Origin of the sequence: Ruegeria sp. HKCCSP346 (assembly GCF_017872595.1) — a bacterium.
Lineage (GTDB): Bacteria > Pseudomonadota > Alphaproteobacteria > Rhodobacterales > Rhodobacteraceae > Ruegeria.
The window spans coordinates 1,075,780-1,131,380 of the sequence record NZ_JAEDOT010000001.1 but is presented as its reverse complement, the minus strand read 5'-3'; the positions used below and the strand labels follow the sequence as shown (position 1 = coordinate 1,131,380).

The window sequence follows — 55,601 nt, the reverse complement described above, 5'->3', positions numbered from 1 at the left end:
CGGCTGCGGCTGCTTCGATTCCGGCCCGGGTCGCCTCCAGCTCGGCTTCGGCGGACTTTACACCTGCTTTGGCGGCGCTCATCGCAGCCTCGCTGGAAATTCGGCGGGTTTCCGAAGCAAACCCGGTTTCCGCCAGTTTGCGCGAAGCCGTCAGATTGATTTCGGCCTCGGCCACACGGGCATGCGCCTCTTGCAAGCGGGCTTCAGCCTCGGGAATGCGGCTTTCGGCTTCGAGTTTTCCGGCCAGCGCCTCGGCCAGTTGCGCCGGACGCGTGCCGGGGTCGAGTTCACACAGAACATCCCCGGCCTCGACAAAGGCACCTTTGCGCATGGGTTCCGAGATCACCGTGGATGTGGTTTCAGACAAAACCTCGACCTGCCGGTTCGCCTTGGTTTGTCCTCGCAGCAGAACCGCACTGTCAATTTCGCGCGCCTGCGAACGCAGGGCGACCACGCCAACGGCATCAATATCGGTCTCGTCGGATTCGACGGCTTCGGTCTGTACCGCTTCTTCTGCTTCGCCACGTCCGGCGAAAGCAAACAAAGAGTCGCGCTCAAAAACAAGAAAATACAACGCAACTATAACCAGAAGGGCGTTGATGAAAGAAATCAAACGCATTCAGTGTTTCTCCTAGAATTCGGTGCCAACAAAAGCGGGGCCGTCTTGGTATGAAATGGGGCGTCGGCTGTGTAATTTCTACACTAAACTGAATAGTTCGGTTTAGTTTTTTTCGCAAGTGAGAAGCCAAGCGGTGAAAATGCGCAAAATCGGACCCTTGGCTTGGCGTTGGTGCCGGGGTATGACATGGCGCACTTATGCAAGACACACAGCCCAGGGGGCAGGAATGAGCGACACCGACAGTTTCATTGATGAGGTCACGGAAGAGGTACGCCGTGATCGGATGTATCTGCTGCTGCGCCGCTGGGGTTGGGTTGGTGTGGCGGCGGTCGCGCTGATTGTCGGCGGGGCGGCGTTCAATGAATACCGCAAATCCCGCGATACGGCGCAGGCGCAGGATCTGGGTGACTCGATTCTGGCGGCTCTGTCGGAAAACGATTCTGATGCACGGGCGGCCGGTTTGCGGGAAACCGAGGCGCAGTCGCCGGGCGGGAATGCTGTTCTGAACATGCTGCTGTCTGCGTCCCAGCTTGAAGCGGGATCGCGCGAAGAGGCGGTCAACAGTCTGAACGCGGTTGCCGTGCAGGGGGATTTGCCCGAGATCTATCGTGCGATCGCAAGCTTCAAGGCGCTGTTGTTGCAAAGCGAGACCTTGCCCGCCGCTGACCGTCGACAGCAGTTCGAAGCGCTGGCGGCGCCGGGTGCGCCCCTTCGACTGCTGGCCGAGGAGCAACTGGCCCTGATCGACGTGTCCGAAGGCAATGTCGATGCGGCACTGGACCGCTTGCAGGCGCTGCGTCAGGACGCCGAGGTCGGTATTGATCTGCAACAACGTGCGGCCCAACTGATAGTTGCATTGGGCGGCGAACCCGAGCCATTGGTGGCACAGCAGGGCTGACCAGGCGGGACAAAAGACTTAATGACAGGCGAGTTCGGAACATCATGGTAACAAGACTAATTTCCCGCGCGGGATTGCCGGTTGCGGCACTGGCTTTGACCGCATTGACCGCCTGTGAACCCCCTGAAGCGATCTTGCCCGGAGAACGTGAAGACATCCGTCCGGCGTCTGATCTGGAAACAGTGGAAAAGAGCGGCTCTCAGCCCATCAGCCTGCCAGCTCAAAAAGCGAATGCCAGCTGGCCGCAAAGCCCGGGGACGGCTGCTTTCCGAACCACGAACGCGGCACTGCGTGGCTCGCCACAGCGGGTCTGGTCTGTGTCGATCGGGCAGGGCGACTCGCGCAAGCAACGTATCACCGCCGAACCGGTGGTTGCGGGCGGGTTGATTTATACACTGGATGCGGGGGCGACGGTGTCAGCGGTCACGCCGCAGGGCCAGTTGGCCTGGGATACCGATCTGGTTCCGCCAAGTGACGGTGATGCAGACGCCACCGGTGGCGGCCTGGCCTATTCGAACGGCGTTCTCTACGTGTCGTCCGGGTTCGGGCGACTGACCGCATTGGATGCAAAAACGGGCGCCGTGCGGTGGCAGAAGCGATTGGACGCAACCGGAAGCGGCTCTCCGATGGTCAATGACGGGTTGTTGTACCTTGTCGCGGGGGACGAAACCGGGTGGACCATCAACACCAAGGACGGGCGTATCGCCTGGCAAATCGAAGGCACGCCCAGCGTCGGTAACGTTCTGGGCGCACCGGCACCGGTGATTGCCTCGGACCTGGCAGTGTTTGCATTCGGGTCCGGCGATGTTGCGGCCACCTTCCGCCGTGGGGGCATCCGTCGCTGGAATGCGTCGGTCGCAGGCGGGCGGCGGGGACGGGCCGCCGCGCAGATCGTTGACGTGACCGGCAGTCCGATGGTTGTCGGAAACACAATCTATATCGGCAACCATTCTGGCCGGACCGTTGCCTTTGACGCCGCCACCGGTGAACGCCGCTGGACCGCCGATGAAGGTGCGGTTGATACTGTCTGGCCTGCAGGCAACAGCATCTTCCTGATCAGTGACCGCAGTCAGCTGGTGCGCTTGAATGCGGCCGATGGCTCGGTCATCTGGGCGCAGGATCTGCCAAGCTTTGTCAAGGACAAGCGAGGCCGCCGCGGTCCGATCTTTGCACATTACGGTCCGATCCTGGCCGGAGGCCGTATTGTGATTGCGTCCAATGACGGGTATCTGCGCTTCTTCAATCCGGTTAACGGGGCACTGGTTCACCAGGTCGAAGTTCCCGGAGGTGCAACTACGGCTCCGGTTGTTGCCGGGCAAACGCTGTATGTCGTTTCCTCCAAGGGAGATCTACACGCTTTCCGTTGACGGCAAGATGCGCTAAAGGGCGCTTCTTGAGTCTTGAAAGTTGAGTATCATGTCGCTGACCCTCGCCATCGTGGGGCGCCCGAATGTGGGCAAATCCACCCTGTTCAACCGCCTTGTGGGCAAACGTCTGGCCCTGGTCGACGACCAGCCCGGCGTGACGCGCGACCTGCGCGAAGGCGAAGGGCGTCTGGGCGATCTGCGCTTTACCGTGATTGATACGGCGGGTCTTGAGGACGCGACGGATGACAGCCTTCAGGGGCGGATGCGCCGTCTGACGGAACGTGCCGTGGACATGGCTGATGTCTGCCTGTTCATGATCGACGCGCGCGTGGGTGTGACACCAACGGATGAAATGTTCGCAGAGATCCTGCGCAAACGGTCCAAGCACGTGATCCTTGCGGCCAACAAGGCCGAAGGCAATGCTGCGGATGCGGGTGTTCTGGAAGCTTACAACCTTGGTCTGGGTGAACCGGTCCGCTTGTCGGGCGAACATGGTGAAGGGATGACGGACCTTTATGCGCAGCTGATGCCTCTGGCGGATGCGGCAGAGGAAAAACAGGTCGAGGAAGCCCCGCAAACGGACATTGAACTGGACGAAGACGGTGAGGGCGAGACGCCGCTGATCACCGCAGCCAAGCCCTTGCAGGTTGCGGTGGTGGGGCGTCCAAATGCGGGCAAATCCACCTTGATCAACAAGATCATCGGCGAAGACCGTCTGTTGACCGGGCCAGAGGCCGGGATCACGCGTGACGCAATCAGCTTGCGAATCGACTGGGCTGACCCGGACGGCCAAAGCACGCCGATGCGGATCTTTGACACCGCAGGGATGCGCAAGAAAGCAAAAGTACAGGAAAAGCTGGAAAAGCTTTCCGTGTCCGACGGCCTGCGCGCGGTAAAATTTGCCGAGGTCGTCGTTGTGTTGCTGGACGCCGCGATCCCGTTTGAACAGCAAGATCTGCGGATTGCCGATTTGGCCGAGCGTGAAGGCAGGGCCGTTGTCGTCGCCGTCAACAAGTGGGACATCGAAGACAACAAGCAGGAAAAGCTGCGCGAGTTGAAAGAGTCGTTTGACCGGCTGCTGCCGCAACTTCGCGGCGCGCCGCTGATCACGGTTTCCGCCAAGACGGGCCGGGGTTTGGAGCGTTTGCGCGACGCGATCCTGCGCGCCCATGACGTCTGGAACCGCCGGGTGCCGACTGCCGCTCTGAACCGCTGGCTGACGGCCATGCTGGAACAACACCCGCCGCCAGCCCCACAGGGACGCCGGATCAAACTGCGCTACATGACGCAGGCCAAGACCCGACCTCCGGGGTTTGTGGTGATGTGTTCGCATCCCGACAAAATGCCTGAAAGCTATACCCGTTACTTGGTGAACGGTTTACGGCAGGATTTCGACATGCCCGGAACACCGATCCGCCTGACGCTGCGCGGGCAGGGGGACAAGAACCCCTACAAGGGTCGGCGCAAGAAAAACGCGGGCGCATTGGCCAAGCATCTGAAGGGGCGCGGGTAAGCTACGCACCAGAATCAGGGCTTTGATGACACAGGCGGACTGACTCAATCGTGCCCAAGTACGAATGCGCGGTTCGCTTCTGCGGCATTGGCGATACCCTCTGACGTCCCATTGCCCTGTTCAATGGCCGTCGCCAGTTTGGTCGCGGCTGAACCTGTCGTAAAGATCGATGCAATTCGCGTCCGACCTCCGAAAAGACCTTTGGAAGCGTCGGCATTGTCATAGGTCAGGTCAAATGTCGAAACCAAACTGACCGCCTCATCATTGGGTCGTTTGTTTTGATCGCGCGATATGGGCGGAACCAGCGTTGTCACGCGGCGCTGTACACCTGCATTGACCTCGACGGGCAGCGCCTTGGCGGGATCAGAGCGCAAGGCGATGTTCACGCCGCTGCGTTCCCCATAGACCAAACTGCGATCCTGAATCGAGGTGCAGCCGACAAGGCCAAAGCCCCCGATTGCCAGGAGGATGATCCAAGAAAGTCTTGGGTTGTCAGCCATTGCCATTTCCTCCGGTCGATTGGTTGTCATTGCCCTGTTCATTGCCGGTGTCCTTGTCTTTTCCCTCTTTGTCTTCACCGCAGGTGACCAGTCTCGCGGCACCATCGGTTCGGTTTTTTGTTCCAAGCGTCTTTGCAAGTTTGTTTGCGGCGTCTCCGGTGGAAATGACGTCTGAGTATCGGGTCAAGAAAATGCTCTTGGTTTCCATCCGTGTGCAGCCGAATACGGCCATAGCCTCGCGATCTGTGCGCGATGTGCCGTCGGGACCGACCTTGCCTGGTTCAATCACGGGAACCACGGCAGCGAAATCTCTGTCATAACCGATCACAACCTGGCCTTGCTGCCGATTGGCGCTGACGGTGGCATTGATACCGACAACTGTATCATGCGCGACATAAAGCGTATCGCCACATCCCCAAACACTGCTTAACCCAAACAAAATAAATAATTTTTTCACGTCCCCGTCTCCTTCGTGCACAGAGTGTCATCCTGTTGATCAACGCTGGTTGCCGACAGGTCAGTCAGATCCAGATGCAGGCTGCGGGAGATTTCGGCGCCCTGTGGCACATCCACCAGAACAGCGGCCTGATGGCGGCCAAGGGTCAGGCCGCTCCATCTGCGGCCAAGGGCGATCTCCAGCCCTGTCGTGTCTGTCACGGATGCTGCAAGAGTTTGGTTTTTGATCAGTGCCTGACGGTCTGTCAGCCTTGCCGGGCCTTCTTCGCAATTTCCGGCAAAAACCAGAACCTCGTGATAGATGCCCAAGCTGAAGATTGCCGTGCCGCGCATCGTAGCAACATGCAGCCCACGACCGCGTAGCTCGTGCACAATTGCATTGCCAGTCACGATGGCGGCTGAAGATGAAGTGCCGAAACCGTTATAAGAGCACCCAGCAAGCGAGGCGCAGAACAATGGCGCCAATGGCAATATATTTCTCGAATAAGTCAATCAACATGCCTTAAAACACTGCTTCTTACTCTGACTGGAAGTTTCCCAAGCGTCAACTCAAAGGGAGGTTTTCGAATACTGCTGAAGCGTTCCGCGACATTGCGGGGCTGTTTTCCCGGGCGCTTCCCACTTGCCAGGGCGCGTTATTCGGCGCTGGTGATCGTCACGCAAGCGCGTAACTGCGCCAATTTTCAGCGTTTTCGCTCTGAGGGCGTGACAGCCCCTGTTCTGCGCGCTAGCATTCACGTGTGTGCATCTGTCAGCACATGCATTGCCTGCACGCGGTCAAGCCGCGCCTGGATTTTTAACAGATTAAAACAGGGCCATCGTGGGGAGCGGACTGGATGGATCTGAGGGAATACACAAGACACTACGCAGTTCAGGACAACAGATTGGCTGCACTGAGCTATTTTGGCACGTTCGCGGTGTATTTCGCATCGCTGTCTCTGGCGATCGTGTTCGTGGACCGCTGGTACATCATGATCCCGGCCGGGATCGTCTTCGCCTTTTCGGCGGTACGCCTTTATGTGCTGCAACATGATTGCGGGCACCATTCGCTGTTTGAAACGCGAATGCAGAACGAATGGGCAGGGCATGGTCTTTCGCCATTCACCTTTGCACCGTTCGAGGTGATGAAACAGAACCACAATCTGCACCACGCGGGGATCGGAAACCTCGAGCATCGTGAGACCGGTGAAATTCACACGATGACATTGCGGGAATGGCAGGACGCGGACTGGAAAACCCGTTTGTTTTACAGGTTGTATCGAAACCCTTTCATCCTGGTGCCGGTCGGTGCGCTGTTCACATATTTCATTCGCTATCGCTGGCCCAAGAACACTGTTCGTTTCGGTGTCGCAGGCGTCTTGCTGCACAATGCATCGATCATCGTATTTTTGGGCCTGTTGTACCTGGTGGCGGGCATGACCGGTATTCTGGTCTGGCTGGTGTTTTCGTTTCTGGGCGGAATGCTGGGTGTGTTTCTCGTGTATCTGCAACACAATTTTGAAGATACCTATTGGGATCGCCGTCCTGACCTGAACCCGCAGACCGCAGCGTTGCATGGATCTTCCGCACTGGATTTCGGATGGTGGTTCGATACCGCCGTCGCCTGTATCACGTTACATGACATCCACCATTACAACGCGCGTATCCCATCGTACCGGTTGCGGGCCTGCCACTATAATCTGCCGCCTGAATTCACGCCTCGTCGGATCAAGTTCCCCGAGGCTGTAGCGGCTTTGAACCTCAAGCTTTGGGATGAGGATGCGAAACGCCTCGTGCCATTCCCGAAAAATGACCGAACCGCTGGGTTGGCGCATAGCTGATCCATTGGTTCCGAGAAGGCAAGTGCTGAACTTGCGGATATGCATATCCAGTGTATATGCGATGAGGCAGGGCGATGGAGAAAGGACCTTTGGATGACTGTAGTGACCGACGTAAAAGGTGTGGGAGAGGCGCTGAAAAAAGCCCTTGCAGCCAATGGCTTTAAGACCGCAGAAGCGATAGCGAAGGCGTCACCCGCAGATCTGGTCAAGGTTCCTCGGGTCGGTGAGAGCCGCGCCGCCCTATTGATCGAAGCCGCAAAAGCGGCAATAGCCGCAACGCTTGCCGCCGGTAAGTCTGGCGCGCGCAAGGCGCCGGCACGAAAGCCAGCGGCACGGAAACCAGCAACCGCAAAACCAGCCGCCCGAAAGCCGGCGACACGAAAAGCCGCCCCGCGCAAGACCGTGGCCGCTGTAGCGGCAGAAAAACGGGCGGAAGAAGCTGCACGCAAAGCGGCAGAAGAACAAGCGGCGGCCGAAAAAGCCGAAGCCGCAGCCAAGAAAAAGGCCAAGGCCAAGGCGAAAGCTGAAAAAGCCGCCAAGAAACGCAAAGAAATGGAAGCCGCGTTTTCCAAAGCCAAGGATAAGGTGAAAGCAAAGTCCAAGAAGGACAAAAAATCGAAAAAGGACGAAAAGAAAAAAGACGCCAAGAAGGGCAAAAAAGACGCCGAGAAAGGCAAGAAAAAAAGTGACAAGAAGAAAGATAGCAAGAAGGACAAGAAAAAGGCGAAGAAATAAATTCCTTCGCCCCGTCTTGCATTGTGAACCGGCGCCTCATGGTGCCGGTTTCGTTTTTCAGGCTAGTGTGCCGTCCAGTTGCAGGGTCAGTTTGCCGCCCAGATAGGGGCTTAGGACTTCGGGCAGGGTCACGGTGCCGTCCGCGTTCTGGCCATTTTCCAGCACGGCAATCAGGCAACGCCCAACAGCCAAACCTGAACCGTTCAGCGTATGGACGTATTCCGGCTTGCCGCCACCTTCGGGGCGGAACCTAGCGTTCATGCGGCGGGCCTGGAAATCACCGCATGTCGAAACCGAGCTGATCTCGCGATAGGTGTCCTGACCGGGTAACCAGGCCTCGATATCATAGGTGCGGCGGGCGCCAAAGCCCATGTCACCGGTACACAGGATGACAGTGCGGTAAGGAATGCCCAGCTTTTCCAGAATGCCCTCGGCGCAGCGCAGCATGCGCTTTTGTTCTTCATCCGATTTGTCCGGATGCGTGATCGAAACCATCTCGACCTTTTCGAACTGGTGCTGCCGCAACATCCCGCGGGTGTCTTTGCCCGCGGATCCGGCCTCGGACCGGAAGCACAGGGAATGCGCGGTGTAGCGTCGGGGCAGATAGCTTTCCTCGATCAAGCTGTCGTTTACGATATTGGTCAGCGACACTTCGGAGGTCGGGATAAGCCACCAGCCTTCGCGGGTCTGATAGCTGTCTTCGCCAAATTTCGGCAATTGGCCGGTGCCCTGCATCATCTCGGACAGAACCAGAACCGGGCCATTCACCTCGGTCAGCCCGTTTTCGGTGATATGCGTATCCAGCATGAACTGCGCCAAAGCGCGATGAATACGGGCGACGCCACCGGACAGCAGCACAAATCGCGAACCCGAGAGTTTGGCTGCGGTTTCGAAATCCATGCCGTGCTGAACGGCTTCGATCTCGAAGTGTTCCTTGGGCGCAAAACCCAGCTCAAGCGGTGTGCCCCAGCGGCTGATCTCGACATTGTCGTTTTCATCCACGCCATCCGGCACATCCTCGGCGGGCAGATTTGCGATCCGGATCAACTGATCCGTCAGCAGGGCATCCAGATCCTTGGCCTCGGTCTGCATCCGCGCGATTTCGGCTTTTTTCTCGGCAACCAGCGCGCGCAGGCGTTCGAATTCGGCTTCGTCGCCTCGAGCTTTGGCAGCCCCGACTTCCTTGGACGCCTTGTTCTGTTCGGCTTGCGCTGTTTCGGCCGCCAGAATCTTGGCGCGGCGGCTTTCGTCCAGCCTGAGCACATCTGACGACACCGGCGCGTCCCCACGGCGCGCTAAAGCGGCGTCGAAAGCGGCAGGGTTTTCGCGAATGGCGCGGATGTCGTGCATGTCTCAGATCCTTGAATGCGTGAATCACTGAAACCGCTTATGCACCATCTGTGGGGCAGGGTGTAGCGCCGGTTACGACTTATCCGCTTCCTCGTGCGATTCATGTGCCAGATGACCATCCCATTCATTCGCCGGGATTTTTGGTTCTGGCGGATCAGCCATGTAAGATGGTGTCATGATCTGCACTTTGTTCTCGTTAAAAACGGCGACAATATTGCGATGCAGGTCCGAGCGGATTTTGGGAATGATGCTGCCGCGGGTGGTGTAACCGTTGATCTGATAATTGATGGCGTAGTCGGCCAGCGCCGTCCACAGTACGAAAGGTTCAGGTTTGGCCTTGATGCCCTTGGTGCGGTTGGCCGCCTCGATCAGCATTGCTTCGACCTTTTCAGCCGGTTCTTCATATCCGATGCCAACCGTCGTGTGCAGCAGCAACCCACTGCCATCGGTTTTCTTCGAGAAATTCACAACATCCGAATTCATCAATTGAGCGTTCGGGATCGAAATCAGCTCGTTCTTGATGGATTTCAGATGCGTCTCCATCAGTTTGATTTGAACCACGTCGCCGATATGGTCCCCGATCTGAATGCGGTCGCCAATTGACGTGGAGCGGCGATAGATCACGAAAAGCCCCGCCAGCATGTTGGACACGACCGAGTTGGCACCCAGCGACAGCATGGCGCCGACCAGAATGGTCAGACCCTGGAAGGCGGCCGAATCCGAACCGGGAATGTAGGGAACGGCAAAGACGAGCGCGATCAGAATCACGATAACCCGAGCGATGTTGAACGTCGGATTGACCCAGTGTTTTTCAAAATCGCCCATTTCGAACGAACCGGCTTCGACCGCGTCGAAGAACACGCGCATGCCCTTGATTATGTACAACGTGACCCATGCGATCAGGCTGAGCATAATCAGGTTTGGGATATAGCTGAGTATTCCCTTGAATATCAGCAGTACCGGTTCTGTCAGATAGGTCAGCAGCAGTTGCGCGAAATAGCGTGTTTCCGCAAAGGCCAGTAGAACGAAGGACAGGTAGTAGTAGAAGCCGAGAAAGAAGATGACCAACAGGGCAAAATTCAGCCCGTATCGGATCAGGGCGGCGATTGCTTCGGCCTGAACGCTTTTGGCCGTCGCCGTTTCGACATCCTTCAAATAACGCTTTACCAGTTTCAGAGTGCGCCGCCTGATCCGCCGGTGAAGCCAAAGGATAACCAGCACGAAGACGACAAAGCCTAAGGTCCATCCAGCGGCCTCAATCGCTCCGGATACCCGGGCTTGATCTGTACGGTTGGAGCGGTAGGCAAGGATGGCCTCTTCGATGGCCTGACCATGCAGTAAGCCGAGGACGTCCAGCTCCATCTGATCCAGTTCGGCGTCTGCAAGCGTCACGATCGATACGATTTCACCGTCGGCGCGAATGCGTATGCCTAGGTCGGTTTCTTCAAAGGTGATGTCGACGGTGGGGCTTTCAGAGGCTTCGGCCACCTCAATAATCTTGTTCTGCACGCTTTCGGCACGTTCCGGCGCGGGCAGAGCGCTGGAGCCGCGCAGGAAGAACAACATGTCGCCGTCCACGATGACGGGCGCCTTGAAACTTTCGGTTTCTTCCGCCTCGGGTTCGGTGGCTTCGGCAGGCAATTCCTGGGCCTTCACCGGCGCGGCCAGACACAGGATCAAGCTCAGCAAGGACAGCAAAAGCGTCAACGATTGGAATGGTTTGTATCTAGCTCTCATTGCCCCCCCTGATGTTCGACTATAGCCAATTTGAAATACCTGCATAGGACATATCTGCAACGATTTACCGGTTCGTGTGGCACCTTTCTCAGGTTGCGGCCGATCACATGACCACCTTTGCTTGCAAACACGCATTTCAAAGCATAGGTTCCGGCAAAATTTGCGGAACGGTGCCGCAAGATCTGAACAAAGGAATATCCCATGGAAGGTGGCGCAATCGCCCAGTTTCTCCCGCTGATCCTGATCTTTGCGATCATGTATTTCCTGCTGATCCGTCCGCAGCAGAAGAAAATGAAGGAACATCAGGCCATGGTCGATGCCGTGCGTCGGGGGGATCAGGTTGTCACCCAGGGCGGGCTGATCGGCAAAGTGTCGAAGGTCAAGGAAGGCGATAACGAGATCGAAGTCGAGATCGCCGAAGGTGTCAAAGTGCGTGTGGTCAAATCGACCATCGCCCAGGTTCTGAACAAAACCGAACCCGCGAAATAACACCACCTTACAAATCCTTGAAAAGGCAGGGTAATGCTGCACATTGATACCTGGAAGCGGGTTCTGATCTGGCTGGTCTGCGTGACTGGCCTGATCATGGCCCTGCCAAATGCGTTTTACACACGGGTCGAGCAATCAAACGACGCCAAAGCCGCGATCGAGCTGGGCGTGGATACGCCCGAGTTGCAGGTCGAGGCGGGGCAATGGCCGAACTGGCTGCCCTCGTCGCTGGTCAATCTGGGCCTTGACCTGCGCGGCGGTGCACATCTGTTGGCCGAAGTTCAGGTGCAGGACGTCTACGAATCCCGGATGGAGGCGATGTGGCCAGATATCCGTGACGCCCTGCGCGATGAGCGCTCGACCGTCGGGACGGTCCGCCGTCAGGAATCGGCCCCAGATGAGATTCGCGTGCGCATCAGCCAGCCTGAGGGCATGGCGCGGGCACTGGAGGTCGTGCGCGGTCTTGCCCGTCAAGTGCAGACCCTGACCGGTGTCGGGGCAACGGATATCGAGGCACGTGCCGAAGGCGACACGATTGTCGTTCAGTTGTCCGAGGCAGAAAAACTGGCCTCAGACGACCGCACAGTGCGTCAATCGTTGGAAATCATCCGCCGCCGGATCGACGAAGTGGGCACCCGAGAGCCGACCATTCAGCGTCAGGGTGCCGATCGTATCCTGATTCAGGTACCTGGCATCGGCAGCGCGGGTGAGTTGAAAGAGATCATCGGCACGACGGCGCAACTGACCTTTAACCCGGTCGCCGGACGCGGCACCAATCCGGATGCCGTTGCAGGCATCGGCGAAGAAATTGTGCCGTCGATTGACGAAAGCGGTGTTTACTACACCATTGAATCCGCTCCGGTCGTTACCGGAGAGGAACTGGTCGATGCGCAGCCCGCATTCGACCAAAACGGTCGCCCTGCGGTCAATTTCCGGTTCAACACGTCTGGTGCGCGCAAATTCGGGGATTATACCCGCGACAATATCGGAGCCCCCTTTGCCATCGTTCTGGACGACGAGGTAATTTCGGCTCCCGTGATCCAAAGTCATATTCCGGGCGGTTCAGGCATCATCACCGGCAACTTTACGGTTGAGGAAAGCACCAATCTGGCCGTCCTGCTGCGAGCGGGCGCACTGCCTGCCGGCCTGGAGTTCCTCGAAGAACGTACCATCGGACCCGAGTTGGGGCAGGACAGTATCGACGCGGGCAAAGTCGCCACAATCGTGGCCTTTGTGGCTGTACTGGTTTTCATGGCGCTCAGCTATGGTCTGTTCGGGATCTTCGCCAACATCGCGCTGATCATCAATGTGGGCCTGTTGTTCGGTCTGCTGTCCATGATCGGAGCAACCTTGACCCTGCCGGGTATCGCGGGGATCGTATTGACAGTCGGTATGGCGGTGGACGCCAACGTGCTGATTTTTGAACGTATCCGCGAGGAATTGAAATCCGCCAAAGGTCCGGCGCGCGCAATCGAACTGGGCTATGAAAAGGCGCTGTCTGCCATTCTGGATGCGAACGTGACCACATTCATCACCGCCGTGATCCTGTTTGCCATGGGTAGTGGCCCGGTGCGCGGCTTTGCAATCACTCTGGGCCTCGGCATTCTGACCTCGGTCTTCACCGCGATCTTCGTGACGCGCCTGATGGTCGTGATGTGGTTCGAACGCCGCCGTCCGAAAACGATCGAGGTTTGACATGAGACTGAAACTCGTACCCCAGAACACCTCGTTCGATTTCTTCAACCGCTGGAAGGTCTGGTTGGGCATTTCCGGCCTGATGATGGTGATTGCCTTCACCTCGTTCATGCTGCAAGGGCTGAATTTCGGTATTGATTTCCGGGGTGGCACGACGATCCGGACGCAAAGCGCGGTCGAGATCGATGTGGGCACATACCGAGATGCCATCGCCCCGCTGGAACTGGGCGATGTGACCATCACCGAGATTTTCGATCCAACCTTTGCGGATGACGAAAACGTCGCGATGATCCGCATCCAGGCGCAGGAAGATGCCGAGGCTGTCGAAGCAGCGACCATCACCGCCGTCGAGGACGCGTTGCAGCAGGTAATACCTGATATTCAGTTCGTCTCCGTAGAATCCGTCGGCCCCAAGGTCTCGGGCGAGTTGATCCAGACCGCCGTCATCGCGGTGGCTTTGGCGATTGGCGCGGTGCTTGTCTATATCTGGCTACGGTTCGAATGGCAGTTTGCGCTGGGGGCCGTGGCGGCACTGGTTCACGATGTGATCCTGACCATCGGCATCTTCTCGGAACTGCAAATCCGGTTTGATCTGGCCATTATCGCGGCCCTTCTGACCATCGTCGGTTATTCGCTGAACGATACCGTGGTCGTTTTCGACCGGGTGCGAGAGAATCTGCGGAAGTACAAAAAGAAAGACCTCAAAGAGGTGCTGAACATTTCGATCAACGAGACGCTCAGCCGGACGGTGATGACCTCGGTCACGACGTTGCTGGCGTTGATCTCACTTTATGTTCTGGGCGGCGATGTGATCCGCGGCTTCGTGTTCGCGATGATCTGGGGCGTGATCGTGGGCACTTATTCATCGGTCTTCGTCGCTTCGACCATCCTGTTGTGGCTGGGGGTCAAGCGCGACTGGTCCAAGCCGTCGAACACGGCGGGCAACCAGTTTGCCAATATTGATGCCTGAGGCGTTGCAACAGGCCTTGTCCCTGCCGGGGCTGGGTTGGTTGGTTCTTACCATAGGAGCCGCGGGACTTGTCCGCGGCTTCACTGGTTTTGGCACCGCGATGATCTTTGTTCCGGTGGCCACTCAATTTCTGCCGATTGCCGATGTCGTCTTTCTGATGGCAGCCACCGGGATCGTATCGACCTTTGCGCTGGCGCCGCAGGCATGGCGTGAATGCGACAAGACCGAAATCAGCACTTTGGGCGTTGCAGCGGCATTGACCGTGCCGCTTGGCCTTTGGGTCATGGCACAGGCCGACACGGTCGTTCTGCGCTGGATTGCCTGCGGTATCACCGGCGTGACCCTGTTGGCGATCGTCACTGGCTGGCGCTGGCAGGGACGGCTGGGTGTGCCCGGACGGATGGCCATCGGAGGCAGCGCAGGCGTGATCGGTGGCATGACCGGACTGACCGGCCCGGTCGTTATCGTATTCTATCTGGCCAGCTCTTCAGATGTGCGCAAGATTCGTGCCAACACGATCATCTTTCTGGCTTTGCTGGACGTGGCCATCGTCTTCAGCATCCTGATCGGAGGCGCTGCGGATCTGTCGATCCTTTGGATTGTCCTGCTGCTGGGCTTGCCCTATCTGGCCACGACACTGATCGGCAAGGCTCTGTTCGATCCAAAGCTTGAACGGATCTATCGCACTGCGGCTTATTCGGTCATTCTGATAGCAGTCGTGTCCGGTTTGCCGATCCTGGATTGAAGGAGGGAAGGAATGCGCCTCAACCAAGTTACGTTTTCGGATGCCAAGCCGGTTGATGGCTACGGCCCCGGTTTTTTCCGCATTGGCGGTGATGTGTTCGAAGGCGCAGTTCTGACCGGCCCCGCAGGACCTGCCATCTGGGGCGGTTATGAAGATGCGCAACCACTTCTGGAGCTGGCTGATGAAATTGACGTTCTGCTTGTCGGCACTGGCAAAGACATGGCCCACATTCCCCAGTCTTTGCGCACCCGGTTGGAGAGTGCCGGTGTCGGCGTCGAAATCATGAATTCTCCGGCTGCGTGCCGCACCTACAATGTCTTGCTCTCAGAAGGTCGCCGAATAGCGCTTGCTCTGATCCCGGTCTGACGGGATCCCTTCATCTGGCCGAAAATATCCCGGGGTGTGTGAGGGGCTGGCCCCTCACTCGGACCTCTCTGCTCAAAGCTCCCACAACCGAACTGCGGCAAATCCCACCTTTTGCCTCTGATGACATTCCGATAAGCGGGTCTCATGACTCTGATTGTAACCGACCTGTCGATCACCCGTGGTGGCATTCCCGTCCTGGAGCATCTCAGCTTTCAGCTGCCTCCGGGCAAAGCGCTGATTCTGCGTGGGCCGAACGGGATCGGCAAAACGACCCTTCTGCGCACATTGGCCGGGTTGCAGCCGCCGCTGAAGGGGCAGATCCAGGGCGCAGAAGATCAGATTGCATATGCGTCCCATTCGGATGGGCTGAAACCGACGCTGACTGTATCCGAGAATCTGACGTTCTGGGCTTCTGTCTTTGGCACCAACGGCATCCAGACGGCGCTGGACGCGTTCCAGTTGAACGAGCTGTCGGATCGCCATGCGGGGTACCTGTCGGCCGGTCAGAAACGGCGGCTGGGGCTGGCACGCATGCTGGTCACCGGGCGGCCGATCTGGATGCTGGACGAGCCGACCGTTTCGCTAGACAGAAATGCGGTGCAAATGTTCGCCGATGCAGTCCGCGCGCATCTGGGGCAGGGTGGGTCAGCCCTGATCGCGACCCATATCGACCTTGGTCTGGATGGCGAGGTTCTGGACGTCGGCCCGAACAAGGCCAAACCCAAACCCATTGACGATTTCGACGGAGGTTTCCTGTGATCGCCCTTCTGCTGCGCGACCTGAAACTGGCCTTCCGAGCGGGTGGCGGGTTTGGTTTGGGATTGGCCTTTTTCCTGATCGTGACCGTGATGGTGCCGTTTGCAGTGGGGCCACAATCGTCACTGCTGACCACCATCGCGCCGGGTGTGCTCTGGCTGGGGGCGTTGCTGGCCTGCCTGCTGTCTCTTGACCGTCTTCTGGCGCTGGACTGGGAGGACGGATCGCTGGACCTGCTGGCCACGGCGCCGCTGCCGCTGGAATCAGTCGTGACCATTAAGGCGCTGGCCCACTGGCTGACCACAGGCCTGCCTTTGGTTCTGGCCGCACCTTTTCTGGGGGTCCTGCTGAACCTGCCTGCGCAGGGGTTCTTCTGGCTTGTCATCTCGCTGCTGATCGGCACCCCGGCCATGAGCGTTATCGGAACATTCGGTGCTGCCCTGACCGTCGGTCTCAAGCGCGGCGGGTTGCTGTTGTCGCTCTTGGTGCTGCCGCTTTACGTCCCCACCCTGATTTTCGGGGCCGAGGTCGCCCGGCGTGGGGCAACGGGGATGGACGTGCAGACGTCTTTGTTGATGCTGGCGGGGATCACGGCGGCCACCATCGCGTTGTTGCCCTTTGCCAGCGCGGCTGTGTTACGTATCAATCTGCGGTGAACCGCCCCAACTTTGACTGATGTCAATTGAGAATACCCCCAACTCGGACTAGATAGGGCCCATGTCGATAGCAGCCAAAGCCAATGCCCTCTGGGAATACGCCAATCCGCGCAAGTTTCTTGCGACCAGTGAACGTGTCCTGCCGTTTTTCTGGATCGTCTCGATCTTCTGCATCGTCGTCGGGCTGGTCTGGGGGTTCTTCTTCACGCCGGACGACTATAAACAAGGGTCGACGGTCAAGATCATCTATCTGCACGTCCCGGCGGCACTGATGGCGATCAATTGCTGGCTGATGATGCTGGCAACTTCTCTGGTCTGGCTGGTTCGACGTCATCATGTCAGCGCGCTGGCGGCACGGGCGGCTGCGCCGATCGGGATCGTGATGACCTTGATTGCGTTGCTGACCGGGGCGATCTGGGGACAGCCCATGTGGGGCACCTGGTGGGCGTGGGATCCGCGTCTGACGTCGTTTCTGATCCTGTTCCTGTTCTATCTTGGCTATGTCGCATTGTGGGAAGCCATCGAGGATCCGGACACTGCGGCGGACCTGACCTCGGTTCTGTGTCTGGTCGGATCCGTGTTCGCGCTGCTCAGCCGATATGCGGTCAACTTCTGGAACCAGGGCTTGCATCAGGGCGCATCGGTCATGCGCGCGGCAGCCGTGACCGGGGCCGATACGGAAGAGAAAGTCAGCAATATCTACTTCTATCCGTTGTTGCTGTGCATCATCGGATTTGTACTGCTGTTCATCGCTTTGGTGCTGTACCGTACCGGAACTGAAATCCGCGCGCGGCGCATCAAGGCGTTGCAGGCGCGGGAAAGGGTGGGCGGATGATCCCCGATCTTGGAAAATATGCTGACGCGGTTTTGTCGTCTTATGCCGTGTCCATCATACTGCTGGTGGCATTGATCGTGTTCAGCGTGATGCGAGGGCGCAAGGTACGCACTGAAATGGAAAAGATCGAACAAAGGATTTCGCGAAATGGCTAAGATATCGCCCCTGATGATCGCGCCGCCTTTGATTTTTGGCGCTTTCGCCGTGTTGGCCGGGATCGGTATGTTCCGTGAAGACCCCAATGCGTTGCCCTCTGCCCGCGAAGGCCAACCGGCTCCGCCCGTGGTTCTGAGCGAGTTCCCGGAAAAGAAGCTGTTTGATGATGCCACGCTGCGGGATGGAGAGGTCAAGCTGGTCAACTACTGGGCCAGCTGGTGCGCGCCATGCCGTGCCGAGCATCCCAATCTGGAGGCTCTGGCCGCCGAAGGCATCCCGGTCTATGGCGTCAACTACAAAGACCAGTTGGACAACGCCCAAGCGTTTTTGACCGAGCTTGGCGATCCCTACGCCGCGATTGGACGTGATGAGAAAGGTCGCATGGCATTGGATTGGGGCCTTTACGGCGTTCCCGAAACCTATGTGGTTGATGGCGACGGCACGATCATTTTGCGCTTTGCCGGCCCGATTACGCAGCGGGTGATTGAAAACACTCTGCGTCCGGCGTTGGAAAAGGCTGCGGGCGGTTGAGCAATTTGGAAAACGAGGTTTAAGCCGCCTTACAAGCGATAGCCTCCGGTCACGCCCAGGACCTCTCCGGTTACGAATCCCGCCGCGTCCGAGGTCAGAAACCGAACGACCCTGGCGATGTCTTCCGGAGTTCCGATCCGGCCCAGCGCCGTTTCCCTGACGAATAGCGATGTCAGATCGTCAGGGCGGGGGGCTTCGGGGATGTTGATGGCACCCGGTGCAACCGCGTTGACGCGGATTCCGTCCGGGCCAAGCTCTTTTGCCATGGCGCGCGTCCAGAGGTTCAGCGCGGCTTTGCTTGCCCCGTAGGTCGCGGCGTCCCGCGGTGGCAATGTTGCGTTCATCGATGAGATGCTGACGATCGAAGCGCCGCGTTTCAGATGCGGCAATGCCGCAGCAAGCAACGCGGCGGGGGCCAGCACGTTGAGGTCAAGAATGGCGCGATGGTCCGCGGCCTGAAACTGTTGTTTCGGAGTGGAGCGAACAAGACCGGCATTGTTTACGATCACGTCCAGTCGCCCGAAGTGATCAATGACCTTTTCGACCACCCGGGTGGGTTGGTTGTCTTTTGTAAGGTCAGACTGAATCGTCAGAACGTCGCCTTTCAGCAATTCTGAATCGGGGTGGCTGGCCAACCAGGTGAAGGCGACACGGTGATCACCGCGCAGGTCTTCGACTATTGCCCGCCCAATTCCACGGGCACCACCGGTTATCAGTGCTACTTTTTCCATGAACTCAGATGACCGGCAAAGCGCCCAGGATTCAACGTTGATTTTTGCGCTGCCGGAATGCGGTCACTTGCGCAGCAATATCCAGAGCATTGCCGCGATGAACGCGAAGGTGACAAGGTTCATCAATGTGTCCGTGAGATCACCGATCAGCATTGCGTTGGCCCTCCTCTCTGAGCCCGCGGAACAGGCACACCATCAGCAGGACCGAAATGAAGACAAAGGGCAATGCGCCAAGCGAGATGAGGATCTTCACCGAGTCCACGGATCCCGAAAGGATCATTGCAACGCTCAGCAGTCCCAGCAATCCTCCCCAGATCAGACGCACACGCGGCGGTGGGTTCTCGTCCCCGCCCGTCGAGAAGGTGCCCAGAACAAAGGCTGCGCTTACGACGCTGGTCACGATGAACAGAAAGGCGGCCAGTACCGTTGCAAGCGTGGTGATCACGGAAAGTGGAAGTCGGTCGAGCAGGGCGAAGGTCACGCGTTCGATGTTTGTCTGCGTATAGGCCAGCAGTTCGCCCGCACCATTAAGTGCCTCGAACAGGCCAATGCCACCAAAGGCACCGAACCAGAGGATTGAAAACAGCGTGGGGGCGAACAGGACGCCGATCACGAATTCCCGTATCGTGCGACCGCGAGAGATGCGGGCGACAAAGACGCCAACGAACGGGCCCCAGGCAATCCACCAGACCATGTAGGTAAGGGTCCAGTCGCTGAACCATCTGGTGACGTCATCGCCGAAGAACGTGAAGGTCTGAAATCCCCTGGGGATGACATTGGTGACATAGTCGCCGAACCCCTGAACGACGGTATTCAGAAGGTATTCGGTGGGGCCAAGGACCACCGTGTAGGCAACAAGGCCGATTGCGATCAGCATGGCGGCATTGGACAGGCGCGCCATGCCTTGGCCCAGATCGATCATGAGTGCCGGGATATACGCAGCAACCATTGCCAGAAACACGACGCCAATCAAAAGGGCGCCGACCGTTTCCCGACCGCCCAGCACTGCGATGCCGTCTGCCACCTGAAACACGCCCATGGCCATGGAGCCGCCGACACCAATGGCAATGGCGATGATCGCCATGAAGTCCGAAAGCCACCCGACACGTTCAGCCCAGCGTTTGCCGGGAAACAGGTTTTTGATCGGCGCACTGACCATCATCCCCGTACCGCGCCGAAAGCTGAAATAGGCAATGGTCAGCGCGGTGGAGCCATAAATCGCCCAGGCATGCAGCCCCCAATGGAAATTTGTCGCCAGCATCGCCTGCTGCGCCGCGATGAAATCCGGCGCCATGCCGGAGATGAAGTTGAAATGGGTCAGCGGTTCCGCCACCGCCCAAAACAACAGGCCGACGCCCATACCGGCGGAGAACAGCATTGAAATCCATGTGGCGGTGGAAAACTCTGGCTCCTCGTTATCCCGGCCAAGGCGAATATTTCCATAGGGTGAAAACGCCAGAAACAGGCATCCGATCAACATACCCGAAGCGGCGAGCATCACGAACCAGCCGCGGCTGTGGAAGGTCTGCTGGACGATGCCGCTTGCCCAGGTCACCAGACTTTGAATGTCCACGACACCCCATATCCCGATCACGGCAATTACGCTGAGCGAACATACCAGCAGGGCGTTGGGTTTCTTCATGGCGAATGGTTTTCCGTTGACGACCTTGCCCAACAGTTTCAGGTTTTCGAATAAATGACCAGAAAACAAAAAACCCCCGGCGGGTGGCCGGGGGTTTGAATTGCACGCTTTGGTATCGGTTATGATGCCTTCGCAAGATTGCGCAGGACGTAATGCAACACGCCACCGTTTTCGATATATTCAATCTCGGGCGCGGTATCGATACGGCATTTCAGGGTGATGGTCTTTTCGGTTCCATCGCCATAAACGATGGTGCACGGGACTTCCTGTAGCGGCTCGATCGTATCCAGCCTGTGAATCGAAACGGTTTCATCCCCTTTCAGCCCCAGGGTTTTGCGGGTGTCGCCACCTGTAAACTCGAACGGAATGACCCCCATGCCAACAAGGTTTGAACGGTGGATACGCTCAAAGCTCTCGGCGATTACGGCCTTGACGCCCAGCAGCGCCGTGCCCTTGGCCGCCCAGTCGCGGCTTGAGCCCGCGCCATATTGCTCGCCACCGAATACCACCAGCGGGGTGCCGTTCGCCTGATAGGCCATCGAGGCGTCATAAATTGACGTCTGTTCACCGTCCGGGCCTTTGGTGTAACCGCCTTCGACGCCGTCCAGCATCTCGTTCTTGATGCGGATGTTGGCGAAAGTTCCGCGCATCATCACCTCGTGGTTGCCGCGGCGTGAACCATATGAATTGAATTCACGCGGCTGAACCTGACGTTCGATCAGGTACTGGCCTGCGGGCGAGGTCGTTGCGAATGACCCAGCAGGTGAGATGTGGTCGGTCGTGACCATGTCACCCAGAATGGCCAGAACCTTGGCGCCTTCGATGTTGGAAATCGTGCCCGGTTCGGGGCCCATGCCCTGGAAATAGGGCGGGTTCTGGATATAGGTCGATGTCGGCGGCCAGTCATAGGTTTCCGCATCGGTGGTTTCGACCGACTGCCATTTCTCGTCCCCTTTGAAGACGTCGGCGTATTTCGACTGGAACGCTTCGCGCGTGACAGTCTGTTCGACCAGTTCCGCGACCTCCTGCTGCGTTGGCCAGAGGTCTTTCATATAGACGTCGTTGCCGTCCTTGTCCTGACCGATCGGTTCGGACGTCAGGTCGATGTCCATGGTGCCTGCCAGGGCGTACACGACGACCAGAGGCGGCGAAGCCAGATAGTTTGCGCGCACGTCGGGCGAGATGCGGCCTTCGAAGTTGCGGTTGCCGGACAAGACCGAAGTGGCGACCAGATCGCCTTCCGCAATGGCCTCCGAGATTTCTTTCTGAATCGGCCCCGAGTTGCCGATACATGTGGTGCAGCCGTATCCGACGAGGTTGAAGCCGATCTTGTCCAGATCCTCCTGAAGGCCCGCGGCCTCGAGGTAAGCGGACACAACCTGCGACCCCGGTGCCAGTGAGGTTTTGACCCAAGGCTTGCGATCCAGCCCCAGCGCGGCTGCCTTACGCGCCACGAGGCCCGCTCCGATCATCACGTAAGGGTTCGACGTGTTGGTGCAGGACGTGATCGAGGCGATCACGACCTTGCCCGATTCCATGCCATAGTTTTCGCCTTTGACCTCGACCTGTTTGCCCATCGGGCGATTGAAGGTCTCGGCCATTTCCTTGGCGAATGCGGCCTTGGCGTCAGTCAGCGCAACATAATCCTGCGGGCGTTTGGGCCCCGAGATTGCCGGAACAATCGTGCCCATATCCAGGGTCAGGGTGTCGGTGTAGATCGGCGCATAGTTTTCATCGCGCCAGAAACCGTTTTCCTTGGCGTAGGCTTCAACCAGCGCGATGCGATCCTCGTCGCGGCCGGTGTTGCGCATGTAGCGCAGCGTTTCGCCGTCAATCGGGAAAAAGCCGCATGTCGCGCCGTATTCCGGGGCCATGTTGGCGATGGTCGCACGGTCGGCCAGCGGCAGACGATCCAGGCCTTCGCCGTAGAATTCGACGAACTTGCCGACAACGCCTTTTTCGCGCAGCATTTCCACGACCTTCAGAACCAGGTCGGTGCCGGTGGTGCCTTCGACCAGATCACCGGTCAGCTCAAAGCCCACGACCTCGGGGATCAGCATCGAGATCGGTTGACCCAGCATCGCGGCCTCGGCCTCGATCCCGCCGACACCCCAGCCCAGCACGGCCATGCCGTTGACCATGGTGGTGTGACTGTCGGTGCCGACCAGCGTGTCGGGATAGGCGACTTCTTCACCGTTCTGGTCGGTGTCGGTCCAGACGGTCTGGGCCAAATATTCAAGGTTCACCTGGTGGCAGATGCCGGTGCCGGGGGGGACAACGCGGAAGTTGTTGAATGCACCCTGACCCCATTTCAGGAACTGGTACCGTTCCATGTTGCGTTCGTATTCACGGTCCACATTCATCTGGAACGCGCGCGGGTTGCCGAATTCGTCGATCATCACCGAATGGTCGATGACCAGATCGACAGGGTTCAGCGGGTTGATCTTTTGCGCGTCGCCGCCCAACGCCTTGATGCCGTCCCGCATCGCGGCCAGATCCACCACGGCGGGAACGCCGGTGAAATCCTGCATCAGTACCCGGGCAGGGCGATAGGCGATTTCACGAGGGTTTTTGCCACCGTTGGCGCCCCATTCGGCAAAAGCCTTGATGTCATCGACCGAGACCGAAAACCCGTCATCCTCGAACCGCAACATGTTTTCCAGAACCACCTTGAGTGCGGCAGGCAGTTTCGAGAAATCGCCCAGACCGGCCTCTTGCGCGGCAGGGATCGAATAATAGGAAATGGATTTACCATTCACGCTCAGACTGCGGCGCGTTTTGGCGTTATCCTGTCCGACTTTGATGGGCATCTGTGGCCTCCCTCTCAAATGACTTGGATATTGGGATTTGCTGAGTGTTATCTGCATCACCAAGCCCCCGTGTTCAAGGCTGAACACGCGCCGAGAGGGAAATTTGTATACTATTGTACACCTTTTCGCGGAGGGAATGCGTCAAAGCCTCAAGAAACCTTGATTGGCTGTTGAGTGTCAAAGCAGCTATCCCTGAGATCCAACCGCTCAACCCGAGAGTTCTCATGTTCAGATCCATTGCCTTGACCACCGTGTTTTCCTGCCTTGTGGCGGTACAGGTCGCAGCCGAGGAAGACCCGGTTGTGGTTGAGCTGTTCACGTCTCAGGGGTGTTCATCCTGCCCGCCGGCAGATCGGATCATGCATGATCTGGCCAAGCGCGACGACGTCATAGGGCTGGCTTTGCATGTCGATTACTGGGACTATATCGGGTGGAAGGACGAATACGCAGACCCCGATCATACGCTCCGGCAGCGGGCTTATGCCCGCGAGGGGGGGCGTTCCATGATCTACACCCCGCAGATGGTGATCAACGGGCAGCACGACATCGTCGGAGCGCAATCCCGTGAACTTGATCGATTGATCGAAGCGCATCTGAAAGCAGCGCCCGAAGCGCTTGTGACGGCCGTGCGCTCAGCCGATGAAGTGACAGTGGATGTGACGCCCGTCGAGTTGCCGAAAGGCGATACCTATGACGTGCATGTGGTTCAGTATTCGCCCATGCGGCACGCTTCGATCCGTCGTGGAGAGCTGGCCGGGCACGAGCTGGACTATGCCAATGTCGTTGAGGCCTGGCAGATTGCAGGGCAGTGGGATGGAACTGCGCCGCAATCATTCACGGTTCAGCTTGGTTTGGACCTGCCGGCTGTCGTTCTGGTTCAAAGGGCCGGGGAAGGGCCGATTGTTGCCGCCACCCGGGTCAGGTGATCAGGGCATCTCTTCCGGCTTGATGCCCAACCCGTTCCAGTGTTTCCAGCGGCGGTGAATCCAGAACCATTGCCCCATATGCTGCCGCACCATCTTTTCCAGATCGTCATTGGTGAACTGGGTCATGGTTTTTGGGTCGGTGTGCGGAACCGGTTCGTGCAGAACGATCTCAAAATCAAGACCGTTGGGCTGACGTACCGCGTAACACGGAATCAGCTCGGCATTGTACTTGATGGCCAACTCGGCGTTCAGCACGGATGTCACTGCGGGTTTACCGAAAAACATCAATTCTTCACCGCCCATTGCGTGAAGATCTGAAACGATGGCAATGATCCCACCCTTTTTCAACGAGCGCACCATCTCGACCATACCGCGCCGCCCCTGTTCGAACATCGGGGCGCCTGTCTTGTAGAAAGCTTCGACATAAGCGTCGTTGAAATACGGGTTGGCCATCCGCCGATACAGGCAGCCGATGGGCTGACCGCTGTATGTCTGCAAGGCGATACGCGCTGCAAGGTAGTGACCGAAATGCGCCGTAATCATCATGACCGGGCGCCCCTCGGCAACAGCCGCGTCAAATGCAGTGATACCTGGCCCTGAAATCTTGGCCTTGCTCTGCCGTTCGATAAAGTCTTCCGGAGAAAAATGCTCCATGATCGCACGACCGGCATTGTCCGGCACATCGCGGCAGATCTGCCTGACCTCGGCTTCAGGCAAGTCCGGGCAAGTCAGCTTCAGATTCCGACGGACACGTTTGCGAAACCCGACAACAGGTGCCAGAAACCGCACGATAGCCCCCATCGTTGCAATACGCCGCTCATAGGGAAGCATGCGCATAACGCGGATGACCCCCTGAAGAAACAGGTTGGCGACATAGTATTTCCCAAGCTCAAACCGGCTGAGCTCCGACTTTTCAACGGGCATGGAGGTGTCTCACCGCGTGTTGCGAATTGCTGAGAAAGACATACAGCCCGATGCCTGCAAGCTCAAGCGCTCAGACGGGCGGAAAACCTGAACCCGCAGCAGGTGGCCGGATCGCGCAATACCTGCGGGTTCGCGGGGTCAGGCTGCATCTTCCTCGTCATCGTTTTCGATCAGAACAATGGAACCGGCATCGACCAGAACGCGAATGGCGGCCACCACCTGTGTCATGGCATCTTCGGCTTCCGATTGTTTGACGCGCCCACGTTCGGCCATTTCCTCGCGCAGATTGTCGGCCATGCGGGACGAAATGTTTGACAGAATGAATTCAACGGATGCCTTGTCATCATCCGCGGCGGCACCTGCCAGTGCGGTGACAAGAACCGGCTGTTCCACTTCACGCAGGATGGCGGGAACATCGCGGGCCGTGATACGGCTTGGGATATGGGCAAAGGTAAAGATCGACTGGCGTACCAGATCCGCAAATTCGGCGTCGTCCTCATCCAATGCGTTCAACAAGTCATCGCGTGTCGCGGCCGCCGACTGGTTCAGGATCGCGCCCACGCGTGCGCCCGGACCATTGTCGAAAGCCTGAGCAGGCCGCTGATCCAGTTGCGCGGCCAGCGACCAGCCAATACGTTCAACCGCTTCGGGGGTGACATTTATTGTTTTCGAGATGGCATAGGTAATGCGCCGCGCAACCGGGCCCGGCATATGGGCCAGCATCTGCGCCGCCTGTGCGGTATCCATCTTTGAAAGCATGACAGCCGCCACCTCGGTGCTTTCCGCCTGAGCCATTTTGGCAAGATCCTCAACGGGTACGTCACGCAGGCGTTGCCATGGGTCGCCGATCTGGCGCACCCCGGCTAGCTTGCGCAGGCGCGCGGCCGTCGATGGTGCGATCTTTCCGTTCACCGCATCCAATGCACCTGCAAGCCCATGTGGAAAAGCCAGCCCGACATTGTCCAGAGCGTCGCTGAATTCCCGGGCCACTGCGCCTAGGGTTACACGATCCACAAGGCCCATTTGCCCAAGTTGATGGGTCAATGTCTCTTGCAGGTCGTCAGGCAGTTCCTCAAGTGGAATATCGGCGCCCTCGTTCAACAGAAGGCGCACGACAACGGCCGCTTTTTGCTGACCGGTCAACGTGCGCGGAACAACTTGCGGCGCGTGTTCATCCCCCGCGGCAATTGGGGCAGACCCCCCATTTGCCATTTGTATCAAAGCGTTTGTGTCCTGCATCTGCCCGTAGTGCCAAATTTTCCGAACCACGGGCAGATTAACGGGAGTCGGGTTAAATAACCCTGAAGCTCAGTAGCTGTAGGTAAACCCTGTACGGATAGCCTCGCGCAGAGACGTCTCGGCCCAGGTCCCTTCGCCGCCGCGGGCTTTGATCTCACGCCATTGCTCGATTGCCAGATCGGTTTTTCCTTCGGTTACAAAGCCTTGCGCCATGTAGCTGCGCGCCAGAAGATTGTCGGGATTGGCATTGATGGCATTCTGGTAAAAGACGTTCGCCAGCTCCAGCTCGCCCATCTTGCGGTAGGTAAAGCCCCAATAGGTCTGCACACGGTCGTCGTCCTGATCCATGATCCGCAGGATATCCTGCGCGTGCCCGTATTGCCCGTCATAGGCCAGTTCGCGGACGGCGTCGTAAAGCTGATCTTCCGACAGGTTGGTTTTGTTGGGTTTGACGCACCGGCCTCTGGCTTCGTCATAGACCCGACCGAACAAACATTTCTTGGTCGTATTCGTCGGTTTCGGCGGGCTGCTGCTGTCGCCGCCTGCGGCGTGGACCACCGGGGCAAAGGCGAAGGCCTGCAAAGCGAGGGCTGAAGCTAACAAAAGGCGCATATTCTTACTCCGTTCTCGGGGCTGCTCACAAAATCATAGTGCGATCTACAAAAAAGCTAACAGTGGAACGGTTGCTTTTATTCACAAGTCGGACAGAAATTCGTCAGCTGTTGACCGATTTCGTGCAGCTTTGCGTTTCAGTGTCCCAGGTTGTGCCGGGTGCGCAGGATTGCGTCTGTTTGGAATGCCCGCTGCATGCAAGGCCAGCAGATGCCACACAAACAAGTGCAAGTGAGCAAAGAACGGTACGGATCATGGTGCCTCTCCCCAAAAATCATTCGCAGAATAACCGATTTCGGGCAGTCTGGCAAAAAACAAGGCCCGGCCTGCGCATTGCAGACCGGGCCGTGTGAAGGCGGCGTCGAGACGTACCTTATTCGCCAAATACCCGGGCGAAGATCGTATCAACGTGTTTGGTGTGATAGCCGAGGTCGAATTTCTCTTCGATTTCTTCGGGGCTGAGCGCGGCCGTTACATCGGCATCCGCCAGCAGTTCCTGTTTGAAATCGGTGCGGTGTTCCCAAACCTTCAGCGCGTTGCGCTGGACCATGGCATAGGCGTCCTCACGGCTGACCCCTGCCTGGGTCAAGGCCAGAAGAACACGCTGGCTCATGACAAGACCGGGGAATTTGTTCATGTTTTCCAGCATGTTTTCGGGGAAGATCAGCATCTTGTCGATCACACCGGTCAGACGGGCCAGCGCAAAATCCAGTGTAATCGTGGCATCCGGTCCGATCATGCGCTCGACCGAGGAATGCGAGATGTCGCGTTCATGCCAGAGCGCGACATTCTCCATTGCCGGGATCACTGCCGCGCGTACCATGCGGGCCAGCCCGGTCAGGTTCTCGGTCAGTACCGGGTTTTTCTTGTGCGGCATGGCCGACGAGCCTTTCTGGCCCATCGAGAAGAATTCTGCGCCTTCCAAAACCTCGGTCCGCTGCATGTGGCGGATTTCGATGGCGATGTTTTCGATGCTGCTGGCGATGACGCCAAGCGTCGCAAAGAAGGCCGCATGGCGATCACGCGGAATCACTTGGGTGCTGATCGGTTCGGGCACAAGGCCCAGTTTGTCACAGACATGTTCCTCGACGGCGGGATCGATATTGGCGAATGTGCCGACGGCGCCGCTGATGGCCCCGGTTGCGATTTCCGCACGGGCGTCGCGCATACGGGACAGGTTGCGGTCCATCTCGGCATAGAACCGGGCAAAGGTCAGGCCCATTGTCGTAGGCTCTGCGTGGATACCGTGGCTGCGGCCGATGCGAACGGTGTCCTTGTGTTCAAACGCACGGCGCTTGAGTGCTGCCAAAAGCCCTTCGAGATCTGCGATCAGAAGGTCCGCCGCGCGCGTCAGCTGGACGTTGAAACAGGTGTCCAACACGTCTGAACTGGTCATGCCCTGGTGCACGAACCGGGCCTCTTCACTGCCGACATGTTCGGCGAGATGGGTCAGGAATGCGATGACGTCATGCTTGGTTACGGCTTCGATCTCGTCGATACGGGCGACGTCGAATTCCACGTCCTTGGCTTTCCAAACGGCTTCTGCATTCTCGCGCGGGATCACGCCCAGATCGGCCATGGCATCGCAGGCATGCGCCTCGATTTCGTACCAGATGCGAAACTTGGTTTCGGGCGACCAAATGGCAACCATGTCAGGGCGGGAATAACGGGGAATCATTGGCGGCAGCACCTTTATGTGATTGGGATGAGGCGTTGGCGCGGGGTTTAGCCGCCTGTGCGCAAGGGAACAAGATGTGAGAGCAGGTATGAGACGGTTTGCCCTGATTTTCGCCCTTTGGCCGGGTGTTTTGACGGCCGGAGACTTCCAGAAACTGTCCGGAGAGGAAATCCTGTCAGCCTTGGCGGGCAAGAAGCTGGAATACGGCGCGGGTGTTTGGCAAGTTTTCGAAGCCAGCATGACCACGCAGTATTTCTCGGGCGGGCCCAGTATCGGGCGCTGGGCGGTGAGAGGGGATCAATACTGCTCGACATGGCCACCTGCCGATTTGTGGGCCTGCTACGACGTCTGGCGAAATGGGGACGCGATCCGTTTCGTTGATGATGCGGGCGGCCAGACCGTCGGGGTCTATGCGCAATAGATTTCATGTATTTGTCTGAAAAATTGGGGCGTGATGCTTGCAAGAGGCAGATGACACGTGCGGGGAAGGGAAATACCGGAACGCGGTTTTTCCGGGTCTTTGCAACGCAGTGCTGGACAAGTCGCGCTTTCAGCGGTCAAGCTGAGGGTGAAGAAATCATCAGGTTATTGAAATATGCGTTTATTATCATCTCCAATTCTTGCCGCTTGCGCCGCTGTCTGGCTGGGTGGGGCAGGATCAGCACTGGCCGACACACCGGTGACATATACCGAGGATGGTCGCGCCCTGTTTCGGTTCGACGTGCCAGATTTCTGGGTGCTGCGCACTGGCGGCCCGCGTGAGATCGAAGACACCGGGTTGGATGATCCGCGTGCGGTGGCTCGGGTCATGGGGCTGCGTCCCGTAACGGACGACAACGTCTGGATGGGGTTTGTTTCACCTTCAGGGGTTGCGACCATTCAGGATGGGGTCCGCTACTTGCAGGATATTGACAAGTTTCTGGTCAACGACCCGACCCTTACCAGCACCAGCGACATCCGCATCGGCGGGTTGCCCGCCCGTGTCTTTCGGGGGACAGGGCGCCGCGATGGCAAGGGGGTGAACTTCACGGCCACTGTCATTGACTTGCCGCGCAACCGTGTCGCCATAGCTGTTGCCATCCTGCGGGATGGGGCAGACCCGGATTTCGCCGAAGACTTGAACGCCGTTTTCGCGTCGTTCCGGTCGCTTCTGTGAGGGGGGCAAGATGCGCATTGGACTGATTAAACGGATTTCCCTCGCATTGGGGCTGGGGGCCGCGACTTTGACGTTGTCGGCCTGTGACGGCGTAACGGTCGGCGTCGGATACGGGTATGACCCGTTCTATGACTCGATGCTGTGGAACGACTACTATCGCGATGTCGATGTGAATGTTGATATCAACCGCCCGGACCGCCCAGATCGACCCGTGCGTCCCGAGCGCCCGAATCCACCGGTTGCCAAACCTCCTGCGCGGCCGCGACCCCCGGTGGCCCGGCCACCTGCCGCGCGGCCACCGATCCATCGTCCGGCACCACGCCGCAGATAATCAAAAGGCCGCCTGTCCGGCGGCCTTCTCTCAGGTAAGAAGTTCGGTCGTGATATGCGCCGAGCCTTCAAGTGTCCGGTGAACCGGGCATTTGTCTGCGATTTCCAGCAGGCGCTGTTTTTGTTCCTGATCAAGCGGGCCGCTCAGGCGGATTTTGCGGCGGAACTGATCCACTTTGCCTTCATTCGCCAAACCGGCATCCTGAGCATGAACTTTGTCATGGCAGACATCGACGCTGACACTGGTCAGCGGCCATTTTTTGCGGCGCGCATACATCCTTATCGTCATGGACGTGCAGGCGCCGAGGCCGGATGAGACAAATCCATAAGGCGACATGCCCTTATCCGTGCCGCCATAAGAGGCAGGCTCATCTGCAACGGCATGATGGTGCGGGCCTGCCTGAATATCCTGCATGAAGCCATTCGGATCCGCTTCTGTTACGCGAACGACACCTTCCGGCGCACCCGGGGGCGGCGCGGGTGGGCAAAGTTTCAGATAGCGCGAAACCCAAGCCGAGATGACATCCGCGGCATATTCAGCATCAGAGGCCCGTGTGATCAGGTGATCGGCATCGTCGAGGGTGACGAAGCTTTTTGGGTGCTTTGCAGCCAGAAAGATGGTGCTTGCGTTGTCGATACTGACCGTTTCGTCCCGAGGAGCGTGCAGGATCAGCAAAGCGGCCTTGAGATCAGCGATCGAGGCAGACAGGGCCGACCCCGCAATGTCGTCCACGAACGCTTTGCCAATTCGAAACGGGCGCCCGCCCAAGGTGACCTCGGCGCTGCCCTCCTGTTCGATCTGGGGCAGGGCTTCCTCGAAATGATGGGACACGTGGCCGGGATCCGCCGGTGCGCCCAAGGTGACCACGGCCTTGACCGTCGGAATTCCGGCACGCGCCCGCAAAACCGCCGCGCCGCCAAGCGAGTGACCGATCAGCAGGGCAGGGGCCATGTTTCGTCCGGCCAGATATTGCGCGGCCGAGATCAGGTCCTCGACATTCGACGTGAAGGTCGTGTTGGCGAATTCTCCTTTGGAATGACCCAGGCCGGTAAAGTCGAACCGAAGCACTGCAATTCCCATGGCCGCAAGGCGGGCCGAAATGCGCCGGGCCGCAGGTATGTCCTTGGAACAGGTGAAGCAATGGGCAAACAGGGCCGTCGCAAGGACCGGTCCATCCGGCAAATCCAGCCGCGCGGCCAATTGGCTGCCGTCATGTCCGGCAAAAGTGATGCGTTCCGTGGGCATGTCGGCTCCTTGAACGGTTCGGGGAAACATCCCCAATACTGTGGTCAAGCCCGCCGGGTCACAACCCTTATGTCAAACGCGTCACGGGAAGGTGAGAACCAAGCGAGCGCCTTGCAATCCGAAAGATGCCCCGGGCGGTGACAGGCGCGGCCGCTATTTTGGGGGTGGTCGGCGCTTCATCAATGTTTGTGATAATACATGAAACAAACATTCGTTTCACTTATGTTGCAATCAAGCCCATCTACGGCCTACAGCAATTGATAAAGGAGACGCAGATGGCACATGCAGACGTTGCCGCACATCTTCCAAAGATACTACCCAGTACAGTCATGGCGATTGTTCTGGCTGGCCTCGTGGGTTTTGCCCTCGGGCAATCCCGGCCCGCAGTTTTCAGCGGGCCGCAGGCTCAGGTAAGTCCAACTGTCGAAGACTGGCACGGCAACGTGCGCCGGTCTCATTGGTCAGAATGAGGCGCCGGCCTCACTCGAGCCCCATCAACCGGGCATCGAAGGGGTATTTCGTCAGGTTCTCATATCCGTCTTCGGTTATGAGAACCTGATCCTCCAGCTTGATGCTGAAATCGCCACCCACTTCGCCCACGCAGGCTTCGACACACAAGACCATTCCGGGTTCCAGCGGATAATCGTAGGCCCCTTCAACCGCCTTGTCCGGATAAGCAACCAACGGCCATTCATCGCAAAGGCCGACGCCGTGCATCAGGCAGCCATATTTCTGCGCCTGGAACTTCTTGTCCAGCCGGTGGGAATTTGCGGTCAGTTCAGGGATCATCACGCCGGGCTTGAGCATCTCCATATTGGTCATGATGTGTTCATGGGCGTGCTGCATGGCATAGATCATGTCCTCGCGCGGCTTCTGATCGCCGATCCACCAACTGCGGGAAATATCGATGCAAATCCCGTAAGAACCAATCAGGTCAGTGTCGAACGAGATGATCTCGTTCTGCTGGGTGATCCGCGGGCCGCATTCCTGAAACCACGGGTTGGTCCGCTGGCCCGAAGCCAGCAGACGGGTTTCGATCCACTCACCGCCACGCCTGATGTTTTCGGCGTGAAGAACAGCCCAGATATCATCTTCCGAGGTCTTGCCGTCGCCGACATTGGCACGGGCAAACCGTTCCATTTCGGCAACCGCAGTTTCGCAGGCATGGCTGGCGCAGCGCATGGCCAGGATTTCGTCGGGCCCTTTGACGGCGCGGGTCTTCTCGGTCAGCTCTTCCCCTTCCATGATGTCGAACCCCTGCGCCTCGAGCGCGCGCAATCCGTGCAGCATGATCTTGTCGACGGCCAGGCGCATGTTGCCGCCGCCGTGTTCTTCGATCAGTACGCGTACTTCGTTCGAGAACACATCTGCGGCCACGTCAACCTTGTCGCCCCGGTCGAAGTAGAACAGGTCAGCGCCCGAGCGCTGCTCGCGCACAAGCGGGTTGAAGGTGCTGAGGAAGGGGGAGTTCTTGTAATCCCAGATCACCATATAGCCATCCGCACACAGCAGAACCGCCCGAAACGGATTGTGGGTGTTCCACAGCTGCATATTCGTGCTGTCGGTGGCATAGCGGATATTCAGCGGGTCAAAAATCAGCAAGCCGCCATAGCCGCGGTCCACGATGGCCTGTGTCAGCCTCTTCCAGCGGTGTTCCCGCATCCGTGCCAGATTGGGAAGTTCCAGCCCCGCAGCGGCCCACTCGTCAAACGCAAGCTGCGTCGGCCCAATCTCGATCCGGTCATTTTCGTTCGGCGTACCATCGCCCAATGTCGTGCCGCGGCTGGGGTCAATCTTGCGCGTGTCTCGATAGTGCTGGTTCATGGCTGGCCTCATTGCTTGTTCCAATTACAATTCATCCGCCACAACCAATCGTCTGAGAAAAATGCGACGGCGAGGTTGTCGTTTTCGACCGACAAGAAAAGTTGCGCATGCTAAGCCTCCAGCATGACTCGTATTCTGCAAAACAAGATTCCGTATGATGTCGAAAGCCCACGCGCTTTGCCGGGTATTCAACCGGCAACCATGGAAAGCTGGCTAGATCAGGATGAGGCTTTTGCCGACCAAATGCGGCGCCGCGAAGAAATTCTGGCTGAGCGGCGCGACGATGTTCTTGCGCTTGATCCTGGGGCCAAACCTGCCGCGCAAGAGTTGCTGGATCTGGTGTTGACACAGACATATCCCACGGCCGAGGCAGAGGCCGCAAGGCCGGATGGCGTATCCGTCGCGATCGATCGGGATTGTCCGCTTGATACGCTGTGCAGGCTGGTACAAGAGGACTTCTGCATCCTTCAGAAACGGGGAAATGAGCATGTTCTGACGGGTGCCATCCTGTGTTTCCCTGCCAGTTGGCGCCTGTCCGAGAAATTCATGCGACCGTTGATTGATATCCACGTGCCCGTGGAAAGCTATGACGCCAATGTCGCGAAACGGGTGCAGAGGCTATTTGACGGTATTCAACCCGGTCGCCCGCTGTGGCGCTTCAACGCCCTGTGGTACGAAGACCCGGAGCTGTTCCAGCCTCGCAGTGCAAGTGAGCCGCGCAAAATACGGGACCGGCGTCAAGCGTCTTATCTGCGAAGCGAGCGGCAGACGCTATTGCGTTTGCCGAAAACCAACGCGGTCGTGTTTGCCATCCACACATACGTTCTGGCCGCAAACGCGATCCCAAAAACGGAAAACCCCGCCTGATGGCGGGGCCTCCTAGGAGGGTCTTCGATAATTCCTTTACATGCCCAAGGCGCCCGCTACATCGGCCAACGCGTTGCTGGCGTTCAGTGCGACAATGGCAAATGTGAATACAAGCACCTGTGTGTTCAGGCGGAAATCTTCGCCCCGGATCAGATTGACTGCGGCCATCGATACGGCAATTGGCGCTGAAATGCTGGCCAGAACTCCGGTCAAGCACCAACTGCTGAGCCGCAGGATGTCGCTTGGCTTGTCATCATCCGCGATGGAAGCGCCTGCGTCCTTCTGGGTGGGCAGGTCTGCCTCGTCGCTTCGGAACGCGATGCTGAGCAATTGTTCGTCCGTCAGTTGAATTGGACGCGCGGCAGGAGTGTGTAAGGCAGTGATCGTGTCATCCTGTTCAGACTGCTGCATCCCGGCGAACTGTCCGGTCAGTGATTGAAAGATCTGCTTTCGATCCCGGCTTGTTCGGCTTGGTGTCAGGGTGTCAAAGGCGCTCATGAAGTGCTCGACAGTAAGAACCGTGTGTGGCGACAACCATTCAACCCGCCGGGTCGAACAGATATCGACCATGCGATACAGAGTGACCACCAGCATCAGTTCCGAAATCTCGGCGTCGTCCAAAAGTGGCGAGACTGGCGTTATTGTCAGTACCAACCTGTTTTGTGGATGTGACACGCGGGGCTTTGTTATGGTTTTCAACCCCGCAGCGCGATCCATGCGCTCGTATCGGTCCTGCTGTCCGGAGGTGCCTGTATCCAGAGTCATCCGCACAAGATACTGGCTCGAGACGATGCTGGCCTCGGTCGCGCTGAGCAGGGCCTTGCGCTCGACCAGATGACCGTAGTCTTCCAGCGTCGTGGCGACGATCGTTCCAAAGCGCTCTATCGCGCCAGTTGCGTCGCCATCAAATTGCAGGCCGCCATGGTAGCTGTGCTTCCGAGCCACTGCCCTGTCCTTTTTTACATTCTGTCAGCCAAAGGTTAGCACCCCTTCTTGCAGAGAATTTGGCAAAAAATGCAAAAAAGTGAAATTTACCGGCGATTGGTTACGCTTTGGAAACCAAGCAACCAAAGGCTTTTGTTTGTCACTGTGGCGGAAATGTGGCGAAATTGGGCGCAGTGCGTGTTGTCGGTGCGGCGGGGCTAATTGTCGATTCGGGCAGCCATTATTGCGATGGATTGCTGATAGACAGAGGCTGCATTCCACTGCTGCAAGACGCGAAAATTTGGTTCTCCGGGTTGATAGCCGCGTCCCGGTTTCCACCCTTTCTGGCGAAGGAAATTGGCGGTTGAGGCCAATGCATCCGTCATGTTGTAGAAGTCCACGCGCCGGTCGCCCGTAGCATCGACACCATAGGTCAGGGCGTTGCCTGGCAGGAATTGCGTGTGGCCCAGTTCGCCATGTTTTGCCCCTTTTGTCGACATTGTGATACTGCCCATGTCGACCAGTTTCAGTGCCCCAATTGCGTGGGGAATAAAGAACTCTGACCGGCGACAATCATAGGCCAATGTTGTGATTGCGGAAACAACCTGACTGTCGCCCATGAAATTGCCAAAGCCGGTTTCCATGCCGTGAATGGCGATCAAAACGCCCGCAGGAACACCATATTGCCGCTCAAAGGCGGCATAATAGTTCGGGTTGGCGGCTTTGCGTTTGCGCCCCTGTGCGACGATTGTATCAGCGCCTCGGACTCGCATGAACTTGTCCAGCGAGTATTTGAAGCTTTTTTGATTGCGGTCTGCGGCGATGGTGCGCGTGGCATATTGTGTCTGGGACAGCGCTTGCAGACCTTTCTTTTTCACCCCCGCCTTGCGTGCCTGTTTGGCAAAATCGGCCTTCCATGCCTCAAATCCAGCGCTGGTGTTGCCACAGGGTGCGGCCAGAACCGGGGACGTCAGGGAAAGGGCAAGAATGGTGGCAAGTCGAAACATGGGCGTAATCCGATGGAATTGAAATCTGCGGTTAGCCTAGCGTGGGCTGCGTCTTGGGCAAAGCGGTTAATAAAGGTCCAGCTCGCCCTTTTTCCTGAGCGTTTCGAACCATTCCTCTGGGGTGGCATTGATGCGGGCGTGTTTCACCATCATCGCATTCATATTTGGCAGATGGGTCGAATCCGGCCAGTCTTTGGGTTGCCACAGATGTGCGCGGATTACACATTTGGGACAGTGTGCAAATGCTGTCGCGACATGGATGAGCAGCGCCAGTTTGGGCGGGTGCCCGTCAATGGCCATGGTTTCAAGCAAACGGGTGTCAGCACAGATACGGGCTGTGCCGCGAATGCGGAGCGTTTCCATCTTGCCCGGAACAAAGAACAGGACGCTGACGCGCGGATCCTTGAGAACGTTGTGAAACGTATCCACGCGTTTGTTTCCCGGCCGATCCGGGACTGCGATCAGGGTATCGGACAGCACCTGAACAAAGCCGGGCGGGTCGCCACGGGGTGACACATCAAGATGCCCGTCGGTGTTGGCCGAAGCGATCAGGCAAAAGGGCGAGGTCGCAATGAAATCGCGACACATCTGATCGAGAGAGGACACCTCCTTGGCGGTGATCTGCGGCAGCGGATGGCCAGAGATCCTCCTCAGCTCCTGTTCGGATGTCACAAGGTTTGAGAATTTCGAGAAAGGTGAGGTATCGCAAGGCATACTGTCGTCTCCGGTCGGGAGTGTTCTCACCAGTCTGTTGGATCAACGGCGGCGCGTCAAACCGTGTGGGCAGACATGACGAGGGCGCCCGAAGGGGCGCCCTGCGAAATCGTTTCCGTACTCAGCTTAGCAGCTGTAGTACATGCCGTACTCCACCGGGTGCGGCGTGTGCTCGTAGGTTTCCACCTCTTCCATCTTGAGCGCGATGTAGCCGTCAATCTGGTCTTTGGTGAACACATCGCCCTGAAGCAGGAAGTCGTGATCGGATGCCAGAGCCTCCAGAGCCTCACGCAGGCTGCCGCAGACGGTCGGGATGTCGGCCAGTTCCTCGGCGGGCAAGTCGTACAGGTTCTTGTCCATCGCCTCGCCGGGGTTGATCTTGTTCTTGATGCCATCAAGACCAGCCATGAGCAGGGCGGCAAACGCCAGATAGGGGTTGGCGGCCGGATCGGGGAAGCGCGCCTCGACACGTTTGGCTTTGGGGCTTTCAGTCCATGGGATACGCACACAACCCGAACGGTTACGTGCCGAATAGGCCCGCAGAACGGGGGCTTCGAAACCTGGGATCAGACGCTTGTAGCTGTTGGTTGCCGGGTTGGTGAAGGCGTTCAGGGTCTTGGCGTGTTTCAGAATGCCGCCGATGAAGTACAGCGCCTCGTCCGACAGGTCGGCATACTTGTCGCCGGCGAACAGCGGCTTGCCATCTTTCCAGATCGACATGTTCACATGCATGCCGGTGCCGTTGTCACCCGCGATCGGCTTGGGCATGAAAGTGGCCGACTTGCCGTAGGCGTGTGCCACGTTGTGGATGACGTACTTGTATTTTTGCAGCTCGTCGGCCTGCTTGGTCAGGCTGTCGAAGATCAGGCCCAGCTCGTGCTGACAGGATGCAACCTCGTGGTGGTGCTTGTCGACCTTCATGCCCAGACGTTTCATGGTCGACAGCATTTCCGAGCGCAGGTCCTGGGCTTCGTCGATGGGGTTGACCGGGAAGTAGCCGCCCTTGACGCCCGGGCGATGGCCCATGTTGCCCATCTCATATTCGGTGTCGGTGTTCCACGACGCATCCGTTGCATCAACTTCGAAGGATACCTTGTTGATGCTGTTGGAAAAACGAACGTCATCGAACAGGAAGAATTCAGCTTCGGGACCCATATAGGCAACGTCACCGATACCGCTGGACTTCAGGTAGGCTTCGGCTTTCTGCGCAGTTCCGCGCGGGTCGCGGCCATAGGCTTCACCGGTGTCGGGCTCAACGATCGAGCAGTGCAGACACAGTGTCTTTTCCGCATAAAACGGGTCGATGTAAGCCGAGGTCGTGTCGGCGATCAGTTTCATGTCCGAGTTTTCGATCGACTTCCAGCCCGCAATGGACGAGCCGTCAAACATGAAGCCTTCTTCCAGGAAGTCTTCGTCGACCAGATCGACGTCCACCGTGACGTGTTGCAGCTTGCCGCGCACGTCGGTGAAGCGGATGTCGACATAGGCGACGTCTTCTTCGCGGATTGTATTGAGAACTGCGTCTACGCTCATTCCCTTTGTCCTTTTGATAGATGTGTCAGTAATCGTGTGAGTTAGAGCGCTTCCGAGCCGGTCTCACCGGTCCGGATGCGAATGGCCTGGTCGACGGGCGAGACGAAAATCTTGCCGTCTCCGATCTTGTCGGTTTTGGCGGCCGACACGATGGCTTCGATCGCGGCGTCGACCTGGTCGTCGTCCAATACGACCTCGACTTTAACCTTGGGCAGAAAATCGACGACATACTCGGCGCCGCGATACAGTTCGGTATGGCCTTTCTGGCGACCGAAGCCTTTGACCTCGATGACGCTGAGGCCCTGGACGCCCACATCCTGCAAGGCCTCTTTTACTTCGTCCAGTTTGAACGGCTTGATGATCGCTTCGATCTTTTTCATCCCGGTTCACCTTGAATGGTTGTCTCAGGGGCAGTGATCACGTCTAAGATCGGGCGGCAATGTGATTGCGATATCGTGCAGGTCGGGATGCTTGGAAAAACGGCCGGGTGCTAATTTTTGAGCGACTTGCACAAAAAGTAATCAAAACTGAATCAGGCGCGGGGTGAAAGGATGGAATTGCTGACAGCGGCACAGATGCGGGCCATTGAGCAGGCCGCCATCAAGTCTGGTGACGTGACCGGTCTGGAACTGATGGAGCGGGCCGGCCAGGGTGTTGTTGACGCGATTTTCGAAGAATGGCCCATGTTGGACAGGCGAGGGGCCAGCCCCTCGCGCTCCCCGGGATATTTAGGGCCAGATGAAGAGGATCCGCTGCGCGCAGTGGTGCTGTGCGGACCGGGCAACAATGGGGGTGACGGGTTTGTCGTGGCGCGGCTTTTGCAGAAGCAGGGGTGGGCGGTTGAGGTGTTCCTGTATGGAGACCCGGAAAAGCTGCCTCCGGATGCGCGGGTGAATTATGAGAGATGGGGGGCAAAGAACGAGGTTCGCGTCTTCGCTGTCGACTCCGCCCCGTTGGCGGACGATTTTCTTGGGTTTCCAAAGAGCATTGATCTGGTTGTCGACGGGGCTTTTGGCACGGGTCTCACCCGGCCATTTGCAGGGGCGTTTTCCATGTTGGCCAATGCGCCGGTCAGAGACCTGCTGCGAGATCGAGGCGTAAAGGTCGTTTCAATTGACGCGCCAAGCGGCTTGTGCGCCGACAGTGGTCGCATTCTTGGTCAGGCGATAGTTGCAGACATGACGGTGACGTTTCACAGTAAAAAGCTTGGGCATGTTCTGGGCGATGGTCCGGTGACCTGCGGGACGGTCCGAACCAAGTCGATCGGGCTTGAACCACTGGAAGACGGTCAGATCGTTCACACGACCGAGGCTGACGGGGTGAAGCTTTCGAAAGTTTCGGTTGGCCACAAATACTCACACGGTCATGCTTTGATCCTGTCCGGGGGGGCGGGCAAAACAGGGGCCGCGCGTTTGGCGGCGCGGGGGGCTCTGCGGGTTGGAGCGGGGTTGGTGACGCTGGGTGTGCCGCCGTCTGCGCAGATGGAGGTTGCCAGCCAGATCACGGCCCTCATGTTGCAGCGGGTTGATGGGGCTGATGGATTGTCTGAAATACTTGAGGATACGCGCCTGAATGCGCTCTGCCTGGGGCCTGCGCTGGGATTCGAGCGGGCGCGGGCACTGGTGCCGATGGCCTTGGCTGCGCGGCGGGCGACCGTGTTGGATGCGGATGCTTTGTCAGCTTTTGCCGAGGATCCCGGCGCCCTGATCGCGCGATTGCACGACAAATGCGTACTGACACCGCATGGCGGGGAATTTGCACGGGTATTCCCGGACATTGCCGCGCAGATGAACGCGCAACCGGCCAAAGGCCCGGCGTTTTCCAAGGTGGACGCAACGCGTGCTGCTGCAAAACGGGCTAGGTGCGTAGTTCTGTTCAAGGGCCCGGACACGGTGATCGCTGTGCCGGATGGCCGGTGCGTGGTCAACTTGGCCGTATACGAAAGAGCGGCCCCATGGTTGGCGACGGCCGGGTCCGGTGATGTGCTGGCAGGGTTCATCGCAGGTTTGTTGGCGCGAGGTTTGCCACCAATGCGGTCGGCGGAAACTGCGGCGTGGCTGCATGTGGAATGTGCGCGCCAGTTCGGGCCGGGTTTGATCGCGGAAGATTTGCCGGAACAGGTGCCGGAGGTTTTCAGAAAGTTGAATATTTGAGTTTGTTGGGCGTGGAACGGCTCAATTCACGGCGAGTCGGCGGAAATCCGCCGTCAAGGTTCACATCAATGCAGACCGAATGTTTGCCAGATGCATAGCTGGACGTCACAATTTATTTGCACACTGTGCTTTGGATCTTCGAATGGACTTGTAACCGTATGAAATAAAATGAAAAATAACCAATTTTTCGATATGCCATGTTGCGAATTTGCAATGCTTGCGAGGGAGTGAATGCGGGCCACTGGAACGCTCGCATTTCGTAAACAATTGGACAGTACCTGAAACCCGAACCTTTCATGGTGAGTGAAATGACCCTTAACATCAAACCGATATCAATAGCCGCTGTTCTGACTGCGACGACCGCCATCCCGGCTGTGGCGGAAATGAAGTACGAAAACAATAGTGGCGGATATGTACTGTTGTATGGACAGCTGCACCCCGCCTTGATCTCGGTGGATGACGGACAGGATACCGAGACCCGTGTTCTCGACAACGATCTGTCAAACAGCCGTGTTGGCCTGCGTCTTGTGCAGCCATATGGAAGCAACGAATTCCAGTTTTGGTTCGAAACAGGCCTTGGCCTGCCGGGTTCGGCGTCTGCCGATCAATTCGGAACCAACGCAGATGGATGGAATCGCGAAGACATTCGCCATGTGGACTTCTCGTTGAAAGGTGGCTACGGCAAGTTTTCGGCAGGTCAGGGAAGCATGGTCGCCGATGGCGCCGCAGAGGTTGATCTGTCATATGTCGGAACCGCGCTGTATTCGTTTACCAACGATGAAAATGCAGGGTTCTTCTATCGCGACACGACCGGAATGCTGAGCGGTATTACGGTGGGTGACAGTTCCAGCAACTTTGACGGCGCGCGGCGTGGTCGTGTGCGGTATGATACGCCGTCGTTCAATGGGTTCTCCGCCGGATTCGCTTACGGTCAGAACATTTTGTCCAGCAGCGACGACGACGACTATTATGACGTCGGTCTGTTTTACGAAAACACTTTTGCCGGTGGTGTGGAGTTCGCTGCAGCCGTTGCCTATTCGGTAAGAGACCGGGATAACAATTCGGGGGATCGCAAAGATACGATCGGTTCTGCTTCTGTCCTGCTTCCCAGTGGCCTGGGCTTTACGATTGCGGGCGGTACGCGCGACGATGATCAGGCCGGTGCCACGGATCCGAACTATTGGTACGGTAAGATCTCGTACGAAGGCAACTGGGTGTCCTGGGGCAAGACTGGCGTCGGTATCGACTATTATGATGGCTCGGATTTCCAGAGCAACGGTTCTGACACCAAAGCCTGGGGTATCGCGGTCGTGCAGAAAGTCGAACCGATCAACACGGATGTCTATCTGAAATACCGCAACCACGATTTCGATGACGGCACATCCTTTGACAACAACGAGGCATGGGTTCTGGGCGCACGCTGGAAGTTCTGATTGCCCGGCTGGAACAAGCGCGAACGCCCCGGTTTCCGGGGCGTTCTTTTTTGCGGTTTTGGCGATCAAATACCACTGGATTCAGCCTTTGCCCCTTGCACGTGGGCGGCTGGGCAAATAGAAGGCTTCAAATTTGCCCGGCGCGCCCTTTTTGCGCGCCCCGAATCCTATGGGGACTACCATAATGCAGGTTACCGAGACGCTGAACGAAGGTCTGAAACGTGGCTACAACATCGTTGTGTCAGCAGCCGAGCTGGACGAGAAGGTCAATGAAAAGCTGACCGAGGCGCAGCCGGAAATCGAAATGAAAGGTTTCCGCAAAGGCAAGGTGCCAATGGCGCTGCTGAAAAAGCAGTTTGGCCAGCGCCTGTTGGGCGAGGCGATGCAGGAAACTATCGACGGCGCCATGAACAAGCATTTCGAAGACAGCGGTGATCGCCCCGCGCTTCAGCCCGAGGTCAAGATGACCAATGAGGACTGGAAAGAAGGCGATGACGTGGAAGTCGCCATGTCCTACGAGGCGCTACCAGCGATCCCGGAAGTTGACCTGAAATCGGTCGAGTTGGAAAAGCTGATCGTCAAGGCCGATGACGCCGCCGTCGAAGAGGCGCTAAACAATCTGGCGGAAACCGCTCAGGACTTCAAAGCGCGCCGCAAGGGGTCAAAAGCCAAGGACGGCGACCAGATCGTGTTCGATTTCGTTGGCAAGGTTGACGGCGAAGAATTCGAAGGTGGTTCGGCAGAGGATTACCCGCTGGTTCTGGGCTCGAACAGCTTCATCCCCGGCTTCGAAGATCAACTGATTGGCGTGAAAGCCGAAGAAGTAAAGGACGTCAACGTTACGTTCCCTGAAGAGTACGGCGCTGAGCATCTGGCCGGAAAAGACGCCGTGTTCACCTGCACAATCAAGGAAGTCAAAGAACCGGTTGCTGCGGAAGTGAACGACGAACTGGCCAAAAAATTCGGCGCCGAAGATCTTGAAGCCCTGAAAAGCCAGATCGCAGAGCGCCTGGAAGCTGAATATGCAGGTGCATCTCGCGCCGTGATCAAGCGCGCTTTGCTGGATGCGCTGGACGAGAAGGTGTCGTTCGATCTGCCGCCGTCGCTGGTTGAAGCCGAGGCCAAGCAGATTGCGCATCAACTGTGGCACGAAGAAAACCCAGAAGTCGAAGGCCACGATCATGACCCGATCGAGCCCACGGACGAGCACACCAAGCTGGCCGAGCGCCGCGTGCGCCTGGGCCTGTTGCTGGCTGAACTGGGCCAGAAGGCCGAGGTTGAAGTCACCGACGCTGAGATGACACAGGCAATCATGAACCAGGCACGTCAGTACCCGGGTCAGGAACGTCAGTTCTTTGAGTTCGTTCAGCAGAACGCACAGATGCAACAACAGCTGCGTGCGCCGATCTTTGAAGACAAGGTTGTGGACTACGTTTTGGAGCTGGCTCAGGTCACTGACAAGGAAGTCAGCAAAGACGACCTTAAGAAAGCCGTTGAGGCACTGGAAGAGGAGTAATCCTCTTCCTTCCCTTCATCGGAAGAAGGGACAAAAAAACGGAGCCGCCTGCAATCAGACGGCTCCGCATGGGTGGCTTTTGTATCTATGAGGTGAGGGGGTCAGGCCTCATGAGCAAAAGCACGGGGGGTTTCCAAAAGAGCGGTTTTTTGTTCTGGCGTGAAGGTATCCGTAAGCGCTTCGATCAGCTTGAGGACATCTTTCCGTTCAGCTTCGGTTTTTGCCGCGCTCATCTGTTCCACAAAGTACTTCTCTAGATCGGTGAGTGGTTTGTGATCCTGATTCGCAGGATTCTTGGCTGCGGCTTTCTTCGCGGCAAACAGGGCCAGCGCTTCTTCGTCGTCCATGAAGACGTCATTGTGAATGTCCGCAAATTCACGCAGACCGGCGATACGTTCTTCGGTGCAGTCCAACAAAGCAGCCAATGCGTGAACCTTGCCCATTGGAACCGTCTTGCCGACATAGTCATAAGGCGCGCAATTCGAACGCTTCAGCACCCGATCCATGACCGGATCGATCACGGTGATGATGTCCTGAATACCTGCGTTTTTCGCATATTCCAAAGAACCGATCATCAACTCGCAAGTCGCGTAGGAGACTGAGTTCTTTTCCTTGCCACGCGTGAGGCGTTGGGTGTCTACGCAGAAACGGGTGGATTCCCACATGGTTGCGCTGCGAAGAGGTGCTTCGCCGCAAAGGATCGCCGAGAAGACATCCGACAACATGTGTGGTCCGGTGGTCTGGAGGGCACGCACGGCTGCGACGACATTCCCCTCATCGTCGAGTCCGATTACATATGCCGGGTCCAGTTGATCGAACTCGTCGATTTCTTTTCCGTCTTGAATGTTGACGTCCCATCCCAGGCGCCCACCAAAAACACGTGCTCTCAGCTCGAACATTTCGTCAAGAACTTCGCTGAACATATGTCTGTTCAGGCCATCTACCACGATGATCATTTCTTCCCCCTTCGAGTGGTTGTTCGGTAATTTAGAAGTTACCGGGCCCGGGGAGATTTTCTATTGGGGGTTTCCCGTATTTTGGCGAAATTTGGCGATTTTTTTGTTTAACTTGGGGTAATAAGCCCAATTGCAATCGCGCGGCCAACGGCCTGAGGGGTGGTCAGCGCACTAAGCTTTTCTCGGCTGGAACGCAAGTGCACTTCTACGGTTCGGTGCGAAATGGACAGAATATCGCCGATATCCTGTTGCGATTTCCCCGCTGCAACCCACTGCAATATCTCTGTCTCACGTCTGGAGAGCGTTGGATGATACAGCGCGCTGGTCAATTCGTCTGATGAAACCACGTTGTCATGGATGTGTACTGCCATCGACTGCAAGTCACTGATGACATGCGTATAAAGCTTGCGCCATTCCTCTTTGCTGCAATTGCGCGTTGCGCTCAGCAGGCCGATATCCCCATAGGGGCCGCGCACGGGAATCGTAACGCCTTGGTTCGGCAATCCAAAATCATGGGCATCCCGGAATACACGTTGGAAATCGGGGCTGCGCTCGAGGCGGCTCCAATCCACGGGCGCGATGCTGCGGCGGGCCATGTGGATGGTCGGGTCGATCATGATCAGACCCTGGTTCTGGTAGTGCTTGTTCCAGGCGTCGTCATAGGTCACAAAGCCTGCCACCGTACCGGCGGCCGGGTTCATGCCAGCATATGCAGCATGATCCATATCATGCTTCTCACAGATTTGCCTTAGAAATTCGGTGTATCGAACTTCTGAATCCGGCAGAGTGCTCAGATCGACAATTTCCATGTGGTGCCTACCAGCTGCGGCCCATCTTACAGCCCGATGGTGTCGTCGAGCATGCATATAACACAGAGTGGAACCCGTTTACCTCACCGAGCCAGAACACCATAATTTCCTAAACATGACAAGGCGAGGTACTAATTGTCTGCGCAATTCCAAATAATGAGACACTCAATAGAACATTTTTGTCACTATTCGGCAAAAAGTGCTAATTTCACGCAGCTTTCTGACGCTAATCACCGTCAGTTGGCGGGTTTTAGCCCAGTTTCCACCAGCAATCCGCGCGCTTTGGCTTCGGGGTAAAAGCCCTTGGCATAAAGAAATATCGCCCGATCCTGGTTGCCATCAGACAGAAGCCAGGCACCGCGAAGGTATTTCCCTGCAAATTCAAGGTTGGTGTCCGCGTCCAACAAGCCTTTGGCGTTTCCGGTGTACCCCATGGAACGCGCGGTGGCTGGAAGGATTTGCAGCAGTCCATAATAGGGTCGGTTGACCGCCCAGGGGCGATGCGTGCTTTCACGAATGGCAAGCTTGTGAACAAGCTCTCGCGGAAGCTCGTAATGGTCCGCCCATTTGTTGATCGACGCGCGAAGTTCCGGCGTTTCGTTTGGATAGAGCATAGGGTTGAACTGTGATGTTTCGGCCTTGGAGACTTCTCCTGCACCGCAGGCAACCAACGGGGCTGTCAGTAAGAGTGCCAAGAGATTGCGACGGGTGAACGGGGGCATGAGTTTCTCCGGGGTTTCGAGTGGCAATGATATGGCCTGAGTATTTGGCTGCAAGATTATGGATGGAGTTGGGCTGAAATTTGCTGGTTTGTCTCGTAGACAAGAAAAAAGGCCGCGCTGAAGCACGGCCTTTGTTGTGTTCGAAACCTTGCCGGATCAGGCTTTGGCTTCGTCTTCCTCGGCAGGAGCGGCTTCCGGAGCCAGCTCTTCGTCCTCGGATGCGGCCGAGCCGATGTCGTCGAACAGTTCGGCGATCTCGAATTCAGCGGCTGCTTCTTCTTCGGCGGCCAGTTCTTGGATCGATTTGCCCGAGGCCTGAAGCTCGGCTTCTTCTTCCGAACGCGCCACGTTCATCTTGATTTCAACTTCGACTTCGGGGTGCAGCTTGACTGCAACCGAGTGCAGGCCCAGTTCCTTGATCGGATTGACCAGAACAACCTGCTTTTTGTCGACAGTGAAACCAGCTTCGGTTGCGGCGTCAGCGGCGTCACGCGGGGTGACCGAGCCGTACAGAGCGCCAGCATCCGATGCCGAGCGAATCACGATGAACTGCTGTCCGTCCAGCTTTTCAGCCAGTGCTTCAGCTTCTTTCTTGGTTTCCAGGTTGCGGGCCTCAAGCTGCGCTTTCTGGGCTTCGAACGACGCGATGTTGGCATCGGACGCGCTCAGGGCTTTGCCCTGGGGCAGCAGGAAGTTGCGGGCGTAGCCGGGCTTGACGTCAACGACGTCGCCCATCTGACCCAGTTTCGCAACGCGTTCCAGAAGGATAACTTGCATGTCAGTCTCTCCTTACTTCACGGCGTAGGGCAGCAGGGCGAGGAAGCGGGCGCGCTTGATAGCACGGGCCAGTTCACGCTGCTTTTTCGCCGAAACGGCGGTGATGCGCGAAGGTACGATCTTGCCACGCTCAGAGATGTAGCGCTGCAGCAGACGGGTGTCTTTGTAGTCGATTTTCGGCGCGTTCTCACCCGAGAACGGGCAGACCTTGCGGCGGCGGAAAAATGGTTTTGCGGCCATGGTTTAGTGTCCTTTCCTCAGGCGGTGATCAACGACGCTCGCGGCGGTCGCCACGTTCGTCACGCTTCTGCATCTGAACCGACGGGCCGTCTTCGTGACCGTCAACCTTGATGGTCAGAACGCGCATGACGTCATCATGCAGGCGCATCAGGCGTTCCATTTCCTGCACCGCGCCCGAGGGGGCATCGGTTTTCAGAAAGGCATAGTGGCCCTTGCGGTTCTTGTTGATCTTGTAGGCCATCGTCTTGACGCCCCAGTACTCGCTATCAACCAGCTTGCCGCCGTTGTCAGCCAGAACGGTGCCGAAATGTTCGACGAGGCTTTCCGCCTGCGCGTTGGACAGATCCTGACGCGCGATCATTACATGCTCATACAGTGGCATGTGCACTCCTGTTTATGTCAAGGCGCATTTCATAGGCGGGGCCATCCGGTCCTTCGCGACCCTGCCACGAGAGGCTGCGCGATTCATCTGATTGCGAAGGATGGCCCCGTATACACGTTTGAACCGCAGGAGCAAGCCCCGCCACATATGCCTTTGAGACGCCGCCCAATTTCCTTTGGGCCGCCCAAATGCTGACGCTTTTCGGCTCAAAGTTGTTTTGCATACCGGACGTTACCCGGACCAAACAGAAAATCGACAGTAACCTGATAAAAGGTGAAGTGTTATGACCGCGACCAATACAAACACATACCGGGAAGAGGCGGCAGGCTCGCGCTTTGAGCATTCGGTGCCGGTAATGATTGCCTTCGCGCCAAACTGGAAGGCCCGTTTGATCCTGGCGCGGTTGGTCGGAGCGTTCCTGATCTTTTCGGCGTTTTCGATGTGGCTGATGCCGGGTTCGATCGTGGGTGCAGATGTCTGGCCGATCAAGATGGTGGCATCCATGCTGTTTCTGATCGTCGGTGTCAGTTTGCTGACGATCGAAGTACTTGATCAGCGCCCGGATGCCTATTTCGATCCGATCCGCCGCGAAGTCCGTGTTCTGCAAAAGAACGAAGACGGACGCCCTCAGACGGTGCTGCGCCGCAGCTATGAATCGCTGGGTGGTGCGCGTTTTGAGGAAAACGAAGTCCACTTGTTTGATGTGGATGGGAGCCTTTTGATGAAGCTGCCCCTTGAATCGGCGGATGTCAGCCGAGCGTTGAAAGGGCAACTGAGCAAGAGCGTAACAATTTTCGGCTGAACTTTATTCTGTTCAAAAAGGAACAGATGTTGTGACTCGAAAAAGGTTGTGTGCCGCCGACAGGCGGCACATTTTGTTTGTGAGCAACCCAGACGGTTTGCATTCACAAAAAACGCGGAGATTGTTATGAAATCCACCCTTCTTGCTGCTGCACTGGCCGTATCGGCGACCACGGCATTCGCCAGCGCCGAGAAATACGTGCTGGACCCGAGCCACAGCCAGGTTGTCTTCAGCTATGACCACCTGGGCTTTTCAACCACAACCGGCATGTTCTCGGGCTTTGAGGGCGAGATCATGTTCGATCAGGAAAATCCCGCCGCCTCCAGCGTGAGCGTGTCGATGCCGGTATTGGAGATGCTCACCGGTTGGAAGCCACGTGAAGATCACTTCATGACCGAGGATTTCTTTGGTGCGACCGAGGGCGATCTGATCACCTTTACCTCGACGGGTATCGAAGTGACCGGTGAAGACACGGCCAAGATCACCGGCGACCTCACCATGAACGGCGTGACCAAATCCGTTGTTCTGGATGCCAAACTGAACAAGGTTGACACCCACCCGATGGCAAACAAGCCATGGGCCGGTTTCAACGCCACCACGACCCTTGTCCGCAGTGAATTTGATCTGGGCCAGTTCGCACCGTTTGTAAGTGACGAAGTGCAGGTGCAGATCTCGGTCGAAGCGCAAAAAGCCGAATAAGCGCAAGACAACGAACACGAAAACCGCCGGTGATCCTGTCACCGGCGGTATTTTTTGGCATTACTGACTGCGGGACGCGGCGAGTTCCACAGCGACGGTGACGATGAAGCCGAGCGAGTCTTCGGTGGGCTGCGATGCGCCGATGCCGAAATCCAACCTGTTCAGATCAACCGAGCCTGTCATGGTCGCGGTGTCGTCCTGAAGGTCCAGTGAAAACGGGAGTATGATATCGATCGTCTTGTCGCGGATTGTCAGTGGTCCGCGTGCCTCATATCCGCTTTCGGTTTTGGAAAGGTCAGCCGTGAACTGGGCCGTCGGAAACTGGGCGTTGTTGAAGAAATCCGCACCCATGGCCTGTTCGGTTACGGTTCCGAGGCTGAGAGACCCTGTTGCGATCGTGACCTCGACGGACCCGGCCGGGCCAGGCTCGGCAGGGTCGTCAAAAGCAATTGCGGCTGTCCAGTCGGAAAACGAGCCGGTGACCGGGCTACCCAATTGGGAAATCGTGATGGACAGGGTGCCGTTCTGAACCTGCCAGTCTGATTGCACCTCGGCCAGTTGGACGTCGGCGTCATCATCGTCGGCCTCACGCGCAAATTCGCCAGAGACCCAGCCGCCGGTGAGGACAAGCGCCCAAACGGCCACCGCGGCGACGGCGGGCACAAGGGAATGATGCTGGTGTGGAGGCTCCGGTGCGTCCGACCCACCCGGCAACATCCTGCGCAACGTGCTGTCTTTGTCTATGACGTGATGCTTCAACGCTCCGGCAACATGCAGGACCAGCGCGCCGACGAGCGTCCACATGAACAGCCAATGCAGAACGCCTGTCACCTCGGCCACAATGGTTGATTTCGCTACAAAAGGCAGATTTTGGCCGAAGGGCCAGAGGATTGGAGCAAACCCTTCGGTTGCGGCGTGGTGCACCCAACCGGTCAGTGGCACAAGCACCAGTGACCCATAAAGAAGCCAGTGGACGGTTTCGGCGGCAAAAGCCTCGGGCTTGTTGTCGGCATTCAGCAGGCCGGGCTTGGTTTGCGTGAAGGCCCACACTATCCGAGCCAAAGCAACGAAGAACACGGTGACGCCTATGGTTTTGTGCAATGAGAACATGCGCGCCGCGCGTGCGATTTCGGCCTCGCTTGGGGCTGTGGAGGCATGCAAGACAGCATGGGCCAGGTTGTCCGCGATCCAGCCGAGCGGCAGGGCCGTGAAGATCAGCAACGCGGTGAGCCAGTGAAACGTCTTTGCGACACTTCCGTAGCTTGAGAAGGAATTGGTCGAGGCCATGGGTGCAACGCTCCGAGATTCTGTGCTGCGCCCAAGTTAAGGTTATCGGAAGTCGGCACAAGTAAGCGCTTGTGCACAGCCAAGGTGCCAGAATGCAGAACACAGGCAGTGCTTGTGCCAGACGTTCAGTCAGTTTACACCCCGCCGCAACCTGACATCATCCATGAGGTTGCAATGACACTCGCGTTCGTTTTTCCAGGGCAGGGCGCCCAGACCATCGGTATGGGCAAAGCACTGGCCGATGCCTATCCGGCGGCGCAGGCCGTCTTCGATGAGGTGGACGAGGCACTGGGAGAGAAGCTGAGCAGATTGGTCTGGGAAGGCGACATCGCCGACTTGACGCTGACTCAGAACGCCCAGCCTGCTCTTATGGCGACATCCATGGCGGCAATGCGTGCGCTGGAAGCCGAAGGCGTTTCGGTTGGTCAGGCGGCTTTCGTGGCGGGTCATTCCTTGGGTGAATACTCGGCCCTTGCGGCAGCGGGGGCTCTGTCGGTTGCGGACACCGCGCGCTTGCTGCGCACCCGCGGTCTTGCGATGCAAAGTGCCGTACCGGTGGGCGAGGGCGCAATGGCGGCCATTCTTGGATTGGACCTGGAGGCGGTGCGCGCCGTTGCAGAAGAAGCCGCGCAGGGACAGGTCTGTCAGGCTGCCAATGACAACGATCCAACCCAGGTCGTTGTGTCCGGTTCCAAGGCCGCTGTCGAGCGTGCCGCCGAGATTGCCAAGGAAAAAGGCGCAAAACGTGCTGTTATGTTGCCTGTAAGTGCTCCATTTCACTGTGCGCTGATGCAGCCCGCGGCAGATGTCATGGCGGAAGCGCTTGCTGCCGTCGAGATAAAGGCGCCTTCCGTGCCTTTGGTGGCCAATGTGCGCGCCGAAGCCGTCAGTGATCCGGATCTGATACGTCAGTTGCTGGTGGAACAGGTGACGGGTTCGGTTCGCTGGCGGGAAAGCGTTCAGTTCATGGCCGCGCAGGGCGTGACTGAAACGTGGGAAATCGGTGCTGGCAAAGCGTTGTCCGGCATGATCCGCAAGATCGATCGTGCCATTGCAGGCAAGGCAGTGGGCACACCGGAAGATGTTCAAAAGGCCATTCAGGCCGAATCGTAAGCTCAAAAAGCGTCGTGGCCGACGCACCAAGAGGAAAACCGAATGTTTGATTTGACAGGTAAGAATGCGCTGATCACCGGTGCTTCGGGCGGTATCGGAGGCGACATTGCACGTGCGTTGCACGGTGCTGGCGCAGCGGTCGGATTGTCCGGTACACGTGTCGAGCCATTGCAGGCTCTGGCAGACGAACTGGGCGAACGCGCGCATGTGTTGCCTTGCAATCTGAGCGATCCGGAGGCCGTCGAAGCGTTGCCAAAGCAAGCGGCCGAGGCGATGGGATCGGTGGATATCCTGGTGAACAATGCGGGTATCACGCGCGACAACCTGTTCATGCGCATGTCCGATGAGGAATGGCAGAGCGTTATTGACGTGAACATGACCTCGACGATGAAACTGTGCAAAGGTGTGATCCGCGGCATGATGAAGTCACGCTGGGGCCGGATCGTGAATGTCTCGTCCGTGGTTGCCGCGATTGGCAACCCGGGGCAGGCCAACTATGCTGCGTCAAAAGCCGGGATGATAGGGTTTTCCAAGGCTTTGGCTCACGAAGTGGCAACGCGCGGAATTACCGTGAATGCCGTGGCTCCGGGCTTTATCACCACGGCAATGACCGAGAAGCTGACCGAGGAGCAGAAAAAGGGTCTGTTGCTCAAGGTTCCGGCGGGTCGCATGGGTGAACCCGAAGAAATTGCAGCGGCTGTACTGTATCTTGCCAGCCCCGAAGCGGGTTATGTTACCGGAAGCACCTTGCATGTGAACGGCGGTATGGCCATGTTGTGATCGCCACAGGGGCAGCGCGAAAGCGTTTGCCTCTTGCGTCGACTATGCTATAGGCGGCGCATCTATGCGGGGCCGGTTGTTCAGGTCGGCCTTCGACTTCCCGGTTCGCCGGGACCCAAACCGCCCGAAACGGGCAAATCAAAGCCAACCCGTGCGGGCAAGGGCAGAATCGGGCAGACCGCCCTGTAAAGGAATGAGGAATAGACATGAGCGACGTCGCAGATCGCGTAAAGAAGATCGTTGTTGAGCACCTGGGTGTTGAAGAAGATAAAGTCGCGGAAAACGCGTCCTTCATCGATGATCTGGGCGCAGACAGCCTGGACACCGTTGAACTCGTCATGGCCTTCGAAGAAGAGTTCGGCATCGAAATCCCCGATGACGCAGCCGAGACCATCCAGACCTTCGGCGACGCCGTAAAGTTCATCAGCGAAGCGTCCTAAGCGTTTCCCTCTGAACAAATGCGGCGCTTCCGGGCAACGGAGGCGCCGTTTTTTTTTGCTTGTTCAAAATTCATGCTTGCGCGGTCATTTTTGGATGCGCACTGTTTCCATTGAGGCAAAATTCAAAGTGGACAGGGCATGATAAGATCCACTCCCATGATAAATACCGCGCGTTTGACGCTGTGTGCCATGCGCCCGGAGGACTTTGACCGGTTCGCCGAGATCTGGAGAGATCCGTGCGTCGTTCAGCATATTGGCGGCTCACCCCGATCGCGCGGAGAAGCATGGGATTCCTTTTTGCGCAATGCCGGGCATTGGCACATGGCCGGGTTTGGACAATGGGGTGTGCTGCAACAATCGGATCGAAAGCTGATCGGACAGGCCGGTTTCTTTTACGGAAACCGCCGGATGGGCGAGGATTTCGATGGGTTTCCCGAGGCGGGTTGGGTTCTGGCGCCCGAGGCGCAGGGGCAGGGCCTGGGGTATGAGGCGGCCAAGGCAGCGCATGACTGGTTTGACCGGGTGATTCCCGGGCCTTTGGTTGCGATGGTGAATGCGTCCAACGCCTCGTCGCAGAAGCTTGCCAAAAAGCTGGGCTATGTATTGATGCGGGAAGGGGTGTATAATAAAACCCCGGTGCATTTGCTTCGGCGCAACGGGCCACCTGCGCTCGCGTAAATCCGCCACTTCGACACTATGCCGCAAAATGGCCAAACTGTGCCGATCCCGGTGATATTGGGAGGGCGTTCCAGGTGTATGCTGCCGGGGATTTTCAGAGCGATTGAGCGGAGGACCGAGCTCATGAGGATATACCCCACTATGGAGTTGCAGAACGGCCGGTGTGTCACGTTGGACAAAGGTCGTTTGGACAACGCTATGATTTGGCACGTAAACCCGGTTGAAACGGCGCGAAGCTGGGCCGAAGCGGGTGCCGAATGGATGCACCTGACTGATTTCGATGCGATAGAGGGCAAAGATACCAACGTCGAATTGATTGAAGAGATTATCCGCGCGGCCGAAATCCCGGTTCAGTTGGCAGGTGGCATGCGGACCCGCGAACAGGTCGAGCGCTGGATCGACAAGGGCGTCGGTCGCGTCGTGATAGGGACGCTGGCAGCGCGCGAGCCGAAGCTGGTCAAGGAATTGGCCACGCTCTACCCGGATCAAATCGTGCTGTCGGTCGATGTCTGGCAAGGTTTTGTAATGACGGATGGCTGGCGCAGCCAAAGCGTATTCACGCCCGAAGCGTTTATCGACGCGTTCGAGGGGGCGCCGTTTGCTGCTATCGTGGTGACCGATATCGACAGCGATATGGAGGACGTCGAAGCTCAACTTGGTTTGATCTCGGGGATCGCCAGTCAGTCGCGCACCCCGGTGATAGCAAGCGGGGTTGTACGTACCGCGGATGACATCTCGCGGCTGGCGTATATTCCCAATATCTCGGGTGCGATCGTGGGGCGTGCATTGTTTCGCAAGACACTTGACCTGACGGATGCTCTGGAAATGGCAAAATCGGCGCATGAGCCGGTGGCACAGTTCCAATAAATACGCTTCGCCCTTTCAACCGGAATCGTGAAAGGGCGGCGCCGATTTCCGTAACCCAAAGCGGTACTGCTTCGGTTACCCGGCGGTGGGAAGCCCGCATGAAATCGCCGTTGCTCTTGCCCCCGGACCCCGGGCCGGGGTAAGAGCGGTTCTCATAACAGGAAGCAGGCAAGAGGCACTTCATGCGCAGAGTCGTTGTAACCGGTCTTGGATTGGTCACTCCTTTGGCCAGCGGGGTCGAGGAAACCTGGTCGCGGCTGCTGGACGGAGAGTCCGGCGCTGGTCCCATCACGCATTTTGATGCGGAAGGCAGTGGTGTCACCACGACCTACGCCTGTGAGGTGCCCCGCGGGGACGGAACCAACGGGACCTTCAATCCCGATGACTGGATGCCGCCGAAAGAGCAGCGCAAGATCGAGGACTTTATCCTGTATTCCATCGCAGCCGCTGAAATGGCGTGCAAGGATGCGAACTGGTTGCCGGAAGATGAAGAGGACCGCCTGCGAACAGGTGTTCTGATCGGTTCTGGCATCGGGGGGTTGGGTTCGATCGCGAATACCGCCAATCTGATCCGCGACAAAGGCCCGCGCCGGGTTTCACCGTTCTTTATTCCGGGTGCTCTGATCAACCTGGCATCAGGTCAGGTGTCGATCCGGCATGGCTTCAAGGGGCCGAACCATTCGGTCGTGACGGCGTGTTCCACCGGTGCCCATGCAATCGGTGACGCCAGCCGTATCATTCGGGCAGGGGACGCAGACGTCATGGTCGCTGGTGGCGGCGAAGGCTGCATCTGCGAGATCGGCATCGCCGGGTTCAACGCATGCAAGGCGTTGTCGACCAAATATGCGGATAATCCAAAGGCGGCCAGCCGACCCTATGACGTTGACCGCGACGGATTCGTCATGGGCGAAGGTGCGGGCATCGTCATCCTGGAAGAGTATGAACACGCGAAGGCCCGCGGTGCGAAGATTTACGCCGAGGTGCTGGGCTATGGCATGTCGGGCGACGCATATCACATCACGGCACCGTCCGAGGACGGTGACGGGGCAGAACGTTCGATGAAAGCCGCGTTGCGCAGCGCGGGGCTGGAGCCGAAGGACCTGGATTACATCAACGCCCATGGCACCTCGACCATGGCGGATACGATCGAACTGGGTGCGGTCGAACGTCTGCTGGGAGACCACGCCGCGAACGCCACCATGACGTCGACCAAATCGGCAACCGGTCACCTTTTGGGTGCAGCGGGGGCGATCGAGGCAATCTTCTCGATTCTGGCGATCCGCGATCAGGTCGCACCTCCGACGATCAACCTGGACAACCCCGCGGTGGAGACACCGATTGATCTGGCCCCGAACGCCAAGCGTGAGCGCGAGATCAACGTGGCCCTGTCGAACTCGTTCGGGTTTGGCGGCACCAATGCCAGCGTGATCTTCGGAAAGGTCAACTAAATGTGGCGGGCCATTGCTTCGAACGCGCTGACCATTCTGGTGGTCGGCCTGTTTCTGATGGGAGGACTGATCCTTTGGGGTCAGACCCAGTACAAGGCCGAAGGCCCGCTTGAAACCGCAATCTGTCTTCAGGTCAGAAGCG

At 57.7% G+C, this 55,601-nt stretch carries 60 protein-coding genes and 1 pseudogene (2 of these 61 only partly in view); 34 read left to right on the top strand and 27 right to left on the bottom strand.

Features of this window, described 5'->3' with window-relative positions; translation table 11 throughout:
• Positions 1-619 carry the 5' portion of an efflux RND transporter periplasmic adaptor subunit gene (locus I9185_RS05680; protein WP_210092533.1) on the bottom strand. It extends 608 nt beyond the left edge of the window, so 619 of the gene's 1,227 nt are visible here — the first part of the coding sequence; it begins with the start codon at positions 617-619; its stop codon lies beyond the left edge, outside the window.
• A 226-nt stretch (positions 620-845) separates the two neighbouring features.
• Between I9185_RS05680 and I9185_RS05675 the strand changes: the two genes are divergently transcribed.
• Genes I9185_RS05675 through der form a run of 3 tightly spaced genes read left to right on the top strand, consistent with a single transcriptional unit; the run spans position 846 to position 4,397 of the window.
• Positions 846-1,517 carry a hypothetical protein gene (locus I9185_RS05675; RefSeq protein ID WP_210092532.1) on the top strand — a complete coding sequence of 224 codons (672 nt, stop codon included), beginning with the start codon at positions 846-848 and terminating at the stop codon, positions 1,515-1,517.
• A 44-nt stretch (positions 1,518-1,561) separates the two neighbouring features.
• Positions 1,562-2,884 carry a PQQ-like beta-propeller repeat protein gene (locus I9185_RS05670; protein ID WP_171723020.1) on the top strand — a complete coding sequence of 441 codons (1,323 nt, stop codon included), beginning with the start codon at positions 1,562-1,564 and terminating at the stop codon, positions 2,882-2,884.
• Between the two features lie 49 nt (positions 2,885-2,933).
• Complete coding sequence (gene der / locus I9185_RS05665) at positions 2,934-4,397, top strand: ribosome biogenesis GTPase Der (RefSeq protein WP_171631375.1); 1,464 nt, start codon at positions 2,934-2,936, stop codon at positions 4,395-4,397.
• Between the two features lie 44 nt (positions 4,398-4,441).
• On the opposite strand, the gene I9185_RS05660 is transcribed toward der, so the two are convergent.
• Genes I9185_RS05660 through I9185_RS05650 form a run of 3 tightly spaced genes read right to left on the bottom strand, consistent with a single transcriptional unit; the run spans position 4,442 to position 5,743 of the window.
• Complete coding sequence (locus I9185_RS05660) at positions 4,442-4,897, bottom strand: hypothetical protein (RefSeq protein WP_210092531.1); 456 nt, start codon at positions 4,895-4,897, stop codon at positions 4,442-4,444.
• Complete coding sequence (locus tag I9185_RS05655; RefSeq protein ID WP_210092530.1) at positions 4,890-5,354, bottom strand: hypothetical protein; 465 nt, start codon at positions 5,352-5,354, stop codon at positions 4,890-4,892. The genes I9185_RS05660 and I9185_RS05655 overlap by 8 nt, the downstream gene beginning before the upstream one ends.
• Positions 5,351-5,743, bottom strand: a complete 393-nt coding sequence (locus tag I9185_RS05650) for a hypothetical protein (protein ID WP_210092529.1) — start codon at positions 5,741-5,743, stop codon at positions 5,351-5,353. Before I9185_RS05650 ends, I9185_RS05655 begins: the two co-directional genes overlap by 4 nt.
• Before the next feature lie 446 nt (positions 5,744-6,189).
• Between I9185_RS05650 and I9185_RS05645 the strand changes: the two genes are divergently transcribed.
• The 3 genes and pseudogenes from I9185_RS05645 to I9185_RS20550 all read left to right on the top strand — a co-directional run bounded on the left by I9185_RS05645 (position 6,190) and on the right by I9185_RS20550 (position 7,908).
• Positions 6,190-7,173 (top strand): fatty acid desaturase, encoded by a 984-nt coding sequence (locus I9185_RS05645; protein ID WP_209832709.1) that lies wholly within the window; start codon positions 6,190-6,192, stop codon positions 7,171-7,173.
• Between the two features lie 39 nt (positions 7,174-7,212).
• Positions 7,213-7,422: pseudogene (locus tag I9185_RS20555) on the top strand (helix-hairpin-helix domain-containing protein); the annotation flags it as partial.
• 153 nt (positions 7,423-7,575) lie between these two features.
• Complete coding sequence (locus I9185_RS20550) at positions 7,576-7,908, top strand: hypothetical protein (protein WP_254705383.1); 333 nt, start codon at positions 7,576-7,578, stop codon at positions 7,906-7,908.
• 57 nt (positions 7,909-7,965) lie between these two features.
• Here I9185_RS20550 and serS read toward each other — a convergent pair whose 3' ends face one another.
• The gene (gene serS, locus I9185_RS05635; protein WP_210092528.1) at positions 7,966-9,258 is read right to left on the bottom strand and encodes a serine--tRNA ligase; all 1,293 of its coding nucleotides are present in this window, start codon (positions 9,256-9,258) and stop codon (positions 7,966-7,968) included.
• A gap of 72 nt (positions 9,259-9,330) precedes the next feature.
• The gene (locus tag I9185_RS05630; RefSeq protein ID WP_210092527.1) at positions 9,331-10,995 is read right to left on the bottom strand and encodes a mechanosensitive ion channel domain-containing protein; all 1,665 of its coding nucleotides are present in this window, start codon (positions 10,993-10,995) and stop codon (positions 9,331-9,333) included.
• A 201-nt stretch (positions 10,996-11,196) separates the two neighbouring features.
• Between I9185_RS05630 and yajC the strand changes: the two genes are divergently transcribed.
• The 10 genes from yajC to I9185_RS05580 all read left to right on the top strand — a co-directional run bounded on the left by yajC (position 11,197) and on the right by I9185_RS05580 (position 18,194).
• Complete coding sequence (gene yajC, locus I9185_RS05625; RefSeq protein ID WP_117868574.1) at positions 11,197-11,484, top strand: preprotein translocase subunit YajC; 288 nt, start codon at positions 11,197-11,199, stop codon at positions 11,482-11,484.
• A gap of 33 nt (positions 11,485-11,517) precedes the next feature.
• Complete coding sequence (gene secD, locus I9185_RS05620; protein ID WP_171631395.1) at positions 11,518-13,179, top strand: protein translocase subunit SecD; 1,662 nt, start codon at positions 11,518-11,520, stop codon at positions 13,177-13,179.
• A 1-nt stretch (position 13,180) separates the two neighbouring features.
• Positions 13,181-14,149 carry a protein translocase subunit SecF gene (gene secF, locus I9185_RS05615; RefSeq protein WP_171115306.1) on the top strand — a complete coding sequence of 323 codons (969 nt, stop codon included), beginning with the start codon at positions 13,181-13,183 and terminating at the stop codon, positions 14,147-14,149.
• Entirely contained in the window at positions 14,130-14,894 is a 765-nt protein-coding gene (locus I9185_RS05610) for a sulfite exporter TauE/SafE family protein (protein WP_348539714.1), read from the top strand. Before secF ends, I9185_RS05610 begins: the two co-directional genes overlap by 20 nt.
• 12 nt (positions 14,895-14,906) lie before the next feature.
• Positions 14,907-15,260 (top strand): Mth938-like domain-containing protein, encoded by a 354-nt coding sequence (locus I9185_RS05605; RefSeq protein WP_171631397.1) that lies wholly within the window; start codon positions 14,907-14,909, stop codon positions 15,258-15,260.
• A gap of 144 nt (positions 15,261-15,404) precedes the next feature.
• Positions 15,405-16,019 carry a heme ABC exporter ATP-binding protein CcmA gene (gene ccmA, locus I9185_RS05600; protein ID WP_171723029.1) on the top strand — a complete coding sequence of 205 codons (615 nt, stop codon included), beginning with the start codon at positions 15,405-15,407 and terminating at the stop codon, positions 16,017-16,019.
• A complete protein-coding gene (gene ccmB / locus I9185_RS05595; RefSeq protein ID WP_171631417.1) occupies positions 16,016-16,672 on the top strand; it encodes a heme exporter protein CcmB in 657 nt (218 codons plus the stop codon). The genes ccmA and ccmB overlap by 4 nt, the downstream gene beginning before the upstream one ends.
• 61 nt (positions 16,673-16,733) lie before the next feature.
• Positions 16,734-17,507 (top strand): heme ABC transporter permease, encoded by a 774-nt coding sequence (locus tag I9185_RS05590; RefSeq protein ID WP_152458361.1) that lies wholly within the window; start codon positions 16,734-16,736, stop codon positions 17,505-17,507.
• Entirely contained in the window at positions 17,504-17,662 is a 159-nt protein-coding gene (gene ccmD / locus I9185_RS05585; RefSeq protein WP_209832714.1) for a heme exporter protein CcmD, read from the top strand. The genes I9185_RS05590 and ccmD overlap by 4 nt, the downstream gene beginning before the upstream one ends.
• A complete protein-coding gene (locus I9185_RS05580; protein ID WP_171631422.1) occupies positions 17,655-18,194 on the top strand; it encodes a DsbE family thiol:disulfide interchange protein in 540 nt (179 codons plus the stop codon). The genes ccmD and I9185_RS05580 overlap by 8 nt, the downstream gene beginning before the upstream one ends.
• A gap of 29 nt (positions 18,195-18,223) precedes the next feature.
• Here I9185_RS05580 and I9185_RS05575 read toward each other — a convergent pair whose 3' ends face one another.
• From I9185_RS05575 to acnA, 3 genes are all read right to left on the bottom strand, one after another.
• On the bottom strand, positions 18,224-18,925 hold the full coding sequence (locus I9185_RS05575) for an SDR family oxidoreductase (RefSeq protein WP_171631424.1): 702 nt from the start codon (positions 18,923-18,925) through the stop codon (positions 18,224-18,226).
• Between the two features lie 139 nt (positions 18,926-19,064).
• Positions 19,065-20,567, bottom strand: a complete 1,503-nt coding sequence (locus tag I9185_RS05570; protein ID WP_210092526.1) for a BCCT family transporter — start codon at positions 20,565-20,567, stop codon at positions 19,065-19,067.
• A gap of 119 nt (positions 20,568-20,686) precedes the next feature.
• Entirely contained in the window at positions 20,687-23,377 is a 2,691-nt protein-coding gene (gene acnA, locus I9185_RS05565) for an aconitate hydratase AcnA (protein WP_210092525.1), read from the bottom strand.
• Between the two features lie 224 nt (positions 23,378-23,601).
• Between acnA and I9185_RS05560 the strand changes: the two genes are divergently transcribed.
• Positions 23,602-24,303, top strand: a complete 702-nt coding sequence (locus I9185_RS05560; RefSeq protein WP_209832722.1) for a DUF1223 domain-containing protein — start codon at positions 23,602-23,604, stop codon at positions 24,301-24,303.
• On the opposite strand, the gene I9185_RS05555 is transcribed toward I9185_RS05560, so the two are convergent.
• The 4 genes from I9185_RS05555 to purB form a co-directional block, all read right to left on the bottom strand.
• The gene (locus tag I9185_RS05555) at positions 24,304-25,227 is read right to left on the bottom strand and encodes a lysophospholipid acyltransferase family protein (RefSeq protein WP_210092524.1); all 924 of its coding nucleotides are present in this window, start codon (positions 25,225-25,227) and stop codon (positions 24,304-24,306) included.
• Between the two features lie 138 nt (positions 25,228-25,365).
• Positions 25,366-26,466, bottom strand: coding sequence for a FliG C-terminal domain-containing protein (locus I9185_RS05550; protein WP_210092523.1), 1,101 nt, complete (start codon positions 26,464-26,466; stop codon positions 25,366-25,368).
• 69 nt (positions 26,467-26,535) lie between these two features.
• Positions 26,536-27,078 carry a tetratricopeptide repeat protein gene (locus I9185_RS05545; protein WP_209832725.1) on the bottom strand — a complete coding sequence of 181 codons (543 nt, stop codon included), beginning with the start codon at positions 27,076-27,078 and terminating at the stop codon, positions 26,536-26,538.
• A gap of 373 nt (positions 27,079-27,451) precedes the next feature.
• Entirely contained in the window at positions 27,452-28,756 is a 1,305-nt protein-coding gene (gene purB, locus I9185_RS05540; protein WP_171228076.1) for an adenylosuccinate lyase, read from the bottom strand.
• Between the two features lie 88 nt (positions 28,757-28,844).
• Between purB and I9185_RS05535 the strand changes: the two genes are divergently transcribed.
• The 3 genes from I9185_RS05535 (at position 28,845) to I9185_RS05525 (ending at position 30,243) form a co-directional block, all read left to right on the top strand.
• Entirely contained in the window at positions 28,845-29,177 is a 333-nt protein-coding gene (locus I9185_RS05535; protein WP_210092522.1) for a hypothetical protein, read from the top strand.
• A gap of 174 nt (positions 29,178-29,351) precedes the next feature.
• Entirely contained in the window at positions 29,352-29,912 is a 561-nt protein-coding gene (locus I9185_RS05530) for a hypothetical protein (protein WP_210092521.1), read from the top strand.
• 10 nt (positions 29,913-29,922) lie between these two features.
• Positions 29,923-30,243, top strand: coding sequence for a hypothetical protein (locus I9185_RS05525; RefSeq protein WP_171631445.1), 321 nt, complete (start codon positions 29,923-29,925; stop codon positions 30,241-30,243).
• A 30-nt stretch (positions 30,244-30,273) separates the two neighbouring features.
• Here the strand turns inward: I9185_RS05525 and I9185_RS05520 are convergent, their stop codons facing one another.
• The gene (locus tag I9185_RS05520; protein WP_210092520.1) at positions 30,274-31,488 is read right to left on the bottom strand and encodes a bifunctional alpha/beta hydrolase/OsmC family protein; all 1,215 of its coding nucleotides are present in this window, start codon (positions 31,486-31,488) and stop codon (positions 30,274-30,276) included.
• Between the two features lie 275 nt (positions 31,489-31,763).
• On the opposite strand from I9185_RS05520, the gene I9185_RS05515 reads away from it, so the two are divergent.
• Positions 31,764-31,958 (top strand): hypothetical protein, encoded by a 195-nt coding sequence (locus I9185_RS05515; protein ID WP_210092519.1) that lies wholly within the window; start codon positions 31,764-31,766, stop codon positions 31,956-31,958.
• A 10-nt stretch (positions 31,959-31,968) separates the two neighbouring features.
• Here I9185_RS05515 and dddP read toward each other — a convergent pair whose 3' ends face one another.
• On the bottom strand, positions 31,969-33,312 hold the full coding sequence (dddP, locus tag I9185_RS05510; RefSeq protein WP_171723038.1) for a dimethylsulfonioproprionate lyase DddP: 1,344 nt from the start codon (positions 33,310-33,312) through the stop codon (positions 31,969-31,971).
• A 123-nt stretch (positions 33,313-33,435) separates the two neighbouring features.
• On the opposite strand from dddP, the gene I9185_RS05505 reads away from it, so the two are divergent.
• The gene (locus tag I9185_RS05505) at positions 33,436-34,179 is read left to right on the top strand and encodes a DUF3445 domain-containing protein (protein ID WP_210092518.1); all 744 of its coding nucleotides are present in this window, start codon (positions 33,436-33,438) and stop codon (positions 34,177-34,179) included.
• A gap of 36 nt (positions 34,180-34,215) precedes the next feature.
• Here the strand turns inward: I9185_RS05505 and I9185_RS05500 are convergent, their stop codons facing one another.
• From I9185_RS05500 to I9185_RS05480, 5 genes are all read right to left on the bottom strand, one after another.
• On the bottom strand, positions 34,216-35,124 hold the full coding sequence (locus tag I9185_RS05500; protein WP_210092517.1) for a hypothetical protein: 909 nt from the start codon (positions 35,122-35,124) through the stop codon (positions 34,216-34,218).
• A gap of 197 nt (positions 35,125-35,321) precedes the next feature.
• The gene (locus I9185_RS05495) at positions 35,322-36,110 is read right to left on the bottom strand and encodes a lytic murein transglycosylase (RefSeq protein WP_171631486.1); all 789 of its coding nucleotides are present in this window, start codon (positions 36,108-36,110) and stop codon (positions 35,322-35,324) included.
• Between the two features lie 66 nt (positions 36,111-36,176).
• The gene (locus I9185_RS05490) at positions 36,177-36,824 is read right to left on the bottom strand and encodes an MSMEG_1061 family FMN-dependent PPOX-type flavoprotein (RefSeq protein ID WP_171723041.1); all 648 of its coding nucleotides are present in this window, start codon (positions 36,822-36,824) and stop codon (positions 36,177-36,179) included.
• A 126-nt stretch (positions 36,825-36,950) separates the two neighbouring features.
• On the bottom strand, positions 36,951-38,357 hold the full coding sequence (gene glnA / locus I9185_RS05485; RefSeq protein WP_171631589.1) for a type I glutamate--ammonia ligase: 1,407 nt from the start codon (positions 38,355-38,357) through the stop codon (positions 36,951-36,953).
• Between the two features lie 41 nt (positions 38,358-38,398).
• Positions 38,399-38,737: a P-II family nitrogen regulator gene (locus I9185_RS05480; protein ID WP_152458342.1), complete on the bottom strand. Its 339-nt coding sequence runs from the start codon at positions 38,735-38,737 to the stop codon at positions 38,399-38,401.
• A gap of 171 nt (positions 38,738-38,908) precedes the next feature.
• On the opposite strand from I9185_RS05480, the gene I9185_RS05475 reads away from it, so the two are divergent.
• The 3 genes from I9185_RS05475 (at position 38,909) to tig (ending at position 43,459) form a co-directional block, all read left to right on the top strand.
• Entirely contained in the window at positions 38,909-40,510 is a 1,602-nt protein-coding gene (locus I9185_RS05475; protein WP_210092516.1) for an NAD(P)H-hydrate dehydratase, read from the top strand.
• Positions 40,511-40,818: 308 nt separating this feature from the next.
• On the top strand, positions 40,819-41,943 hold the full coding sequence (locus tag I9185_RS05470) for a porin (protein ID WP_171631603.1): 1,125 nt from the start codon (positions 40,819-40,821) through the stop codon (positions 41,941-41,943).
• A 184-nt stretch (positions 41,944-42,127) separates the two neighbouring features.
• Positions 42,128-43,459, top strand: coding sequence for a trigger factor (tig, locus tag I9185_RS05465; protein WP_171631608.1), 1,332 nt, complete (start codon positions 42,128-42,130; stop codon positions 43,457-43,459).
• 101 nt (positions 43,460-43,560) lie between these two features.
• Here tig and I9185_RS05460 read toward each other — a convergent pair whose 3' ends face one another.
• From I9185_RS05460 to rpsF, 6 genes are all read right to left on the bottom strand, one after another.
• The gene (locus I9185_RS05460; protein ID WP_171631612.1) at positions 43,561-44,415 is read right to left on the bottom strand and encodes an acyl-homoserine-lactone synthase; all 855 of its coding nucleotides are present in this window, start codon (positions 44,413-44,415) and stop codon (positions 43,561-43,563) included.
• Positions 44,416-44,522: 107 nt separating this feature from the next.
• Positions 44,523-45,224 carry an autoinducer binding domain-containing protein gene (locus I9185_RS05455; protein ID WP_171631615.1) on the bottom strand — a complete coding sequence of 234 codons (702 nt, stop codon included), beginning with the start codon at positions 45,222-45,224 and terminating at the stop codon, positions 44,523-44,525.
• Between the two features lie 236 nt (positions 45,225-45,460).
• Positions 45,461-45,946, bottom strand: coding sequence for a lytic transglycosylase domain-containing protein (locus tag I9185_RS05450; protein WP_171723044.1), 486 nt, complete (start codon positions 45,944-45,946; stop codon positions 45,461-45,463).
• Between the two features lie 156 nt (positions 45,947-46,102).
• Positions 46,103-46,723, bottom strand: a complete 621-nt coding sequence (gene rplI / locus I9185_RS05445; protein WP_171631623.1) for a 50S ribosomal protein L9 — start codon at positions 46,721-46,723, stop codon at positions 46,103-46,105.
• Positions 46,724-46,735: 12 nt separating this feature from the next.
• Entirely contained in the window at positions 46,736-46,963 is a 228-nt protein-coding gene (rpsR, locus tag I9185_RS05440) for a 30S ribosomal protein S18 (protein WP_005608650.1), read from the bottom strand.
• Between the two features lie 28 nt (positions 46,964-46,991).
• A complete protein-coding gene (rpsF, locus tag I9185_RS05435) occupies positions 46,992-47,345 on the bottom strand; it encodes a 30S ribosomal protein S6 (protein ID WP_152458335.1) in 354 nt (117 codons plus the stop codon).
• Positions 47,346-47,628: 283 nt separating this feature from the next.
• Here rpsF and I9185_RS05430 point away from each other — a divergent pair, with 283 nt between their 5' ends.
• Together I9185_RS05430 and I9185_RS05425 are read left to right on the top strand one after the other, a co-directional pair.
• Positions 47,629-48,147, top strand: coding sequence for a hypothetical protein (locus I9185_RS05430; protein WP_171167615.1), 519 nt, complete (start codon positions 47,629-47,631; stop codon positions 48,145-48,147).
• A 126-nt stretch (positions 48,148-48,273) separates the two neighbouring features.
• On the top strand, positions 48,274-48,846 hold the full coding sequence (locus tag I9185_RS05425; RefSeq protein WP_171631627.1) for a YceI family protein: 573 nt from the start codon (positions 48,274-48,276) through the stop codon (positions 48,844-48,846).
• Positions 48,847-48,906: 60 nt separating this feature from the next.
• Here I9185_RS05425 and I9185_RS05420 read toward each other — a convergent pair whose 3' ends face one another.
• Positions 48,907-50,133, bottom strand: a complete 1,227-nt coding sequence (locus I9185_RS05420) for a cytochrome b/b6 domain-containing protein (RefSeq protein ID WP_210092515.1) — start codon at positions 50,131-50,133, stop codon at positions 48,907-48,909.
• A 174-nt stretch (positions 50,134-50,307) separates the two neighbouring features.
• Here I9185_RS05420 and fabD point away from each other — a divergent pair, with 174 nt between their 5' ends.
• The 7 genes from fabD to mltG all read left to right on the top strand — a co-directional run.
• Positions 50,308-51,246, top strand: a complete 939-nt coding sequence (gene fabD / locus I9185_RS05415; protein WP_210092514.1) for an ACP S-malonyltransferase — start codon at positions 50,308-50,310, stop codon at positions 51,244-51,246.
• 42 nt (positions 51,247-51,288) lie between these two features.
• Positions 51,289-52,026: a 3-oxoacyl-[acyl-carrier-protein] reductase gene (gene fabG, locus I9185_RS05410; protein WP_152458330.1), complete on the top strand. Its 738-nt coding sequence runs from the start codon at positions 51,289-51,291 to the stop codon at positions 52,024-52,026.
• Between the two features lie 206 nt (positions 52,027-52,232).
• Positions 52,233-52,466, top strand: a complete 234-nt coding sequence (locus I9185_RS05405; protein ID WP_008756330.1) for an acyl carrier protein — start codon at positions 52,233-52,235, stop codon at positions 52,464-52,466.
• 138 nt (positions 52,467-52,604) lie between these two features.
• Positions 52,605-53,144: a GNAT family N-acetyltransferase gene (locus I9185_RS05400; RefSeq protein WP_210092513.1), complete on the top strand. Its 540-nt coding sequence runs from the start codon at positions 52,605-52,607 to the stop codon at positions 53,142-53,144.
• Between the two features lie 123 nt (positions 53,145-53,267).
• A complete protein-coding gene (locus I9185_RS05395) occupies positions 53,268-54,011 on the top strand; it encodes a 1-(5-phosphoribosyl)-5-[(5-phosphoribosylamino)methylideneamino] imidazole-4-carboxamide isomerase (RefSeq protein ID WP_171631644.1) in 744 nt (247 codons plus the stop codon).
• A gap of 182 nt (positions 54,012-54,193) precedes the next feature.
• On the top strand, positions 54,194-55,459 hold the full coding sequence (gene fabF, locus I9185_RS05390; protein ID WP_171631648.1) for a beta-ketoacyl-ACP synthase II: 1,266 nt from the start codon (positions 54,194-54,196) through the stop codon (positions 55,457-55,459).
• Positions 55,460-55,601: the 5' portion of an endolytic transglycosylase MltG gene (mltG, locus tag I9185_RS05385; RefSeq protein ID WP_171631652.1), read on the top strand. It continues 1,016 nt past the right edge of the window; only the first 142 of its 1,158 coding nucleotides appear in the window; its start codon is at positions 55,460-55,462; its stop codon lies off the right edge, out of view. It begins immediately after the preceding gene.

Excerpts from the sequence above, each read along its gene's own strand:
- I9185_RS05670 (WP_171723020.1), top strand. The coding sequence starts at position 1,562 with ATGGTAACAAGACTAATTTCCCGCGCGGGATTGCCGGTTGCGGCACTG.
- dddP (WP_171723038.1), bottom strand. The coding sequence starts at position 33,312 with ATGAACCAGCACTATCGAGACACGCGCAAGATTGACCCCAGCCGCGGC.
- yajC (WP_117868574.1), top strand. The coding sequence starts at position 11,197 with ATGGAAGGTGGCGCAATCGCCCAGTTTCTCCCGCTGATCCTGATCTTT.
- ccmD (WP_209832714.1), top strand. The coding sequence starts at position 17,504 with ATGATCCCCGATCTTGGAAAATATGCTGACGCGGTTTTGTCGTCTTAT.
- I9185_RS05515 (WP_210092519.1), top strand. The coding sequence starts at position 31,764 with ATGGCACATGCAGACGTTGCCGCACATCTTCCAAAGATACTACCCAGT.
- I9185_RS05660 (WP_210092531.1), bottom strand. The coding sequence starts at position 4,897 with ATGGCTGACAACCCAAGACTTTCTTGGATCATCCTCCTGGCAATCGGG.
- I9185_RS05455 (WP_171631615.1), bottom strand. The coding sequence starts at position 45,224 with ATGGAAATTGTCGATCTGAGCACTCTGCCGGATTCAGAAGTTCGATAC.
- secF (WP_171115306.1), top strand. The coding sequence starts at position 13,181 with ATGAGACTGAAACTCGTACCCCAGAACACCTCGTTCGATTTCTTCAAC.
- I9185_RS05400 (WP_210092513.1), top strand. The coding sequence starts at position 52,605 with ATGATAAGATCCACTCCCATGATAAATACCGCGCGTTTGACGCTGTGT.
- fabF (WP_171631648.1), top strand. The coding sequence starts at position 54,194 with ATGCGCAGAGTCGTTGTAACCGGTCTTGGATTGGTCACTCCTTTGGCC.
- purB (WP_171228076.1), bottom strand. The coding sequence starts at position 28,756 with ATGATTCCCCGTTATTCCCGCCCTGACATGGTTGCCATTTGGTCGCCC.
- I9185_RS05505 (WP_210092518.1), top strand. The coding sequence starts at position 33,436 with ATGACTCGTATTCTGCAAAACAAGATTCCGTATGATGTCGAAAGCCCA.
- glnA (WP_171631589.1), bottom strand. The coding sequence starts at position 38,357 with ATGAGCGTAGACGCAGTTCTCAATACAATCCGCGAAGAAGACGTCGCC.
- der (WP_171631375.1), top strand. The coding sequence starts at position 2,934 with ATGTCGCTGACCCTCGCCATCGTGGGGCGCCCGAATGTGGGCAAATCC.
- I9185_RS05430 (WP_171167615.1), top strand. The coding sequence starts at position 47,629 with ATGACCGCGACCAATACAAACACATACCGGGAAGAGGCGGCAGGCTCG.
- I9185_RS05520 (WP_210092520.1), bottom strand. The coding sequence starts at position 31,488 with ATGCCCACGGAACGCATCACTTTTGCCGGACATGACGGCAGCCAATTG.
- I9185_RS05630 (WP_210092527.1), bottom strand. The coding sequence starts at position 10,995 with ATGAGAGCTAGATACAAACCATTCCAATCGTTGACGCTTTTGCTGTCC.
- I9185_RS05490 (WP_171723041.1), bottom strand. The coding sequence starts at position 36,824 with ATGCCTTGCGATACCTCACCTTTCTCGAAATTCTCAAACCTTGTGACA.
- tig (WP_171631608.1), top strand. The coding sequence starts at position 42,128 with ATGCAGGTTACCGAGACGCTGAACGAAGGTCTGAAACGTGGCTACAAC.
- ccmA (WP_171723029.1), top strand. The coding sequence starts at position 15,405 with ATGACTCTGATTGTAACCGACCTGTCGATCACCCGTGGTGGCATTCCC.
- I9185_RS05475 (WP_210092516.1), top strand. The coding sequence starts at position 38,909 with ATGGAATTGCTGACAGCGGCACAGATGCGGGCCATTGAGCAGGCCGCC.
- I9185_RS05535 (WP_210092522.1), top strand. The coding sequence starts at position 28,845 with ATGAGACGGTTTGCCCTGATTTTCGCCCTTTGGCCGGGTGTTTTGACG.
- rpsF (WP_152458335.1), bottom strand. The coding sequence starts at position 47,345 with ATGCCACTGTATGAGCATGTAATGATCGCGCGTCAGGATCTGTCCAAC.
- I9185_RS05605 (WP_171631397.1), top strand. The coding sequence starts at position 14,907 with ATGCGCCTCAACCAAGTTACGTTTTCGGATGCCAAGCCGGTTGATGGC.
- secD (WP_171631395.1), top strand. The coding sequence starts at position 11,518 with ATGCTGCACATTGATACCTGGAAGCGGGTTCTGATCTGGCTGGTCTGC.
- I9185_RS05470 (WP_171631603.1), top strand. The coding sequence starts at position 40,819 with ATGACCCTTAACATCAAACCGATATCAATAGCCGCTGTTCTGACTGCG.
- serS (WP_210092528.1), bottom strand. The coding sequence starts at position 9,258 with ATGCACGACATCCGCGCCATTCGCGAAAACCCTGCCGCTTTCGACGCC.
- rpsR (WP_005608650.1), bottom strand. The coding sequence starts at position 46,963 with ATGGCCGCAAAACCATTTTTCCGCCGCCGCAAGGTCTGCCCGTTCTCG.
- rplI (WP_171631623.1), bottom strand. The coding sequence starts at position 46,723 with ATGCAAGTTATCCTTCTGGAACGCGTTGCGAAACTGGGTCAGATGGGC.
- acnA (WP_210092525.1), bottom strand. The coding sequence starts at position 23,377 with ATGCCCATCAAAGTCGGACAGGATAACGCCAAAACGCGCCGCAGTCTG.
- I9185_RS05420 (WP_210092515.1), bottom strand. The coding sequence starts at position 50,133 with ATGGCCTCGACCAATTCCTTCTCAAGCTACGGAAGTGTCGCAAAGACG.
- I9185_RS05495 (WP_171631486.1), bottom strand. The coding sequence starts at position 36,110 with ATGTTTCGACTTGCCACCATTCTTGCCCTTTCCCTGACGTCCCCGGTT.
- I9185_RS05590 (WP_152458361.1), top strand. The coding sequence starts at position 16,734 with ATGTCGATAGCAGCCAAAGCCAATGCCCTCTGGGAATACGCCAATCCG.
- fabG (WP_152458330.1), top strand. The coding sequence starts at position 51,289 with ATGTTTGATTTGACAGGTAAGAATGCGCTGATCACCGGTGCTTCGGGC.
- I9185_RS05460 (WP_171631612.1), bottom strand. The coding sequence starts at position 44,415 with ATGATCATCGTGGTAGATGGCCTGAACAGACATATGTTCAGCGAAGTT.
- I9185_RS05395 (WP_171631644.1), top strand. The coding sequence starts at position 53,268 with ATGAGGATATACCCCACTATGGAGTTGCAGAACGGCCGGTGTGTCACG.
- I9185_RS05550 (WP_210092523.1), bottom strand. The coding sequence starts at position 26,466 with ATGCAGGACACAAACGCTTTGATACAAATGGCAAATGGGGGGTCTGCC.
- I9185_RS05425 (WP_171631627.1), top strand. The coding sequence starts at position 48,274 with ATGAAATCCACCCTTCTTGCTGCTGCACTGGCCGTATCGGCGACCACG.
- I9185_RS05555 (WP_210092524.1), bottom strand. The coding sequence starts at position 25,227 with ATGCCCGTTGAAAAGTCGGAGCTCAGCCGGTTTGAGCTTGGGAAATAC.
- I9185_RS05645 (WP_209832709.1), top strand. The coding sequence starts at position 6,190 with ATGGATCTGAGGGAATACACAAGACACTACGCAGTTCAGGACAACAGA.
- I9185_RS05570 (WP_210092526.1), bottom strand. The coding sequence starts at position 20,567 with ATGAAGAAACCCAACGCCCTGCTGGTATGTTCGCTCAGCGTAATTGCC.
- I9185_RS05480 (WP_152458342.1), bottom strand. The coding sequence starts at position 38,737 with ATGAAAAAGATCGAAGCGATCATCAAGCCGTTCAAACTGGACGAAGTA.
- I9185_RS05450 (WP_171723044.1), bottom strand. The coding sequence starts at position 45,946 with ATGCCCCCGTTCACCCGTCGCAATCTCTTGGCACTCTTACTGACAGCC.
- I9185_RS05525 (WP_171631445.1), top strand. The coding sequence starts at position 29,923 with ATGCGCATTGGACTGATTAAACGGATTTCCCTCGCATTGGGGCTGGGG.
- I9185_RS05530 (WP_210092521.1), top strand. The coding sequence starts at position 29,352 with ATGCGTTTATTATCATCTCCAATTCTTGCCGCTTGCGCCGCTGTCTGG.
- I9185_RS05675 (WP_210092532.1), top strand. The coding sequence starts at position 846 with ATGAGCGACACCGACAGTTTCATTGATGAGGTCACGGAAGAGGTACGC.
- fabD (WP_210092514.1), top strand. The coding sequence starts at position 50,308 with ATGACACTCGCGTTCGTTTTTCCAGGGCAGGGCGCCCAGACCATCGGT.
- I9185_RS05560 (WP_209832722.1), top strand. The coding sequence starts at position 23,602 with ATGTTCAGATCCATTGCCTTGACCACCGTGTTTTCCTGCCTTGTGGCG.
- I9185_RS05580 (WP_171631422.1), top strand. The coding sequence starts at position 17,655 with ATGGCTAAGATATCGCCCCTGATGATCGCGCCGCCTTTGATTTTTGGC.
- I9185_RS05405 (WP_008756330.1), top strand. The coding sequence starts at position 52,233 with ATGAGCGACGTCGCAGATCGCGTAAAGAAGATCGTTGTTGAGCACCTG.
- I9185_RS05575 (WP_171631424.1), bottom strand. The coding sequence starts at position 18,925 with ATGGAAAAAGTAGCACTGATAACCGGTGGTGCCCGTGGAATTGGGCGG.
- I9185_RS05545 (WP_209832725.1), bottom strand. The coding sequence starts at position 27,078 with ATGCGCCTTTTGTTAGCTTCAGCCCTCGCTTTGCAGGCCTTCGCCTTT.